Annotated in this window: 81 protein-coding genes (2 of these 81 running past the window's edge); 43 read left to right on the top strand and 38 right to left on the bottom strand. The window is 57.4% G+C overall.

The window, feature by feature from the left end:
* A protein-coding gene (locus DXY04_RS09850) for a glycosyltransferase family 2 protein (protein WP_115161926.1) crosses the window boundary here: on the bottom strand, positions 1 to 946 show its 5' portion. Its footprint begins 248 nt before the window's first position; only the first 946 of its 1,194 coding nucleotides appear in the window; it begins with the start codon at positions 944 to 946; its stop codon lies beyond the left edge, outside the window.
* Between the two features lie 30 nt (positions 947 to 976).
* Positions 977 to 1,294: a DUF3303 domain-containing protein gene (locus DXY04_RS09845; protein WP_025362236.1), complete on the bottom strand. Its 318-nt coding sequence runs from the start codon at positions 1,292 to 1,294 to the stop codon at positions 977 to 979.
* A 139-nt stretch (positions 1,295 to 1,433) separates the two neighbouring features.
* Here DXY04_RS09845 and DXY04_RS11850 point away from each other — a divergent pair, with 139 nt between their 5' ends.
* Entirely contained in the window at positions 1,434 to 1,613 is a 180-nt protein-coding gene (locus DXY04_RS11850; protein WP_006850301.1) for a hypothetical protein, read from the top strand.
* On the opposite strand, the gene DXY04_RS09840 is transcribed toward DXY04_RS11850, so the two are convergent.
* The gene (locus DXY04_RS09840; RefSeq protein WP_115161925.1) at positions 1,602 to 2,138 is read right to left on the bottom strand and encodes a DUF924 family protein; all 537 of its coding nucleotides are present in this window, start codon (positions 2,136 to 2,138) and stop codon (positions 1,602 to 1,604) included. The genes DXY04_RS11850 and DXY04_RS09840 overlap by 12 nt on opposite strands.
* The gene (locus tag DXY04_RS09835) at positions 2,135 to 3,808 is read right to left on the bottom strand and encodes a protein adenylyltransferase SelO family protein (protein ID WP_115161924.1); all 1,674 of its coding nucleotides are present in this window, start codon (positions 3,806 to 3,808) and stop codon (positions 2,135 to 2,137) included. Before DXY04_RS09835 ends, DXY04_RS09840 begins: the two co-directional genes overlap by 4 nt.
* A 108-nt stretch (positions 3,809 to 3,916) precedes the next feature.
* Here DXY04_RS09835 and DXY04_RS12255 point away from each other — a divergent pair, with 108 nt between their 5' ends.
* Positions 3,917 to 4,066, top strand: a complete 150-nt coding sequence (locus DXY04_RS12255; protein ID WP_170951398.1) for a hypothetical protein — start codon at positions 3,917 to 3,919, stop codon at positions 4,064 to 4,066.
* On the opposite strand, the gene DXY04_RS12250 is transcribed toward DXY04_RS12255, so the two are convergent.
* The 3 genes from DXY04_RS12250 to DXY04_RS12240 all read right to left on the bottom strand — a co-directional run bounded on the left by DXY04_RS12250 (position 4,060) and on the right by DXY04_RS12240 (position 4,637).
* The gene (locus tag DXY04_RS12250) at positions 4,060 to 4,236 is read right to left on the bottom strand and encodes a hypothetical protein (protein WP_170951021.1); all 177 of its coding nucleotides are present in this window, start codon (positions 4,234 to 4,236) and stop codon (positions 4,060 to 4,062) included. The genes DXY04_RS12255 and DXY04_RS12250 overlap by 7 nt on opposite strands.
* A gap of 3 nt (positions 4,237 to 4,239) precedes the next feature.
* On the bottom strand, positions 4,240 to 4,401 hold the full coding sequence (locus tag DXY04_RS12245; protein WP_170951397.1) for a hypothetical protein: 162 nt from the start codon (positions 4,399 to 4,401) through the stop codon (positions 4,240 to 4,242).
* Positions 4,402 to 4,484: 83 nt separating this feature from the next.
* Positions 4,485 to 4,637 (bottom strand): hypothetical protein, encoded by a 153-nt coding sequence (locus DXY04_RS12240; RefSeq protein ID WP_170951396.1) that lies wholly within the window; start codon positions 4,635 to 4,637, stop codon positions 4,485 to 4,487.
* 106 nt (positions 4,638 to 4,743) lie between these two features.
* Here DXY04_RS12240 and DXY04_RS12235 point away from each other — a divergent pair, with 106 nt between their 5' ends.
* Both DXY04_RS12235 and DXY04_RS09830 read left to right on the top strand, forming a co-directional pair.
* Positions 4,744 to 4,905: a hypothetical protein gene (locus tag DXY04_RS12235; protein ID WP_244278656.1), complete on the top strand. Its 162-nt coding sequence runs from the start codon at positions 4,744 to 4,746 to the stop codon at positions 4,903 to 4,905.
* A gap of 110 nt (positions 4,906 to 5,015) precedes the next feature.
* Positions 5,016 to 5,444 (top strand): tellurite resistance TerB family protein, encoded by a 429-nt coding sequence (locus DXY04_RS09830; RefSeq protein WP_115161923.1) that lies wholly within the window; start codon positions 5,016 to 5,018, stop codon positions 5,442 to 5,444.
* Here the strand turns inward: DXY04_RS09830 and DXY04_RS12230 are convergent.
* The 5 genes from DXY04_RS12230 to DXY04_RS09815 all read right to left on the bottom strand — a co-directional run bounded on the left by DXY04_RS12230 (position 5,441) and on the right by DXY04_RS09815 (position 6,771).
* Entirely contained in the window at positions 5,441 to 5,590 is a 150-nt protein-coding gene (locus DXY04_RS12230) for a hypothetical protein (RefSeq protein WP_170950621.1), read from the bottom strand. The two genes, DXY04_RS09830 and DXY04_RS12230, sit on opposite strands and share 4 nt — an antisense overlap.
* 46 nt (positions 5,591 to 5,636) lie before the next feature.
* Complete coding sequence (locus DXY04_RS09825) at positions 5,637 to 5,870, bottom strand: hypothetical protein (protein ID WP_136975389.1); 234 nt, start codon at positions 5,868 to 5,870, stop codon at positions 5,637 to 5,639.
* A 57-nt stretch (positions 5,871 to 5,927) separates the two neighbouring features.
* A complete protein-coding gene (locus tag DXY04_RS12225) occupies positions 5,928 to 6,095 on the bottom strand; it encodes a hypothetical protein (protein ID WP_170951395.1) in 168 nt (55 codons plus the stop codon).
* A gap of 47 nt (positions 6,096 to 6,142) precedes the next feature.
* On the bottom strand, positions 6,143 to 6,334 hold the full coding sequence (locus DXY04_RS09820; RefSeq protein ID WP_115132746.1) for a hypothetical protein: 192 nt from the start codon (positions 6,332 to 6,334) through the stop codon (positions 6,143 to 6,145).
* 71 nt (positions 6,335 to 6,405) lie between these two features.
* On the bottom strand, positions 6,406 to 6,771 hold the full coding sequence (locus tag DXY04_RS09815; RefSeq protein ID WP_115161921.1) for an AbrB family transcriptional regulator: 366 nt from the start codon (positions 6,769 to 6,771) through the stop codon (positions 6,406 to 6,408).
* Positions 6,772 to 6,950: 179 nt separating this feature from the next.
* Between DXY04_RS09815 and DXY04_RS09810 the strand changes: the two genes are divergently transcribed.
* Entirely contained in the window at positions 6,951 to 7,226 is a 276-nt protein-coding gene (locus tag DXY04_RS09810) for a DUF1651 domain-containing protein (RefSeq protein ID WP_115161920.1), read from the top strand.
* Between the two features lie 124 nt (positions 7,227 to 7,350).
* On the top strand, positions 7,351 to 7,806 hold the full coding sequence (locus tag DXY04_RS09805) for a lipocalin-like domain-containing protein (protein WP_115161919.1): 456 nt from the start codon (positions 7,351 to 7,353) through the stop codon (positions 7,804 to 7,806).
* A gap of 18 nt (positions 7,807 to 7,824) precedes the next feature.
* On the opposite strand, the gene DXY04_RS09800 is transcribed toward DXY04_RS09805, so the two are convergent.
* Positions 7,825 to 8,082: a hypothetical protein gene (locus DXY04_RS09800; RefSeq protein WP_244276277.1), complete on the bottom strand. Its 258-nt coding sequence runs from the start codon at positions 8,080 to 8,082 to the stop codon at positions 7,825 to 7,827.
* 82 nt (positions 8,083 to 8,164) lie between these two features.
* Between DXY04_RS09800 and DXY04_RS09795 the strand changes: the two genes are divergently transcribed.
* Entirely contained in the window at positions 8,165 to 9,403 is a 1,239-nt protein-coding gene (locus DXY04_RS09795) for a cytochrome P450 (protein ID WP_115161917.1), read from the top strand.
* On the opposite strand, the gene DXY04_RS09790 is transcribed toward DXY04_RS09795, so the two are convergent.
* The 8 genes from DXY04_RS09790 to DXY04_RS09755 all read right to left on the bottom strand — a co-directional run bounded on the left by DXY04_RS09790 (position 9,385) and on the right by DXY04_RS09755 (position 13,325).
* The gene (locus DXY04_RS09790; RefSeq protein WP_115009181.1) at positions 9,385 to 9,651 is read right to left on the bottom strand and encodes a hypothetical protein; all 267 of its coding nucleotides are present in this window, start codon (positions 9,649 to 9,651) and stop codon (positions 9,385 to 9,387) included. The two genes, DXY04_RS09795 and DXY04_RS09790, sit on opposite strands and share 19 nt — an antisense overlap.
* Positions 9,652 to 9,716: 65 nt before the next feature.
* Positions 9,717 to 9,941 (bottom strand): hypothetical protein, encoded by a 225-nt coding sequence (locus DXY04_RS09785; RefSeq protein WP_115161916.1) that lies wholly within the window; start codon positions 9,939 to 9,941, stop codon positions 9,717 to 9,719.
* A gap of 12 nt (positions 9,942 to 9,953) precedes the next feature.
* Positions 9,954 to 10,562 carry a hypothetical protein gene (locus tag DXY04_RS09780; protein WP_115161915.1) on the bottom strand — a complete coding sequence of 203 codons (609 nt, stop codon included), beginning with the start codon at positions 10,560 to 10,562 and terminating at the stop codon, positions 9,954 to 9,956.
* Positions 10,563 to 10,633: 71 nt separating this feature from the next.
* The gene (locus tag DXY04_RS09775; protein WP_244278654.1) at positions 10,634 to 10,873 is read right to left on the bottom strand and encodes a hypothetical protein; all 240 of its coding nucleotides are present in this window, start codon (positions 10,871 to 10,873) and stop codon (positions 10,634 to 10,636) included.
* A 163-nt stretch (positions 10,874 to 11,036) separates the two neighbouring features.
* Positions 11,037 to 11,906: a phycobilisome rod-core linker polypeptide gene (locus DXY04_RS09770; protein WP_115161914.1), complete on the bottom strand. Its 870-nt coding sequence runs from the start codon at positions 11,904 to 11,906 to the stop codon at positions 11,037 to 11,039.
* Positions 11,907 to 12,081: 175 nt separating this feature from the next.
* Positions 12,082 to 12,315, bottom strand: coding sequence for a hypothetical protein (locus DXY04_RS09765; protein WP_115161913.1), 234 nt, complete (start codon positions 12,313 to 12,315; stop codon positions 12,082 to 12,084).
* 89 nt (positions 12,316 to 12,404) lie between these two features.
* Positions 12,405 to 13,115, bottom strand: coding sequence for a response regulator transcription factor (locus DXY04_RS09760; protein ID WP_115161912.1), 711 nt, complete (start codon positions 13,113 to 13,115; stop codon positions 12,405 to 12,407).
* A gap of 24 nt (positions 13,116 to 13,139) precedes the next feature.
* Positions 13,140 to 13,325, bottom strand: a complete 186-nt coding sequence (locus tag DXY04_RS09755; RefSeq protein ID WP_115161911.1) for a hypothetical protein — start codon at positions 13,323 to 13,325, stop codon at positions 13,140 to 13,142.
* A 196-nt stretch (positions 13,326 to 13,521) separates the two neighbouring features.
* Between DXY04_RS09755 and DXY04_RS09750 the strand changes: the two genes are divergently transcribed.
* The gene (locus DXY04_RS09750) at positions 13,522 to 13,749 is read left to right on the top strand and encodes a hypothetical protein (protein ID WP_115161910.1); all 228 of its coding nucleotides are present in this window, start codon (positions 13,522 to 13,524) and stop codon (positions 13,747 to 13,749) included.
* A 297-nt stretch (positions 13,750 to 14,046) separates the two neighbouring features.
* Here the strand turns inward: DXY04_RS09750 and DXY04_RS12220 are convergent, their stop codons facing one another.
* Entirely contained in the window at positions 14,047 to 14,217 is a 171-nt protein-coding gene (locus DXY04_RS12220; RefSeq protein WP_170951394.1) for a hypothetical protein, read from the bottom strand.
* Between the two features lie 146 nt (positions 14,218 to 14,363).
* Between DXY04_RS12220 and DXY04_RS09745 the strand changes: the two genes are divergently transcribed.
* The 6 genes from DXY04_RS09745 to DXY04_RS09725 all read left to right on the top strand — a co-directional run bounded on the left by DXY04_RS09745 (position 14,364) and on the right by DXY04_RS09725 (position 17,315).
* Entirely contained in the window at positions 14,364 to 14,594 is a 231-nt protein-coding gene (locus DXY04_RS09745; RefSeq protein WP_244278653.1) for a hypothetical protein, read from the top strand.
* 34 nt (positions 14,595 to 14,628) lie between these two features.
* Complete coding sequence (locus tag DXY04_RS12215) at positions 14,629 to 14,820, top strand: hypothetical protein (RefSeq protein ID WP_115161909.1); 192 nt, start codon at positions 14,629 to 14,631, stop codon at positions 14,818 to 14,820.
* 103 nt (positions 14,821 to 14,923) lie between these two features.
* The gene (locus tag DXY04_RS12210; RefSeq protein WP_170951393.1) at positions 14,924 to 15,079 is read left to right on the top strand and encodes a hypothetical protein; all 156 of its coding nucleotides are present in this window, start codon (positions 14,924 to 14,926) and stop codon (positions 15,077 to 15,079) included.
* 176 nt (positions 15,080 to 15,255) lie between these two features.
* Complete coding sequence (locus DXY04_RS09735; protein ID WP_115161908.1) at positions 15,256 to 16,212, top strand: orange carotenoid-binding protein; 957 nt, start codon at positions 15,256 to 15,258, stop codon at positions 16,210 to 16,212.
* Positions 16,202 to 16,945, top strand: a complete 744-nt coding sequence (locus DXY04_RS09730; protein WP_115162226.1) for a fatty acid desaturase — start codon at positions 16,202 to 16,204, stop codon at positions 16,943 to 16,945. Before DXY04_RS09735 ends, DXY04_RS09730 begins: the two co-directional genes overlap by 11 nt.
* 49 nt (positions 16,946 to 16,994) lie before the next feature.
* Positions 16,995 to 17,315, top strand: coding sequence for a hypothetical protein (locus DXY04_RS09725; protein ID WP_115161907.1), 321 nt, complete (start codon positions 16,995 to 16,997; stop codon positions 17,313 to 17,315).
* Positions 17,316 to 17,327: 12 nt separating this feature from the next.
* Here DXY04_RS09725 and DXY04_RS09720 read toward each other — a convergent pair whose 3' ends face one another.
* The 3 genes from DXY04_RS09720 to DXY04_RS12570 form a co-directional block, all read right to left on the bottom strand.
* Positions 17,328 to 18,212 (bottom strand): LOG family protein, encoded by an 885-nt coding sequence (locus DXY04_RS09720; protein ID WP_244278652.1) that lies wholly within the window; start codon positions 18,210 to 18,212, stop codon positions 17,328 to 17,330.
* A gap of 57 nt (positions 18,213 to 18,269) precedes the next feature.
* Positions 18,270 to 19,658, bottom strand: coding sequence for a PhoH family protein (locus tag DXY04_RS09715; RefSeq protein WP_115161905.1), 1,389 nt, complete (start codon positions 19,656 to 19,658; stop codon positions 18,270 to 18,272).
* A 563-nt stretch (positions 19,659 to 20,221) separates the two neighbouring features.
* A complete protein-coding gene (locus DXY04_RS12570; protein WP_256377350.1) occupies positions 20,222 to 20,356 on the bottom strand; it encodes a hypothetical protein in 135 nt (44 codons plus the stop codon).
* A gap of 229 nt (positions 20,357 to 20,585) precedes the next feature.
* On the opposite strand from DXY04_RS12570, the gene DXY04_RS09705 reads away from it, so the two are divergent.
* The 4 genes from DXY04_RS09705 (at position 20,586) to DXY04_RS12560 (ending at position 22,917) form a co-directional block, all read left to right on the top strand.
* Entirely contained in the window at positions 20,586 to 20,897 is a 312-nt protein-coding gene (locus DXY04_RS09705; RefSeq protein WP_115162225.1) for a hypothetical protein, read from the top strand.
* 1,314 nt (positions 20,898 to 22,211) lie between these two features.
* Positions 22,212 to 22,472: a hypothetical protein gene (locus DXY04_RS09695; protein WP_115161903.1), complete on the top strand. Its 261-nt coding sequence runs from the start codon at positions 22,212 to 22,214 to the stop codon at positions 22,470 to 22,472.
* A gap of 49 nt (positions 22,473 to 22,521) precedes the next feature.
* Entirely contained in the window at positions 22,522 to 22,647 is a 126-nt protein-coding gene (locus tag DXY04_RS12565) for a hypothetical protein (protein WP_256377349.1), read from the top strand.
* Between the two features lie 147 nt (positions 22,648 to 22,794).
* Entirely contained in the window at positions 22,795 to 22,917 is a 123-nt protein-coding gene (locus DXY04_RS12560; RefSeq protein ID WP_256377348.1) for a hypothetical protein, read from the top strand.
* A 14-nt stretch (positions 22,918 to 22,931) separates the two neighbouring features.
* On the opposite strand, the gene DXY04_RS11845 is transcribed toward DXY04_RS12560, so the two are convergent.
* On the bottom strand, positions 22,932 to 23,120 hold the full coding sequence (locus DXY04_RS11845; RefSeq protein WP_136975388.1) for a hypothetical protein: 189 nt from the start codon (positions 23,118 to 23,120) through the stop codon (positions 22,932 to 22,934).
* Positions 23,121 to 23,125: 5 nt separating this feature from the next.
* Between DXY04_RS11845 and DXY04_RS11840 the strand changes: the two genes are divergently transcribed.
* Positions 23,126 to 23,593 carry a hypothetical protein gene (locus tag DXY04_RS11840; RefSeq protein ID WP_136975387.1) on the top strand — a complete coding sequence of 156 codons (468 nt, stop codon included), beginning with the start codon at positions 23,126 to 23,128 and terminating at the stop codon, positions 23,591 to 23,593.
* 1,200 nt (positions 23,594 to 24,793) lie between these two features.
* On the opposite strand, the gene DXY04_RS09680 is transcribed toward DXY04_RS11840, so the two are convergent.
* Together DXY04_RS09680 and DXY04_RS09675 are read right to left on the bottom strand one after the other, a co-directional pair.
* A complete protein-coding gene (locus tag DXY04_RS09680) occupies positions 24,794 to 25,045 on the bottom strand; it encodes a hypothetical protein (protein WP_115161900.1) in 252 nt (83 codons plus the stop codon).
* A 324-nt stretch (positions 25,046 to 25,369) separates the two neighbouring features.
* Positions 25,370 to 25,624 carry a hypothetical protein gene (locus DXY04_RS09675; protein WP_115162224.1) on the bottom strand — a complete coding sequence of 85 codons (255 nt, stop codon included), beginning with the start codon at positions 25,622 to 25,624 and terminating at the stop codon, positions 25,370 to 25,372.
* A gap of 1,094 nt (positions 25,625 to 26,718) precedes the next feature.
* Between DXY04_RS09675 and DXY04_RS12555 the strand changes: the two genes are divergently transcribed.
* From DXY04_RS12555 to DXY04_RS12200, 3 genes are all read left to right on the top strand, one after another.
* Positions 26,719 to 26,850 carry a hypothetical protein gene (locus tag DXY04_RS12555; protein ID WP_255441735.1) on the top strand — a complete coding sequence of 44 codons (132 nt, stop codon included), beginning with the start codon at positions 26,719 to 26,721 and terminating at the stop codon, positions 26,848 to 26,850.
* A gap of 607 nt (positions 26,851 to 27,457) precedes the next feature.
* Complete coding sequence (locus tag DXY04_RS12205; protein WP_170951391.1) at positions 27,458 to 27,610, top strand: hypothetical protein; 153 nt, start codon at positions 27,458 to 27,460, stop codon at positions 27,608 to 27,610.
* Between the two features lie 62 nt (positions 27,611 to 27,672).
* On the top strand, positions 27,673 to 27,834 hold the full coding sequence (locus tag DXY04_RS12200) for a hypothetical protein (RefSeq protein ID WP_170951390.1): 162 nt from the start codon (positions 27,673 to 27,675) through the stop codon (positions 27,832 to 27,834).
* Between the two features lie 2,180 nt (positions 27,835 to 30,014).
* On the opposite strand, the gene DXY04_RS09655 is transcribed toward DXY04_RS12200, so the two are convergent.
* Positions 30,015 to 30,509, bottom strand: coding sequence for a hypothetical protein (locus tag DXY04_RS09655; protein ID WP_115161897.1), 495 nt, complete (start codon positions 30,507 to 30,509; stop codon positions 30,015 to 30,017).
* Positions 30,510 to 30,684: 175 nt separating this feature from the next.
* Here DXY04_RS09655 and DXY04_RS09650 point away from each other — a divergent pair, with 175 nt between their 5' ends.
* From DXY04_RS09650 to DXY04_RS09640, 3 genes are all read left to right on the top strand, one after another.
* A complete protein-coding gene (locus DXY04_RS09650) occupies positions 30,685 to 30,900 on the top strand; it encodes a hypothetical protein (protein WP_244278651.1) in 216 nt (71 codons plus the stop codon).
* A gap of 783 nt (positions 30,901 to 31,683) precedes the next feature.
* Positions 31,684 to 31,872 carry a hypothetical protein gene (locus tag DXY04_RS09645; protein WP_115132832.1) on the top strand — a complete coding sequence of 63 codons (189 nt, stop codon included), beginning with the start codon at positions 31,684 to 31,686 and terminating at the stop codon, positions 31,870 to 31,872.
* A 110-nt stretch (positions 31,873 to 31,982) separates the two neighbouring features.
* Positions 31,983 to 32,372 carry a putative quinol monooxygenase gene (locus tag DXY04_RS09640; protein WP_115161896.1) on the top strand — a complete coding sequence of 130 codons (390 nt, stop codon included), beginning with the start codon at positions 31,983 to 31,985 and terminating at the stop codon, positions 32,370 to 32,372.
* A gap of 42 nt (positions 32,373 to 32,414) precedes the next feature.
* On the opposite strand, the gene DXY04_RS09635 is transcribed toward DXY04_RS09640, so the two are convergent.
* Together DXY04_RS09635 and DXY04_RS09630 are read right to left on the bottom strand one after the other, a co-directional pair.
* Positions 32,415 to 32,669 (bottom strand): hypothetical protein, encoded by a 255-nt coding sequence (locus tag DXY04_RS09635; protein ID WP_115161895.1) that lies wholly within the window; start codon positions 32,667 to 32,669, stop codon positions 32,415 to 32,417.
* Positions 32,662 to 33,054: a hypothetical protein gene (locus DXY04_RS09630; RefSeq protein ID WP_244278650.1), complete on the bottom strand. Its 393-nt coding sequence runs from the start codon at positions 33,052 to 33,054 to the stop codon at positions 32,662 to 32,664. Before DXY04_RS09630 ends, DXY04_RS09635 begins: the two co-directional genes overlap by 8 nt.
* A gap of 341 nt (positions 33,055 to 33,395) precedes the next feature.
* On the opposite strand from DXY04_RS09630, the gene DXY04_RS09625 reads away from it, so the two are divergent.
* Entirely contained in the window at positions 33,396 to 33,683 is a 288-nt protein-coding gene (locus DXY04_RS09625; protein ID WP_115161894.1) for a DUF1651 domain-containing protein, read from the top strand.
* 176 nt (positions 33,684 to 33,859) lie between these two features.
* On the opposite strand, the gene DXY04_RS09620 is transcribed toward DXY04_RS09625, so the two are convergent.
* Positions 33,860 to 34,051 carry a hypothetical protein gene (locus tag DXY04_RS09620; protein WP_115161893.1) on the bottom strand — a complete coding sequence of 64 codons (192 nt, stop codon included), beginning with the start codon at positions 34,049 to 34,051 and terminating at the stop codon, positions 33,860 to 33,862.
* 185 nt (positions 34,052 to 34,236) lie between these two features.
* Here DXY04_RS09620 and DXY04_RS09615 point away from each other — a divergent pair, with 185 nt between their 5' ends.
* Entirely contained in the window at positions 34,237 to 34,416 is a 180-nt protein-coding gene (locus DXY04_RS09615; RefSeq protein ID WP_115161892.1) for a hypothetical protein, read from the top strand.
* 638 nt (positions 34,417 to 35,054) lie between these two features.
* Positions 35,055 to 36,818 carry a gamma-glutamyltransferase family protein gene (locus DXY04_RS09610; RefSeq protein ID WP_244278649.1) on the top strand — a complete coding sequence of 588 codons (1,764 nt, stop codon included), beginning with the start codon at positions 35,055 to 35,057 and terminating at the stop codon, positions 36,816 to 36,818.
* Positions 36,819 to 36,834: 16 nt separating this feature from the next.
* Here the strand turns inward: DXY04_RS09610 and DXY04_RS09605 are convergent, their stop codons facing one another.
* Positions 36,835 to 37,227, bottom strand: coding sequence for a DoxX family protein (locus tag DXY04_RS09605; protein WP_115161890.1), 393 nt, complete (start codon positions 37,225 to 37,227; stop codon positions 36,835 to 36,837).
* A 424-nt stretch (positions 37,228 to 37,651) separates the two neighbouring features.
* Between DXY04_RS09605 and DXY04_RS12195 the strand changes: the two genes are divergently transcribed.
* Positions 37,652 to 37,825, top strand: coding sequence for a hypothetical protein (locus tag DXY04_RS12195; RefSeq protein ID WP_170951389.1), 174 nt, complete (start codon positions 37,652 to 37,654; stop codon positions 37,823 to 37,825).
* Between the two features lie 16 nt (positions 37,826 to 37,841).
* A complete protein-coding gene (locus DXY04_RS09600) occupies positions 37,842 to 38,723 on the top strand; it encodes a GNAT family N-acetyltransferase (RefSeq protein ID WP_115161889.1) in 882 nt (293 codons plus the stop codon).
* A gap of 152 nt (positions 38,724 to 38,875) precedes the next feature.
* On the opposite strand, the gene DXY04_RS09595 is transcribed toward DXY04_RS09600, so the two are convergent.
* Positions 38,876 to 39,103 (bottom strand): DUF3136 domain-containing protein, encoded by a 228-nt coding sequence (locus DXY04_RS09595; RefSeq protein ID WP_115161888.1) that lies wholly within the window; start codon positions 39,101 to 39,103, stop codon positions 38,876 to 38,878.
* Positions 39,104 to 39,248: 145 nt separating this feature from the next.
* Here DXY04_RS09595 and DXY04_RS09590 point away from each other — a divergent pair, with 145 nt between their 5' ends.
* From DXY04_RS09590 to DXY04_RS09575, 4 genes are all read left to right on the top strand, one after another.
* Complete coding sequence (locus DXY04_RS09590; RefSeq protein ID WP_115162222.1) at positions 39,249 to 39,467, top strand: CP12 domain-containing protein; 219 nt, start codon at positions 39,249 to 39,251, stop codon at positions 39,465 to 39,467.
* Positions 39,468 to 39,530: 63 nt separating this feature from the next.
* Positions 39,531 to 40,217: a response regulator transcription factor gene (locus DXY04_RS09585; protein WP_115132776.1), complete on the top strand. Its 687-nt coding sequence runs from the start codon at positions 39,531 to 39,533 to the stop codon at positions 40,215 to 40,217.
* An 83-nt stretch (positions 40,218 to 40,300) separates the two neighbouring features.
* Positions 40,301 to 40,540 (top strand): DUF3136 domain-containing protein, encoded by a 240-nt coding sequence (locus DXY04_RS09580; protein WP_115161887.1) that lies wholly within the window; start codon positions 40,301 to 40,303, stop codon positions 40,538 to 40,540.
* 23 nt (positions 40,541 to 40,563) lie between these two features.
* Positions 40,564 to 40,827: a hypothetical protein gene (locus DXY04_RS09575; RefSeq protein ID WP_115161886.1), complete on the top strand. Its 264-nt coding sequence runs from the start codon at positions 40,564 to 40,566 to the stop codon at positions 40,825 to 40,827.
* Positions 40,828 to 40,855: 28 nt separating this feature from the next.
* Here the strand turns inward: DXY04_RS09575 and DXY04_RS12190 are convergent, their stop codons facing one another.
* Positions 40,856 to 41,020 carry a hypothetical protein gene (locus DXY04_RS12190; RefSeq protein WP_011364523.1) on the bottom strand — a complete coding sequence of 55 codons (165 nt, stop codon included), beginning with the start codon at positions 41,018 to 41,020 and terminating at the stop codon, positions 40,856 to 40,858.
* 532 nt (positions 41,021 to 41,552) lie between these two features.
* Positions 41,553 to 41,972 carry a hypothetical protein gene (locus tag DXY04_RS09570; RefSeq protein ID WP_115161885.1) on the bottom strand — a complete coding sequence of 140 codons (420 nt, stop codon included), beginning with the start codon at positions 41,970 to 41,972 and terminating at the stop codon, positions 41,553 to 41,555.
* A 168-nt stretch (positions 41,973 to 42,140) separates the two neighbouring features.
* On the opposite strand from DXY04_RS09570, the gene DXY04_RS12185 reads away from it, so the two are divergent.
* The gene (locus tag DXY04_RS12185; protein ID WP_170951388.1) at positions 42,141 to 42,317 is read left to right on the top strand and encodes a hypothetical protein; all 177 of its coding nucleotides are present in this window, start codon (positions 42,141 to 42,143) and stop codon (positions 42,315 to 42,317) included.
* A 131-nt stretch (positions 42,318 to 42,448) separates the two neighbouring features.
* Entirely contained in the window at positions 42,449 to 42,631 is a 183-nt protein-coding gene (locus DXY04_RS09565; protein ID WP_115132779.1) for a hypothetical protein, read from the top strand.
* Between the two features lie 420 nt (positions 42,632 to 43,051).
* Here the strand turns inward: DXY04_RS09565 and DXY04_RS09560 are convergent, their stop codons facing one another.
* The gene (locus DXY04_RS09560; RefSeq protein WP_244278648.1) at positions 43,052 to 43,228 is read right to left on the bottom strand and encodes a hypothetical protein; all 177 of its coding nucleotides are present in this window, start codon (positions 43,226 to 43,228) and stop codon (positions 43,052 to 43,054) included.
* Positions 43,229 to 43,236: 8 nt separating this feature from the next.
* Positions 43,237 to 43,506 carry a hypothetical protein gene (locus DXY04_RS09555; protein ID WP_114989357.1) on the bottom strand — a complete coding sequence of 90 codons (270 nt, stop codon included), beginning with the start codon at positions 43,504 to 43,506 and terminating at the stop codon, positions 43,237 to 43,239.
* 150 nt (positions 43,507 to 43,656) lie between these two features.
* Here DXY04_RS09555 and DXY04_RS09550 point away from each other — a divergent pair, with 150 nt between their 5' ends.
* From DXY04_RS09550 to DXY04_RS09515, 7 genes are all read left to right on the top strand, one after another.
* On the top strand, positions 43,657 to 44,436 hold the full coding sequence (locus DXY04_RS09550; RefSeq protein WP_115161883.1) for a GTP-binding protein: 780 nt from the start codon (positions 43,657 to 43,659) through the stop codon (positions 44,434 to 44,436).
* A gap of 5 nt (positions 44,437 to 44,441) precedes the next feature.
* Positions 44,442 to 45,257 (top strand): metallophosphoesterase, encoded by an 816-nt coding sequence (locus tag DXY04_RS09545; protein WP_115161882.1) that lies wholly within the window; start codon positions 44,442 to 44,444, stop codon positions 45,255 to 45,257.
* Positions 45,257 to 45,967 (top strand): phosphoesterase, encoded by a 711-nt coding sequence (locus DXY04_RS09540; protein WP_115161881.1) that lies wholly within the window; start codon positions 45,257 to 45,259, stop codon positions 45,965 to 45,967. Before DXY04_RS09545 ends, DXY04_RS09540 begins: the two co-directional genes overlap by 1 nt.
* 115 nt (positions 45,968 to 46,082) lie before the next feature.
* The gene (locus tag DXY04_RS09535; RefSeq protein ID WP_115161880.1) at positions 46,083 to 47,177 is read left to right on the top strand and encodes a GTP-binding protein; all 1,095 of its coding nucleotides are present in this window, start codon (positions 46,083 to 46,085) and stop codon (positions 47,175 to 47,177) included.
* Positions 47,178 to 47,435: 258 nt separating this feature from the next.
* Complete coding sequence (locus DXY04_RS09525; protein WP_115161878.1) at positions 47,436 to 47,693, top strand: hypothetical protein; 258 nt, start codon at positions 47,436 to 47,438, stop codon at positions 47,691 to 47,693.
* Positions 47,694 to 47,697: 4 nt separating this feature from the next.
* Entirely contained in the window at positions 47,698 to 47,919 is a 222-nt protein-coding gene (locus tag DXY04_RS09520; protein ID WP_115161877.1) for a DUF3721 domain-containing protein, read from the top strand.
* Positions 47,916 to 48,006: the 5' end (the start) of a hypothetical protein gene (locus DXY04_RS09515; RefSeq protein ID WP_115161876.1), read on the top strand. It continues 194 nt past the right edge of the window; 91 of the gene's 285 nt are visible here — the first part of the coding sequence; its start codon is at positions 47,916 to 47,918; its stop codon lies beyond the right edge, outside the window. The genes DXY04_RS09520 and DXY04_RS09515 overlap by 4 nt, the downstream gene beginning before the upstream one ends.

The raw sequence follows: 48,006 nt of genomic DNA, 5'->3' as shown, positions 1-48,006 counted from the left end.
ATGCCGGCAGCAACAGCCAGGGCACGGTGAACATCAGCACCACCACCAAAGCGGCGCCAAGGGCTTTGACGGGATCCTTGTCCAGGCCCAGAAACCAGTTCTTGGTCCAGCCCTCCCAGAGCGCCGCGAGGTCGCTGTACATCCGCAGATCGACCGCATCAAGCCCCAGGAGATAACGCAGCCGATGGCCTCCTCCCTTAATGGCGCGGGCGAGGGCCAGATCTTCCACCACCTCGCCAGCCAGGGCCCGGTGCCCACCAATCTGCGCATAGGTGGAGGCCTTGAACAACATGAAGGGCCCCGCCGCAAACGCCACCGGCGATGCCGGGTCGTTGGTTTCGAGAATGGGAAAGCCGAGGCCCAGGAGGCTGGCCATGATCGGCTGCACCATCCATTCCGCCAGGCATCCGCAACTCAACCGCGGCGCCAGGCTCAGCAGATCGGCCTGCTCATCAAGGGCCTGAGCCAGGGCCCGTTTCAGGGCATCGGGCTTGAGCCGAACATCGGCATCGATGAACAACAGCCACTCGCTGGTGACCTGGTCAACGGCCCGGCTGCAGGCCCAGTTCTTTCCCACCCAGCGTTCGTTGACGGGCCTGGGGCCGGCTTGGATCAAGCGGAAGTGGGGCGCTTCAGAGCCAGCCCGGAGAGCGTTGTCCACCGTTGCATCGCTGGACTCGTCATCCACCACCAACACCGACCAGTCCCGGCAGGGGGGCTGATTGGCCAGAACGCTGGCGACACAGGCCTCGATGTTGTGGGCCTCGTTGAAGGCGGGGATCACCACGGTCAGCGACGTGACCGGAGCAGCAACGTCCTGGCCCGGCTTCAAGCGCGGTGCCACTGAAAACACCCGTTGCAGCCCCAGCTGAAGGATCAGCAATCCCGCTGCAGCTGAACCAGCCGCAGCAAGAAACAGCAGGGGCTCAAGCAGGGCAAGCGTCAAGGCCGGGCCATGGTGTGATGGGCAGCCGTCTTAGCTGACGGATGCTGCAGCTTCCACCATCGGCCACATCGCAGCAAATTCAGCATCGGACACCACGGCAGTGACCTCGAACTGAATGCCGAAGTCCTTGATCCAGGGCCCGAGATGCGCCCACACCTTGCCGATGTCACTGGCAACGGCAATGGCGACACCACTACCGCTGATCGGTTCGCAGACACGGTATTTGAGAGCAAAGCCGTCGAAGGCATCTCCCGGTGCTCCCGAGTTGATGTAGTCAGCAAAGCCAGGGCATGACTCCCACGCCCCCTCAACGGTCGGGAACGTCCAAACGATCAAATAGTGCTGCACGGTGAAGGGAGGCATCCACTTGCTGCCTAGCCACGAACGACCGTTCAGGCTGAATTGCAACTGAATTCAGCAGTCATTCCGCAGACGCCTCAGGCGGTGCTGGCACGGGGCTACAGCTGAATTAAGACTCAGCGCAACCATGACTCTCCACGTCGCCAATGAGATGGATGAAGTGGAAGTGGCCGTCTGGTGGGACCTGTCGCGCATCGTTCGGCACTTCGAACGCCAGGGGCTGGAGCGCCGGGCGGTGAAAGCTGCCGTGATGAATGCAGCGCTGCGCCTGATGAAGGACGAAGGGGAGGAACCCTCAACGTTGTGATCTCTGCGTAAAAACCATTTCCTCCGGTGAACTCACCCGTCCAAGAGCAGCATTGCGGTGGGGATAGCGGCCAAAGCGCTGCAGCTGGAGGAGATGGCGGCGGGCCACATCGGCGGTGGCAGCGTCCGCGAAGTGCTCGAGCAAAGGGATGGCCTGGGCCACCACGCTGATGTCTTCGCTGTGCAAAAGAGGCATCAGCCAGTACTGCCGCCGCGGTCGTTGCGATTCCGCTGCGATCCATCCCCGCTCCAGCGCTGCCAGGCTCAGCTTCAGAGCCGGAGGATCTCCGGCAAAAGCCTTGGCCTCACCACGCCAGATCTGACGGGTGAACTGATCCAGCAGCAGCACGAGGGCCAGACCACTGCTGGGCCCAGAGCTCCAGTGATCCAGCTCTCCAGCGAGGGCACGCTCAACGGCCTCGCCGAATCGCTCTCGCACCAGGGCATCAAAGCTATCGCGGCGACGAAACCACTGCCAGGGTCGGCACTGCTGGAACCAGAACTCCAGAACCTCCTCGGCGCTCAAGACGAACAGCTGTAGTGGGACACCCCACCGGCGCTGAAGAACTCCCGCGGTTTCAAGCGGTCGTAGCTGGCCGCCATGTCGGCGGAAGGGGTGTCGTAAGGGGTGCTGAACAGCTGCTGCAGTTCAGCCATCAAGGAGGTGTCGCCTTCGGCGGCCTGCTGGTAGGCCGGAGCGATCAACCATTCGCGCCAGGTGATGGCCGGATTGACCCGCCGCATGCCAGCAGAGATCAGGGCCGGATCAACGCCACTGGGCCACAGGACACGCCAGCGCAGCAACCAGTCGTTCCACTGGGATTGGAGGGCATCCGAAAGGGGCAGATAGAAACAGTCCCGCAGCGGATCAATCTGCTCGGGCAGATCCGACAAGCGACGGAAGAACATCGAATAATCGGCACTGGACTCCACGAGGAGCTTCAACAGCTCTTGCACAAGGGCGTCGTCGGCACTGGGCAGACCGAGTTTGCTGCTCCACATCCGTTGCATGGCCTCCTGCATGGCAGCGGGGAAATCCTCCAGCAACTGATCCAGTTGGGCCTGAACCTCCACCTGGCCCTCCATCAGCGTGCGCAGGGATTTCCAGAACATGCGGTAGTTGGCCTCCGCAGCCACCGGCTGGTTGAAGAAGCAGAAGTGGGCGCCGCCCCCGGTCCAGGGCTGAAAGCGCGGATCGAACAGCTCGCAGAAGCCAAACGGGCCGTAGTCGAGGGTGAAGCCACCGGCGGCGCAGTTGTCGCTGTTGAAGTTGCCCTGGCAATAGCCCACACGGATCCAGTTGGCCACGAGGGTCGTGAGCCGATCACGGAACAAGCGCGCCAACAGCACAACCTGGTCGCTGAACGGCAGGCCAGGGTCGATCTCCTGGCGGTAATTGCGTTCGATCAAGTGCACCACGATCTGGTGCAATTCCTGATGCGCCCGGGGATGGGCCTCACTGCGGGCACGGCGGGCGAACAACTCCAGCTGACCCACCCGCAGAAACGATGGCGCCACCCGGGTGCTGATGGCGGCAGGGTTATCGACCATCACGTCCGGGTCCATCGAACGTGAGTTCTCGGAATACCAGGGGCGACGCACCGTCTCGGCGTGGGAGACGTAGAGCGTCAACGAACGGGAGGTGGGCACACCGAGGGCATGCATGAAGTCCTGCGCCAGAAATTCACGGACGCTGGAGCGGAGCACGGCGCGCCCGTCGGCGCCACGGCAGTAGGGGGTGGGACCGCCACCTTTGAGCTGCATCTCCCAGCGGCGCCCTTCAAACAACCCCTCGAACACGGACATGGCACGGCCATCGCCGTAGCCATTGCCATTGCCGAAAGGGCACTGCTGGGTGTATTCGGTGCCGTAGATCGAGAGGGCGTAGCCGGTGGCCCAGCCCCAGGGCCGCATCGGACCGGTGGCCACACCGAGATCACCGGAAAACATGCGGCGGAACTGATCGTCCTGGGCGAGGTCATCGCTGAGACCCAGCTCGCTGAACAGGCTGCGGCTGTGCGCCAGGTATTGGGGGTCGGGGATCGGGGTGGGCGTCACCGGCACGTAGTGGCCCGAGAGCACCTGGCGGGGACGGTGGTCCTCCCCATCCGCCGTGGACTCCGGGTCAGGCGTGAGGGCTTCCAGCAGGGAGTAGTCGGCCTGTTCGGCGAACTCAGCAAACGTGGCGGTGCTCATCGGACCCTGACGCTGAACCCATCATCGCCAGAGCTGCAGCCGGGTGTTTTGACCGATGGCCAATGCCGAGCCGAGGCCTTACACCGAGGGAAGCATCCAAGGACAACCGTGGGCAAAGCCAGGAAACTTCGCTCGAACAACCGGCAAGAGGATCTGATCACCAGCCTGATCGGGCTCACCGCCATTTTTGTGGCCACGGCCATCTGGTGGAGCGTGGCTCCCCAGTGGCTCACCAGCAGCTGGCAGACCTTTCAGTAATCAGGCATGGACGCTTCAGCCCGCAGCCTGCACCAGGGCTCCAGCAGGGTGGGGCGACCGCAATGGGGGCAATCCTGCCCCCGCTTCTGCACCTGCACGAAGGGGATCCAACGGGAGTTGGCCTGCCCCTCATAGCCGCAGTGCTTGCAGTGAATCCGGTATTCCGCCATGGCTCAGAGGGCGGGCTTTTCCTGACGTTGCAAGGCCTCATGGGCCTGGCGCAGGCCATACACCATGAAGCAATAGGCCGGATTGCACACCAGATATTTGCCGTCGCCAATGGCGTCGATGGTGGACCCACGCGAGGTGGCAAAAATGCGGCTTTTGAACTCCATCTCATCTCCTTGGCTGACCTCACTGTTGTGGGGACAGGGAGGAGCGGCAACCCGTGTAAACGCGCATTGTGCGCAGGGCTGACTCAGTCGACGGGGTCGCAGTGATCGCCATCGCACTGCAGCCCGCATTGGGGCTGCTTGGTGCCGTACTGCCAGGGACGACGCATGGCCCAGTACTCATCCACCAAGCCGAGCAGGTAGGTGCCGATGCGCCGGAGCAGGGAAGCCTGTTTCATGCCTACAAGCTGGCAACAGCGCCGCAAGCCTGCAACCGAACGCGACCAAATCAATGTGGCGAAACACAGCCGAGGTGGGTTATGCCCGATGCAGTGCTCTCGGCCCATGACCACCACGCAACATTCGAACCAGCTGCTGGAAGAGCTGGTGGCCGAAGAAATCGGCATTCAGATCGATCAGATCGCTGAGGGCCTGCAGCGGGAAGGCTGGCCGATCGCCATGGTGAAGCGGTTCATGCACGTGGCCGTGGAGCGCCTGCCGGAGTGATGCGAGGGGCCGACTAGGTGCAACGACTCATCTGCACAGAGCTGTTGCGCTTTTAACAACAGGTATCGCAACCATTCGTTGACAGTTGGTTAACGCTTGCGCCATTCCCGATGAATGTCGTTAATGCTTTTGCAGCCGTTGGTCTGACCGCGGTGTCGTGGGACGACACCCTCAGCCGGGCTGGGGCCAGGGCATTCCGGCATGCCCTCGACTACCGCGAGCCCTACTGCCGAATGAGTGAGAACGGGGTGGTGCTGCTGATGGATGCGGTGCTGGCCATGCGCCTGGAGAAGGGCACCAAGGCGCTGATGCTGGAGGCCGCCAAGGCGCTCACGGCGGATCAAGCGCTCACGGCCTACGCCATGGCCTCAGAACTGATGCGCTCGGATGGGCCCTATTCAGCAGAGGAGCGGCGAAGGCTCGATCTGCTGGCCTTGATGCTCTCGATCTCGCAGGTGGAGGCTGAGCGCATCGATTCGGTTTTTGAGTTGCTGCACGCCCCCCTGGAGCCAGCCCTTCTGGTCAATGGCGCGTCTTAGGCCGCACGCTTGTCATCGCCGAACCAGATGCCCCGGCGGCTGTCGGGCAGACGAACCACGGCGCGCTCATAGCGCTGGCGGCAGCTGCGGGCACGGAGATGCTCTTCGGCCTCCTGAAGCAGCTGTTGCAGCCTGACGTCGTCCATGGCGTTGCCTAGATGCCCACCCATTCAGGCCACGATCCGAGCAGCGTCAATAGGCCACGTTCAACTCGTCAGATCCGTAGCGGAGCAGGAAATCCGCTTCGGATTGATCGGAAAGCAGCAGACAGGTGTGGTCGTTGGCACCGGTTCGGTAGCAGTAGACGTCGAGCTCCTCGGGGTTGCGATTGGAGTGGATCACCTCCCCCGTCCGAAGCACATAGCGCGTTGCCATCACCATCCACCAATGGACTCCTTCTCGATAGCGCTGATCCAACCCGATCAATCATTTCTGTGCTGAGCTGCGCACCGGACCTGAGTCGGCATTGAGATCAACGCGAGCTCATTCGTTGTCGACGCGGATGAAAAAGCGACTCTCCACGTCCATCTCGCCCTGATCGTCGGTCTCTGGATCGCCCTCCACCAGCTCCACAGCGAAATCCTTGTCATCCAGTTCGTGCAAAACGCTCTGACCGTGCACCAGGTTGTGGACGAGCAGGAGTCGTTTCATGGGTGGAGGGAAGCGCGGTCCACCGGTTAATAGCAACAGCTTGATCTTCAGCGGAAGCCGAAACCTTCTCGGATCGGCTGCTTGGCGGAATACTCCCGCGAGAGCGCATCAAGCATTAGGGCGATGTAGCGGTCATCCATGCCGATGTCCTGCTTCAGCTGACGCATCAAACTATTAATGCTCTTGAACGCGTCTGGAATCTGATGGTCCAGATGCTCCTTGGTGGGTTGATAGGGCATCGGAGCCAAAAAAAGTCCCCGTGGAACCTAAGGGAACCACGGGGACAATGGTGTTGCTGCTGAACCAGAGATCAATCCTCTTCTTCGGAGCCGCCAACAGGGATCAGGCGGATCTGCTTGCGTCCAAGCTTGATCTCATATTCATCGCCGGGCTGCAGTTCCAGCAGAGCGGTGTAGGCCTTGCCAATCAACAGATTGCCGTTGCCCTGAACCACAGCTTTGTAGGACAGCTTGCGGCCGCCTTTGCCCATAGCGGATCCACCGGTGGAGAAGGAAAGACCCTTGGCTTCCAGGAGGGCCTCGTAGAACGCGGTGAATTTCACCTGCTCAGAGCCGTCTTTCTTTTTGACGACATAACCACAACCCCTGGCCAGATCTGTTTTGGCGCAATCGCCAAGTTCCTTGACGCGGTTGAGCAATTCAGCTCCGGTAAGCATGGGTCTGTGAGGTCGTTACTTCTCTATTAGAACAAATATTGTGCTGCTCACAAGGGGAAAAAAGGATTGAATTCAGTTGATTGGCTGGAAAAACAAAAAATCAGCATGTATTTGCAGCTTGTGTTGGTGGTTTGACAAAGCCCTCAGCGTCAAACAGTTGGCCTCGAGAATGCGTTCAAATGGCTAACTCGCAGCACCAAACCCCATCCCCACCTCCATCTGACCAGGGAGTCCGGGGATGGTTGGTGAACACAACCCAACAGCGGCTGGTGCATTTCAAACCGGAACTGAATTCAGAAACCACGGCCTGGGTTTCTATCAGGACGTATCACTACGACCCGCCCCAACCACCGCAACCCCTCAGCCATCGCCGCGTTCTGGATCAGAACGCGATCGACACCTGGAACGTGATGGTGAAACGGGGCTGGCGGCCCTGCCGCGCTCCGGCCCGCTGATCACTTTCGTTGTTGTTGCTACTGGTTCGACAATCAATGGCATCAATTGCGCAGCAATGCCTCGCTTCAGGCTGTCAAAGCCAGATCACGATCGATAGGTTGCCGCTCAGGAACAGATTCAGTTGTGAGCGTCAGTTCGGTTCAGCCCGCCCAAGCGATCAGTTCCACCAGCGTTCATGGCGCGTGGCAATTGTTGAGCTACGACGTTGAGGAACAAGCCAACGGCAACAGCTTCGCACCGATGGGGGACAACCCCAGCGGCTATGTGATCTTCACAGCGGAGGGTCGCCTCTCCTTCATGCTCTCGGCAGAGGGTCGCCAACCGGGCAGCAACCCCGAGGAGCGATCGGCCTTGCTGAGCAGCATGATCGCTTACACCGGCACCTACCGGCTCGAGGGTGACCGCTGGATCACCCAGGTGGATGTGGCCTGGAATCCGGAATGGGTGGGCACGGAACAGACCCGCTTTTTCGCGATCGAGGGCGACGTGCTCACGGTGCACACCCCCTGGCGGGTGATGCCCAACTGGCCCGAGAAAGGCCTCACCCGCAGCATTGTTCGTTTTCAGCGCTGTCGCTGAAGGATTTCAAGAGAAGACTCAGGCGTCGGTCTCACCCTTCTGGCCACCACAGGCGTGGCGGGGTTGGTAACCCTGCTGCTCAGCCAGATAGCGCAGATAAACAATCTGATGACGGTCCGGCATGCCCACCGCAGCAATCAGACCCAAAGGCCCAAACAGAAACCCAGCAACAGCCCAGCGGTTGCTGTTGCGCGCCTTCTGGGCGGCAACGGTTTTCGAGAGGCCAGCGCTGATCAGATGGGCGATCAGCACAAACAGCAAAGACTTGAGTTCCACAGGGAACGCGCAGCACACCCGTTGAGATAGCCAGCGTCTGCAGCACTGTCAGCCCTAGAACGGCAGCTCACGTCGAGCTGCGATGGCCACCACCCCCCTGCCCAGCACAGGCGCCGTGAGCGGACTGGGGGAAACCCTGGCCTTCTTCACCCAGGCGGATTTCGCCCTGCGGCGCTTTGAGGCCCACGGCGATGTGTTCGAAACCAAGCTGCTGGCCCAACGGATGGTGTTCATCCGCGGCGAACGGGCCATCGGCGACCTGCTGGGGCAGGGGGATGCCTTGGAGGGCTGGTGGCCCGAAAGCGTGCGGCAACTGCTGGGCAGCCGATCGCTGGCCAACCGCAGTGGGCCAGGGCACAAAGCCCGACGCCGGGTGGTGGGGCAACTGTTCTCGAGCGCAGCACTGGCGCGCTACACCCCGTCGATCCAGCAGTTGGTGGCGGAGCTGTGCCAGGAGCTGATCACCACCACCACACCGTTGCCGCTGGCAGCACGGATGCGGCGCTTCGCCTTTGCGGTGATCGCCACCACGGTGCTGGGCCTGGATGGCGCCAGCCGTGATGCCCTGTTCGCTGACTTCGAGATCTGGACCCGGGCCCTGTTCTCGATTCCCCTGGCGATTCCCGGCACCCCCTTCGCCAAGGCGATGGCGGCACGCCAACGGCTGTTGAAGCGGATCAAGGGCGTGCTCCAGGCGGGCACCAACCAGGGCTGGCTTGATCTGCTGAGCGGCGGCTTGGATGAAGCCGGCATTCCCCTGGACGATGACGACCTGGCCGAACAGCTGCTGCTGTTGCTGTTCGCCGGCTACGAGACAACGGCCTCATCGCTGAGCTGCCTGTTCCGGGCGCTGCTGCTCAACCCCGAGGTGGAGCGCTGGTTGCGCGATGGGTTGGCGAGCGAGGCGTCATCAGCACGGTTGGACGCAACAGTGCTGGAGGTGATGCGGCTGACGCCGCCGGTGGGAGGCTTTTTCCGGCGCAGCCTGGCGCCGATCGAGTTGGCGGGGGTGGCCGTTCCCGAAGGCAGCGTGATTCAGGTGGTGCTGAGCCCGACGTCGGCCGGTAATGACGAGGATCTGGCGGCATTCCGGCCGCAACGCCACCTGGATGGATCGTTCAAGCAGACCCTGCTGCCCTTCGGCGGCGGCGAACGGGTTTGCCTGGGCAAGGCCCTGGCGGAACTGGAGATCCGCCTGATGGCGGTGGGGCTGCTGCAGGCGGTGGAGCTGCAGCTGCAGCCGGATCAAGACCTGGCGCTGCAGCTGATCCCCAGCCCCGCCCCCAAGGACGGGCTGCTGGTTCAGGCCACTGCGCGCTGACTCTGACGGTGACGGCGACGGCCGAGGGGTTCAATCCAGTCCACCAGCACCTCCTGATGACGCAGCATCGGCTCCGGCAGGCGGCAGCCGAGGTTGATCTGGCCTTGGTCCATCAGGCGTCCGAGCCGGATGGCGGCGGCTTCCTCGGGCCGATCAAAGCTGGTCTGATGCGAGGCCAGCCAGTTCACCTCGTGCTCGGTGATCACCCCTGTGGAAAGGCTCTCCAGGAAGATTTCTCCGACGGTCATGAGAAGCATGTAACAAGTTCGTTACATCCTGGCGCGACCGGCCGGCAGCTGCGATTCAGGGTCGTTCAGGCCAGCCACTGATCGGCATCCATCACCTTCTTGATCAGCAGGCCGAGGCGCTTGAACTCCGCGAAGTTCACATCCTTCACCGCCTGATCCAGACCGCAATCCACCCAGGCGCCAGCGCGCTTCTCCTCGATCGTAAAGTCCTGCTCGAGGCTGTCGCGGCGGATCCGGTAGGTAATGCCGTCCTCATGGAGGTAGTCGGCGGAAACCAGCTGCAGACCCATCGATCGCTCGCGTCAATCCAGCGATGGTGGCGTGAAGGTGTCGGCCACCGCAATAATCCATCGGGCCGCCGCCGCTGTCACCTGTTCTTTGGTGACGTTGAACTCCAGATCGTGCCCTTGCTCGAGCAGATCAGGAATGATGGTCTGCCAGGCCATGCCGGCGGCACTGGCGTTGAGGTCACCGATCAGCACGAAGGCCTTTGCCGCCCCGGTGACGGCATCGGTGTACTCGGGATTGGCGCTCACCTTGCTGCGGTACCAATCGCCCACCAGATCCCGCTGGGCCTTGCTCAGAAACGGCGGAGCGCCGACGAGGTAGGCGTCGAGCACGAGCATTGGGCTGGGCACGCTTTTGCCGAGGTGCTTGAGCTCGAACCATGCCTGACCGATGGAGGCGGCATCGGGCCAGTGGCAGAGGATCGCAGCGTCCTGACTGTCGAGCGAACGCTGGCTGGCCAGCTGATCGATGCGCTCCAGCAAGGCCGGCCCGGTGAGGGGCGGTTCATGGCGGGCGTGCTCGGCACGGGCTTCGTTGATCGCCTCGGCCACGGCCACCTCGTTCTCGTTGAGCTGCTCGAGGGCCCGCTTGAGGTTGGCGTCGGCGTCGGCGGGGCTGGCCACGAAGCATCAGGCGGGGGCAATCCCCAAGATGTCATCTCCGCCAGCGAGCCGCATCCAAATCAACCGGCAGGTTATTGATAGTTTTCCACTTGAAGGTTGTAACCCGACACCAACAGATTTTTATCCAAACAGATCTCTGCAGGAAATTTTGGCGATGCTGATTTGATCAGGCGCAGATGAACATCAATTGGCTTATAACCCGCTCGTAGACAGCATTCAAAGAATTTAGATACAGCCACTTCGAGGATTTCAGTGCCAAACAGGGGCGTCACTTGTCCGCTCTCATGCACCAACATCCCGAAGTAATGCATCAACAATTTCAAAGCGACGAGACTTTACAAAAATGAGAATCATTTGCAATGAGCACAAATACCCAGGGCCAATCAAGGGCACGGCGTCGCGCCGCATAAAAAAGCAGGAGGGTTGCCCCTCCTGCCGTTCATTGATCGGTTGATCGCTGCCTGAGGCAGAGGATCAATAGCTGCCGTAGTTGAACTTGCCGCCATACATGCGGCGGTAGGCGCTGTTGCGAGCGTTCTTAACAGCGTTGGTGTATGAGAAGCCAGCACCATCGCCGGAGAAAGCACCGCCGCCAGCAGCGAAAGTGCTGAGGTCTTTGGTGAGGCGCTTCACCAGCAGAGGGCCGGTGTACATCACATGCTCGGCGCTGGCGTTGGCCGGGGTGAGGTCAGCCATGCCCACGAAGGTGGAGCAGGCAGCACGGGCTTCCGACTTGAAGCCGCGCAGATAAGGAACCGTGTCGGTACCGAAGGTCTCGAGGTACTCCTCAGAGTGGGTGAGGCTGTCGACGAAGGCATCGAAGCCCTGGTCAGCAATCAGCTGGATGCCAGCGCTGATTTCCTGCTGACTCACCGGAGGACGGCCCAGCAGGTGCTTGGTGGTGAGCTCGATGCCGCGCATGGGCGACACGGCGTGGAAGAACTTCTGCTTGTAGAGGTCAGACTTGACCAGACCGCCCATGAAGCCCTGCACGTTGATGCGGCCATCACAGAGGAAGGCTTCCAGGGAGGTGAGGCGCTGGCTGTCGGCGATGCCGATGTTGCCGAACACCTGCTTGTAGGCCGCGGCGATGGCGGTTTCCAGAGCCGAGCTACCGGTGGCGGCATAGGAGTGGTTCACCGCTCCGAAGGGGCAGACCTCATGAATCCGAGGGCCCATGCCGATGCCCATCGAGGCGCATTGGTTCTGCTTGTATTCAGCGGTGCTGGATGCAGCTTTGCCGGCGTTGGAGCTGGCGCTCTTGGTGGCAGTCGCGGAGTTCGCAAAGGCGAAGGACACCCGTTGATCGTGGGTGAAATCCCGCTTGTACTTCAGAGCTGGCATCCGAAAGACCAATGAAATTCAGTTCAAGTTATGGCGATGACTTCATGCGCGCTGATGAACTTATAAATAGTTCAAAGTGAGCGTTACATGGCGCAATCAAAGCAGCTGACTGCAACGTGATCGCCACAACTTGAAACGGCTGAAAAGCCAGTTCTGAAGTGGATTTCTGACGGAATCAGCCGCCGTTGCAGAAGCGAACGGCTTCGGCTTGGGAGCGGCCCTCAGCCACAACGGTTTCCACGCAGCCGTTGAACAGGCGGCTCTCCTGCTTCACGGCGCAGAGACCCACGGCAATGGCCGCTAACGACACAGCCGAAACCACGGTGGCGGAGATCTGAACCAGGCCATAGGCGAGCATCGCCCGCTTCTTGCCGCCGCAGGGCTGCTGGTTGGTGGTTTCCTCAGACATAACAACAAAGCAACGCCGAGACCCTATGGATCGGGCGTTGGTCACCGAAGCACGATCACGACCGTGATCACCGAACACCCCCCCAGGACTCAGCCGAGGGGATCGATCAGGCCGTAGAGCAACGCCATCACCGCCAACTGGGTGCGATCCGCAGCACCCAACTTGTCTTTGGCGTTCACCACGTGGGTCTTCACCGTTTCCACCGAAATGCCGAGGCTGTTGCCGATGCCCTGGTTGGTGAGGCCGCGGGCGACGCCAGCCACCACCTCCAGTTCCCGCTCGGTGAGCTCTTCAATCAACGGCGGCAGGTTCGGGTTCGGAGCCTGGGCCGCACCGAGCTGGCGAATCTCTTCTGGGAGATACACGCCGCCTTCAGAGAGAGTCTGGAGGGCTTGAACGAAATCGCCCTTGCCGGTGCCAAGGCTTGATTTGAAGATCACCGCATCGGCGTAGGCCTGCATCGCCTCCTGCACCACGGCCTGGGTTTCACGCACCAGCACGATCAACAGCTGACAGGTGGGCAGCTCCGCCTTCACCCGTCGCAGCAGGTTCATGCCGTAGCCGGTTTCCAGATCCGACGAGCAGATCAGCAGGCTCGGCTTGTGGCGCAGCACCAGCTCGAAACCTTCCTCCTCTGTGGTGGCGGCACCCACCACGGCACGGCGAATCGGCTCCGCTAAGCAGAGGCAGGTGAGGGTGAGGCGATCACCGCAGCAGGCCACCACCCGCTGGGTCTTGAAAAACTGCGCCGTCGAGTCGATGGCTGCATGCAACGCGCGCGACTCGAGCCGCAGCTCCATCCCAGGCTTTTCGGATGCCCTGTTTTAGCGGCGTTTGGATGGCTCAGCTGCAGAGCCATCACGCCCAGCATCCCGACGTACAACACCGCGGATGCAGTGGGGATAGCGCTCACGCCCCAGTCGCCAGGCCTGGGCGGCATCCGCCACCTGCACCGTTTCGGTCTGCAGCTCCCCTTTGCGCTGAAAAATCAGGTCGTAAAAGGGAGGCATGCATACAAGCGGCGCGCCTCCTTATTCAGCAACACGCCAATGGATTCCAAATCCCTCAGTTGAGGGAGCCATCTGTGTAGCCATATCCCTCAATTGATGGATTTGAAGCAACGAAGTAGGCGCCAGCCCCCTTCGTGTCATTTGGCACAACACCATTGATTTGCAGCCAGCAGATTGATCCTGTTGCGTCAAAGCTGTGGCCAGCCGGCTGCGTCGATCCTTGCTTCAACTCGGTGACCGTGTTGGTCGCCGTGTGCCCCGCTGGCCGGAAGGGTCCTGGCCCGATGCCATGCAACGCAGTCCCCGCAGGGTCCGCAGCACCGCCAAGGATGTGATCCAAAGCACCGCCCAGGCAGCGGTGGGGCTTGGGCGTCGGGCTGCACGCCTGGGAATGGAATCAATCAAACGCGCCAGCAACCGATGAACAGTGGCTTGCTGGTGTTGTCCGTTCTGCTGTTTGTTGCAGGTGTCACCTTGGTGAGCCTGGGCTGATTAGGCACAAACACTCAACACGATCAAACGGATTGATCGGCAACCAAATTGAAAAAACACGACAGCGGTTGATACAGCTTCTGTTTGGAATTCACTGGATCGTGGCTTCAGCTGATTCCAAAGCCCATGGAATTCCTGATTGCCGGCTGCTTCATCTTTCCGCTCTCAGCCCTTTGGATTCAATCGAGGGAAGACGACAACAATGAAGACGAGATGGACTTCCTCTGAATCAAGCCCTGGAGGACGGCATGACCGAGGCCTTCAATTCATGGACCAGAAGATCGGTTGCAAGCATGGTGAGCGCAACACCCATCAGGGCAAGAGCCATGCCCTGATTTTTGTCTGAGGCAACAGCTACATTCCTGGACAATTCCAGATGTTTTTCCCAGGAGAAATGCATTAGCTCCAGGCCTGTACATGCTTTCTAAGGCCATAAGCCTTTGCGATCCGAGCGATCAGCGGCATTCAGAAATGTTCTGTAATGCAAGCAATGCATTGAGTTGAGCATTCTTTCCTCAAATCGGTTGCAACTACTACGTTTTCCATTTGCAGCCTCAAAAGTTCTCGGGTACGTTCCGCTCACAAAGCCACAAGCCAATGGAACCGATCGCGTTGACTCTGGGCCAGAAATTTGAAATCGAGAAATTCTCACGCGAGATCGATAACTCGGATGATCTTGCGGCACTGAAAAGCATTGCCAAAGACCTCTTGGTGGCCTGGAAACAACAACAAGCCGCCTCCGCCTGGATCGTGCGCCAGCAGTCCCAGGGCCTCTGAAGTCAGCTGATTTCGTTGCTCACCTCTATTAACGATGGAAGACAACCAAATGATCACCACCATCTCGGTGGAAATGGATGCCTTGCGTCTTCTGCACCGGGCTGTATCCGAGGCCTACGCCAACTGGCCCGGTGGTGATGCCAACGAACAGGCCTGCCTGTTGAACATGAAGACCCAGCTCTATGCAGCCTTGATGGACCACCTACTCGAATCGGGTTCCATCTGAGCCCACTTCCGAAGTAAATCAGTCGTTTTCCCTTACCCAGTAGAAAAACTCATGTGGGGGCAGCAGCTGCGGCAACAGACTTGATCCGGCCGTGGAGTTCGCCATGCAATCTGATCGCTCCCGCCTGCGCGAGCTGGAGATCCGTGTCGCCAACCCGCAGCACTGGAGTTCCGGCGAACACCAGATCAATGTTGAAAACCTGAGGCAGCTGCGCTTTCAGATTGAGGATCAACTCAAGAAACTGCGCCAGCAGACGTAGGCCTCTGCCTTAAACCGACCAAACAGGAACAGAGAAGAACCCCATCAACAGGCGAGACACCAGGCAAAACCCTGCAGCAGCGAGTGTTCGCTAACGAGCAAAAACCAGAGAGAGAGGGCTGTTTACATAACGAAACATAGTGTTACAGTCCGTAAATCTCCCTCGATCCGTCCTGGATGTTCACGCTCGATAAAGCTCGCCAGATTTTCCCGGACACCCTCACTGCTGATGCCGTTCCGGCCATCACCGCACGCTTCAAGCTGCTCTCGGCAGAAGACCAACTCGCCCTGATCTGGTTCGCCTACCTCGAGATGGGGCAGACCATCACTGTTGCCGCCCCCGGCGCGGCAAGGATGGAACTGGCTCGCCCAATCCTCGACCAGATCCTGTCGATGAGCTTCGACGAGCAGACCAAGGTCATGTGCGACCTGGCCGCCAAAATCAACAGCCCGATCTCCAGCACCTACGCCTACTGGTCGGTGAACGTGAAGCTCTGCTTCTGGTACGAGCTGGGCGAATACATGCGCCAGGGCAAAGTCGCCCCGATTCCCCAGGGCTACAAGCTCTCCGCCAACGCAAACTCCGTTCTGGAAGCGGTGAAGAAGGTGGAGCAAGGCCAGCAGATCACCCTGCTGCGCAACTTCGTTGTCGACATGGGATTCGATCCCAACATTGACGACGACAAGATCGTCGCCGAGCCGATCGTCGCCCCCACCCCGGTGGAAGAACGCGAAGAGATCTTCATCCCCGGCGTTCTCAACCAGACGATCCTCAGCTACATGCAGCTGTTGAACGCCAACGATTTCGATCAGCTGATCGATCTCTTCCTCGACGACGGTGCGCTTCAGCCCCCCTTCCAGCGTCCGATCGTGGGCCGCGAAGCGATCCTCAAGTTCTTCAAGCGCGATTGCCAGAACCTGAAGCTGATGCCCCAGGGCGGCTTCGGCGAACCGGCAGAAGGTGGCTTCAACCAGATCAAGGTCACCGGCAAGGTGCAGACCCCCTGGTTTGGTCGCGAAGTGGGCATGAACGTGGCCTGGCGCTTCCTGCTCGATGAAAACGACAAGATCTACTTCGTTGCCATCGACCTGCTCGCCTCGCCCGCTGAACTGCTCAAGCTTGGTGCCAAGTGACAACTTGAAGGGCAACGCGGGGCGCGGTCTCCAGCTGGGAGCCCTGATCGGCGTCTCTTGGCTGCTGACTCTGGTCATCGGCCTGCAGCTCGACCTCGATCAGCTGCATCCCCTGGCGATCACCGCCTGGGTTCTGGTCCGCAGCTTCCTGCACACCGGCCTGTTCATCCTTGCCCACGACGCCATGCACAACAGCCTGGTGCCGGGTCATGCAGGGATCAACCAACAAATCGGCCGGGTGTGTTTATGGCTCTACGCCGGCCTCAACTACGACGCCTGCAAACGCAACCACTGTCGACATCACCGGATGCCTGAATCGGAGGGTGACCCCGACTTCTGCCCCACCAACAACAGATCGGTGCTGGCCTGGTTGGTTCGCTTTATGCGCAACTACCTCAACGCAGCACAACTCAGCCGACTGGTGCTCGTTCTCACGGTTCTACTGCTTGCAGCGCAACCGCATCAGAGCCAGCCGCTGATCACAGTTTCTGTGGTTTTTCTGCTTCCTTTGCTGATCAGCACCGCACAACTTTTCTTTGTTGGCACTTACCTGCCCCATCGCAAAGAACACAAAAAAACAGGCCACGAAGTTTCAATCAAAAGCTTGAATCTTCATCCGTTTGTATCACTGCTCGCTTGTTACCATTTTGGCTACCATCGCGAGCACCACAACCATCCCAAGGCTCCCTGGTTCCTCCTGCCGGAACTACGCACTGGTCGATTGGTGCACTGAGTTCTGAATCAGAATCAGTTTCCCTACGCTCCCTCCCCCTCACACCCCAATGTCTGCAACCGATTGGACCTCTGAAGAAGAAGCGGTTGCCCGGCAGGCTTTTGATCTGGGCAAACAGCGATCAATCGTGACCTTGATTGACAATCTCAAGAATTTGAGCACCAAGCTGGACACGCCTGAATCAATCTGGCAATTTCACGATTATCTGAGTACGGAGCGCTATCAATATGAAGGGAGGATGGAATTTGATTTCAGCAACATCCTGTTCACCTTGGCCGACATGATCAAGCAGAAGCTGATCAACTACGATGACCTGAATGGTCTCAATCAACTGAAACTGAGTAAGATCAAAGCCATGTCAATGTTTTGATCAATAATCTGATCAATTACTCTCAGGCTCTGCTCCCGTTCGGCTGCGGATGAAATCCCAGGCCTCTTCCGCTGAATCCGAGAAATGAATTAGATCAAGATCATCATCTGAAATCAAGCCCGTCTCGGCGAGGTAGTCGAAATCCACCAGCCTGCGCCAAAACTCTGTTCCAAACAGAACGATGGGCATGCTGCCCTTGGTTCCGACCTGCCGCAGGGTAAGCAGCTCAAACAGTTCATCCAGCGTGCCGAAGCCACCCGGGAAGAGGATGGCGCCAATCGAACGCATCACAAAATGGAATTTGCGCAGTGAGAAGTAGTTGAACTTGAAGCAAAGATCGGGGGTGATGTAGGGATTGGGGTGTTGCTCAAACGGCAGCGTGATGTTCAGCCCAATCGAGCGGCAGCCTGCCTCAAAGGCGCCCCGGTTGGCGGCTTCCATGATTCCCGGCCCGCCACCGGTCACGATCACATGGGATGAGCAATCGTGGGGTTGTTCCCTGTTGCACTGCCCGTGCCGGGACGCCAATGAGGCGAACTCTCGGGCTGCATCGTAAAAACGAGACAACTCCACGAGCTGTTGCGCATGGACGACTTGCCGCTTCAACAGCGGTGAGCCTGGATTTTCACTAAGCCGTTGCTCGGCTTGCGCCAGCTTCGCTGCTGCGGTGTCGTTGTCGACGATCCTGGCACCACCAAAAACGATGATCGTCGATTCGATCCCGGCTGTTTCCAGATGCAGATCAGGCTTGGTGATTTCAAGCAGCATGCGCACACCACGCATGTCGTTGCTGTTCAGAAGGTCTTGATCTTCGTGGGCAATTCTGTAGGTGGGGGACGTCAGAATTGCATCCAGGTTGGCTTGCTCAGGTGATGCAGTATTCGGGAATTGGGTCATCTGTTCAACAGTCATGGGTGTTAGCGATGTCGGTGGTATCGGAGATGTCGTCTTGCGTCAGAGGATGTTGGCCGCCAGTTCAGCCAGTTCACTGCGCTCTCCTTTGGTGAGGGTCATGTGGCCCACCAGGGGCTGACCTTTGAGCTTTTCCACCAACCAGGTGAGCCCATTGCTTTCGGCATCCACATAGGGATTGTCGATTTGATACGGGTCACCGGTGAAGACAACCTTGGTTCCTTCACCCACCCGCGTCACGATCGTCTTCACTTCCAGGGGTGTGAGGTTCTGCGCCTCATCCACCACCAGGAACTGATGGGGGATCGATCGGCCGCGGATGGTGTTGATCGCTTCCACCTCCAGCAAGCCCATGCCTTGCAGGTCGGCCCAGGCGTTGCGTGGTTCGCGCTGCCGCTGTTTCTTCGTCTGCTCAGCCTCCTCGCCGGGAGAGGAACCAGTGATGAAGTCGATGTTGTCGATGATCGGCTTCATCCAGGGGCCGAGTTTCTCCTCAAGCGTGCCCGGCAGGTAGCCGATGTCTTTGCCGAGGGAGATCGGTGGGCGCGTCACCAACAGGCGGGCGTAGTGATGGGTGTCGGCCACCTGGTGCAGACCCGCGGCGATGGCCAGCAGCGTTTTGCCCGTACCGGCCTTGCCCACCAGAGTCACCAGAGCAACGGAGGGATCGAGCAGCAGATCCAGCGCAAAGCTCTGTTCCCGGTTTCTCGCCTTGATGCGGCCCAAATGGGCGCGGTTCAGCCAGTGCAGCGGCTTGATGGTGTTGCTGTTGCCTTGATGCCGGGCCAGCAGGGTGTGGCTGTCGTTGCGCTGATCCACCAGCACCACACCTTCATTGGCCTGGAGATGCTGCCCCTCGGGATCGGCGACAGCTTCCAGCGGCAGCTGCTCCTCGTCATGCAGGGTCTTGATCGTCTCTGCATCGGTGCTGAGTTCACGAAAGCCTGTGTAGAGATCGTCGATCGAGACGTTGTCGTTGACATAGTCCTCGGCTTGCAGGCCCACCGCATCAGCCTTGATTCGCAGGTTGATGTCTTTGCTGATCAGCACGACCTCGGGCGCCTGTTTCAGCCCGCTGCATCGCATCTGCTCCAAGGCCACGGCGAGGATGTTGTTGTCACCACCGCCCCCCTGCAACTCTGCCGGTAAGCCTTGAAGGGCTTGGGCCTGACAGAACACCACCTGCAGCATGCCGTGGTTCGTTCCCTCAATCGGAACGCCATCGGCAAGGCTTCCGCGGGCCCGGTAGGAATCCAGGAGCCTTGAAATCCGCCGGGCATTTCGGCCTTTTTCAGAGTGATCTTTCTTGAAGCGATCGATTTCCTCGACCACCTGCATGGGGATCACAACCCTCAGATCCCCAAAGCGGTGCGGCGCCTCGGGGTCGTGGAGGAGCACATTCGTATCGAGAACGACAATTTTGTCTTTCATTGAATCTCACCATTGATGGATCAATTGGTGCTGAAAAGGTCAACAAGGCCGTACCCTGAAAAATCACCACAGCAGATTCACTTCCCCCCGCAGGAAGGACGCAGGGAGAAAGCAGATTTCAACAACAGAACCCAGCAGTTCAGCCAGGGTTTGTGGCTTGAACCAAAGAGAATCGATTGCGTTGCCTTGATGGCGTCAACTGAGACGTGTTGAGCTCAGTCGTCGTAGATCTTGCAGCCAGGTGCAGTGGGGGACTTGTCGCAACGTTCCTCCCAGTACAAATCGTGCTGAGATTTCATCGCTTGCTTGGGTTCATCCGCCTGGTCTGGCTGCGTCTTGTCAAAGGCGTTGAGCGGGATGCATAGATCGAAAAAACCTGAACAGATCGTGACCATCACTCTCCTTGTCGCTGACTCATCTCTACTCCTCTCCCTTCCAGAATCAATAGGTACTTAACCCATCCCTTTACACAAACAAAAAACCGCTCTTCCCGGAGGAAGAGCGGTTGATGGATCGCAGATAAATGGACTCATCCACGCTCTGATCACTTGTTCGTTGATTGATCAAGCAGCCTGTTGGTTGCCTGAATCTTCTTCCTCCGAGCGGATGAACCGCTTGCGTTGAGCAGACTCGTTGCCGGATAGATCGTTTGCCTTCGAAGGCTCAACAGGTTTGCGCTCGGGTTTGTCCATGCCCATCAAAAGGGGATGAATACCTCTCCTGCTCATTGAAGTTTCCTCTTATTCAAATCTCGCGTCGTGGTCTCGCGGCCCTTACGCGTGAATTAACTATCGCGCAGATCAGTTGCAGACGCGCCCTGCAAAGCTTAAGAGAATCTGGCGAGTCGCCCAACATCACCGGCCTGGAAGGGATTGGAGCAGCAGAGTGAAAGAACGAATCGAACGCAATGCACTGCGGAGTGCTCCGATGATTTGGATTCGAACCAGCCTCGCCGCGGCAGGCCTCGCCATCGCCACAGCCATTCCGGCAAACGCTGAGATCGTTGCCTCAACCTGCCGACTCCTCAGCTACGACGGCCCCATCACCAGCGTGGAAACCTTCCGCTGCGACTTCATGCAGCACGGCGGCAACGTTCTGGTGAACAGCGCTGAGCATGAGTTCAGCTTTCTGGCTGCCGAACAAGGGAAGACCTACATCCGCATCAACTCGATCCCGCTGCGCTTCACCCGCACAGGGGAGTACACCCTGGAGGTGACCCAATCGCCTTGGTTGAGATGACCGTTTCGATGACCACCCCAAATGGGGGTATCGAGAATCGGATTCACAGGAGTTGATTAATCACACCGGCGGCAGATCCTGCAGTCTGTCGACGGTCGTCGAGTGAATGCCCTGAGGTCCTCCATGCTCTTGGGGTTTTCCTCCTCGAATCCGAGAGAGTTTTGAAACTGATTCTTTCGGGTGAATAAGGGAAGCCCTGGAGCCGTCACTCCAGGGTTTTCTTGTTTGGAGCAGCTTGCAGTGTGAAAACGTGACAGGGGGGAAGTCACAAAAGAAGGAAGCCACCCTCCCCGATAGCCTGCCGCCATGAAGGCAGGATCGTGCATTGATGAAAGCGTGACCAACAAATGAGTATCGAGTGGTTACTCAGTTCAGGATTTCTTCCGTGAATCTTCAGGGGGCATGGCCTCAGCAGGCATCTCGATGCTCATAACTTCAAATCCGTATTACGCCCCCCCTATGTGCCCCCTTGACCTTTCCAGTCTGAAGTGGGGCGATGACGGCGAGTTGTCTCCCAACGACACCCTCAACCTTGTGGAGCGATTGGCCAGAGCGGAAGAGAGGAGCCAAGGGTCCGACCAATCGGGACTCAACTCCAGTTCAATTCCCCAGGAGGAACCAGCACAAGAGTCCTGATCTGAGCGGACGGAGCGAGCCACCCCCAGCTGAACGGCTCATCCAACCAGCCGGTCATCGGAATTCAAAAGTGCCTTTCCTTTCGCAACCCTCAGCACTTCGCCTGAGAGACCAGGGCTTTGATAGATCACGCGATACACGTTCGTGCAAGCAAGCGATTTGGCTCGTGCATTCACGAACGCCTTGAACTCAGTTTTGAAGCACTGTTCTTGAACCCATTGGTCGGAGGAGCCATCGCTTCGCTCAACGCAGTACATCCTTTGGAGCATGGAGGACACGCAGCTTGATGAGGCTGCGGCCGCTTGCACTCGATCGACAGGCCAGCTTCGGGATCACGTCTTCAGTTGGTGACGCGAAGCCTGGCGCCAACACTCTCAAAAGTTGTTCTTTCACCTTGAACGTCGATCAGATTTGAATGCACAAGTTGGGTGCAAACGTTGGATGCACACGACGGAATCACATCGCGTCGAGCGATGAGGGATGCGATTCCGCCACCGGTGTGCCCTCGAACGCACAGCACGGCACTTCGGTTGTATCCCCGCTCAACCGATTGAAATCGAGTCAACGACCACAGAAGCGCGTTCTCGCTTGAGCCTTCATGGCGCGTTCATCGATGCCATCGACGATTCCAATCCTGAGTCCAATTCGTGTAAAGTTTCGATAAGCCGCCCCAGGTCGATGATCAAAGCTTTGTTCTCCCTGGTGTTTGCAGCAGTGATGTGGGTTCAGGTGCCTCAGTGGCAGCCGGACTGGTCGCAGTGCTCCATTGACACGCCGGATGTGAACTGTCACTGGTATGTCACGGCACCCGACAACACTTTTGGTGAAGGCTTCAGCTGGGAGAACGCACCCTGGTTCAGTGCCGAAGGGCTACGGGATGTGGGTGATCTGAACAACACGATGACCACGATCCACAGCCAGGCCCTTCCAGGCACTTGACGCAGCCAGCAAAGCGTCAGCCCTAACCTTTCTCTTTGGAGAGACTTCAATGAACGACTACTCAGCAGCCATCACCGCTCTCATCGTGGTCACCGTGGTGATCTCTGCTGCCGTCGTTTACGTGCTGGCTCAGCCGACCGACCTGCCCAGATACAAAGAAAGCAAGGATCAATAAAGGCCACCGCGTGGGTGAACACTGACCGTGCCACCCACATCGCCCCGCAGATCTGAATCCAGCACTAGGGTCGCCAGACCTCGGCACACATCTGGCGTGAAAGGTCCGAACCTTGCTTTCGTAGGCGGCTCTGTGATCGTCGCGATCATGGCAGTGGTTGTCTTTATTGGCGCCGCGAACGCTGGTGACTGCCCCCGCAGCAAATCAGCTGAGGCCACCTCAGTAGAGGCCCACCACAACGCCGATGACAAGGCTGAGGTTGAAGCCTGATCGGCTCCAACACTTCAGCGAAGCGGGTCCACCTGCACTGGGGCGATGGTTTGGAGCGTGCTCAACGCCTCACCAATGGTCTGCCCAAGAAAGATCCCACCGGTGAGCACCGCAGCGAAACAAGCCAACCCGAGGATGAGCCCAGCTGCAATGCGAGTGGAGCTCGTGGTTTCTGTGTTGCGTTGCTCAGTGCTGGAAGCCATCTGAGTTGCTGCAACAAACCAGTTGTGGCTCAAACCGCACCCGGTTTCAACTTCGCATCGAATCTCTCCGGGCTTTTCAATTAGCCCTGTTCCTATGCGATTCCTCACGAAGGGTGCCGAGAAATGGTTTCAGGTTTGAAGCGATTTCTCTTGTTGATGCAGCCAGACTGCGAGTACAGGTTGATACATATAAACGGTATCCGGACGAACCCACATCAACAACCATCACGCATCTTGGGGGTTTTGATTTGTGCCCACTAGCGTCATGCGGCTTGAAAAGACTTGTGCCTCTCAAGACTTCTCCAATCTCAGGGCCTTTCCGTGTGACCAATCCCAAACCCAAACGGTGGAGAACCGCCATCAAAGCCCGAGAGAACCAGCTGCTGACTCTTGCCAAGGAAGCTTTGCAAGAGAAGAAGGAAAGAAGAGTGATTCATTTTCTGGACTACATCGATCAAGACATTGCTGCATAGCCAATAGTTTGTGCAATTAATTGAACATATCCGACTGAACTAGTCCTCATCGATTGGGCTGTAGCCCTGGGCGGGAGATTCCCCACCAAGAGCCGAAAGGAACACAAAAAGGCCCCTGGAGATCTCACCTCCAGAGGCCCGTGTCCCTCGTTTGACGACCACCTCACTTTCTTCGAGATGCCTGGTGAAAGGGAGTAGGAGAACCGTCGGAACAGGTCGTGGACACCGGCCATGGTTTGGTCGGCAACAGGCAAAAAAAAGGCGGCAGGGAATGCCGCCCATCAATAAGGGGACGAATGCGTCGAAGGTGCTGGGGTCCCAGCGACACCACCCTCTTTAACCAGCCTGCGGAGCCGTGGGCATCGTTTACGAACTGCCAAAAAAAGGGGGTGTTCCCTAAGCACCCCCGCGTTCGACGCATCGCCCCTTCACCGAAGAAGCACCCAAATCATGACGTGAGGTTCAACGACTGGTCGTCGCCGTCACGACAAAACGAGGGGTGTGGTCAGCACCCCAAGAAAAAGCGAAGGTCCCTCGCCGCTATGGGTAGAAGCGCGTATCAGGGCTATCTAGTGCCGACCGCTACGACAGCTCTGCCTCAACCAAGGGCATGACAGAAGCAGACCGCAACACAACCTTCATGGAGTTCGCACTGCTTGCGTTGTTGACTTGCTCGCTTGCTTCAGTCATCGCAACGGTTTTCCACGGAACCTACTGATGAGAAGCACGTCCCCCTGCTGGCAGATGGCCGAAAGGCACTTTCGCAACCGCAGGGAGGATTACTGGAAAAATCGCTGCTCAATAGATCCAGACGCTTCAGCTTGCAAAATTTTTGACGAGTAAAGGAGAACGATCATGTCAATTCATGTTTTGCCCCCCGCCCACGGTGATTGTCCAACCTTGATCTGCGAAAGCGCAGAAGTTTGCTATTTCGGCGACTGGCGGGTGGACATTGACCATTCAAAAAACGAATGGATCAATTTGATCCCTGGGCTTGGCGATCTTCCCACGGATTCAGGCTACAGGTTGGGATTGGATTACGGCTCTATCCCTTAACGACTCATCCGAGACTGTTGAAAAGCCTGGGGATTTCTGAATGTGCAAACTACAAGACGTTAAGTCAGTACGCTTGCCATGACGCTTAAGACTCCTGTCCCTCTTCTCCCAACAGTCTTTTAGGCAGCAGAGGGCTTCTAAAACTCAGAGCCCTGCCGATTTAAGGGCTCTCAGGCTCAGCATCAAATAGGTTCGAAATGATCCAAGAGCCATGAGCTGGTCGGCTGTTTTGTCCTGGGTGGAGTCGTCCAAAGAGCTTTCAAACTCAAAAAGAATTTCGCTTAAGCGGTCCTCCCAATCCAGAGCAACTTCTTGGGCGAAATCATCTTGCGATACCTTTGCCTTGAGAAAGCTGCAGAGCTGACTGAAGCTGACGGAGTCTGGAATCGTGTTCATCACATCCCTCAGACATTATGGAAATACTAAAGGACAAGGTCCCACCCCCTTCCTTAGGTTAATCAAACGCAAATGAGTAATGCCTGAGAATTAATTACTGAATGATTATCATTCCCCAAGCAGTGCACTGACAGCGAATGAATGTTCTGCGAGTGGGGCTTCAGCAACGCGTACAAGGATGATCTGATGCCTTGATTAACCGAGGCACGTTGTCGTCAGACAACAAGCAAAAATAAAACAGACCGTTCCCCATGAGAGGAAGACGGCCTGTTGATGTTGTTTTGGATGAGTTGAAGAACAGCTAAATCGAGTTGTATCCGACAATCAAACCACCTTGAGAGAGAGGAACTGCTGGTCTGCTTCAAGCATCTCTTCATCGTCTTCAACATCCCAACCGCCATAGAGCAGATGAAGAAGCCTCGCCACATCCAACTCCCGGTCGGCGACGTCTTGCCAAAGACGACAGCTCAACTCCGAGTCAGCAAGGACGAATTGTGCATGGGCCAACTCGCGGGCTAAAGCGAAATAGCTTTGCCTGTCATTGCGGATGCGGCATTCCATCGCTGCGCCCACAGACATCAGAAGGCGCTGTTGGCTTAGAGACTTCGATTGGGTCTTCATGGTTCTCCTGGGATGCATTGAGGCAGGGGCACCCGCTCTCCCCCTGAAAAGACGGCACAGCTCGCTCGTTCGTTCTTGACCCCGCGATGCGATCGGGGGATGAGAGGCCAGCCCATCTACGACAGAAATGGGGTGACCTCTCCTATGGCTCGCTTCCGACACCCCTGTGATTGCTGAACAGGGGCCATGCCGCATGCCATTGCTGGCGAGAGGCGAAGTGTCGGGCCTTTCAAGCTCCTGGGGCCAAGGTTCCAGGTGATGGACTTTCTGACTCAATGGTGAGCGCCCCCCGGCAGTGATGGTGCCGAGATTTAGGGCAAGCCCATGGGTGGTGAGAAAACTCGTGGAGCAGATGCTCGAAAGGTCAGGCGACTTCTAAAACCTGCTCGGTTGGACCGTCGTCTCTCATTGACGCCTCCGATCTCAGTGGACTCACTCTCGTCAGCGGACACGCATAAGGCAATCGGTCTTAACGCTCATTGCCTTACGAGGCAAAATCGTCGAAATTGAGAACGATTTGCCGAGCGGAAAGCAGATAGCAGCTCAACCTACCCACAAAAAACCCTCCTGCATCAAAGAAAACAGGAGGGAAGTCTGGTCCCCGTCAATCCATTGCCCTGAGATGGCATCGGGAATGCTCGGACCTAACAATTCATAGACCTAGTAACCGTGGCCCCTCTTCATCGGCTGGTCTCGGTAAGGAGTCATGCCAATTGGGGGCGGAACATGGCTCTTCTCCTCTGCATCAATCGCACCCATGGCATGGGCGAAAGCGTCTCCAAACCACTTCAGGAAACCTTTCATAAGACCTCTCATTTGGAACTGACTTAGACCTAGGACGGAAGTGCCTTTTTTGGAACTAGGTACTTAACCCAAGTTTGGACAATGAGCTTGAGAAGATAAATACTTAGGTACTTTATTTTCATTCATAACAGGCTTGCCGCTTGCAAGCCATCATCGTATTTTCACTCTTGAATGAACTGGAGGCGGGTATGTCTCTTGCCCCTTCACTTGTTCGGAGAACAAATCTAGGCGGGACCATTCACATGCTGGTGGGTGATAGCAACCCCCGCTACCTAGCCGAGTTGAACGGCAGCCGTGTTTACTGCGACGACATGGCCACCGCCGAGGCCCATCTTGACTACTGGAGCAAGGAGTTATTGCACTGCTGGGGAAGGCGGTAACAAAAAATCTGGAAGCGGCTTCACTTCCAGATCAGTCTGCACGGCTGAGAGCTGCTTCCGGGTCAACTCTCTGCCATGTCACTCAACGGCTGCGAGGCCGTCAACAGCTACCCCCAGATGGGAACAACACCGGACTTAGTACGTCGAGCCCTCTCCTGTCATCTCGGTGTTGAAAAAAACCCCGGAGTGACGGCTCCAGGGTTTACTTCGGATACGAGGGAAAAGCACTGGTCGTCTCAGGTCCAGAGCTTTTGCTCGAGGACCAGCGGAGCTTCTAACGACACCACCGGCTTCTTCAGTCAACTCCTGTTTGCTATGCACCAATACCCCCGCATGGGGGTATCAGGCTTCTCATTTGGATGAGAGATTCGTTTCACGCGGAAGGGCCGAAAGACCAAGACGCGAGATCTGCATAGGAGGTCTCAACAATGAGCAGAAGAGGAATGCATCCCCTGTTGATGGGGTTGGACAAGCCAGACCGCAAGGCAGAGGACAAACCTCTGGAAAGGCCGAGCACTCAGATGACTGGTCTTGAGTCACCTCAACACAAACGCTTCCTTCGTGCCGAGGCAGCAGACAGAACACAGGCCAAAACTGGATGAATGAGATGAGTCCGACCAAGCTCACCAACGCGCCCGAAGGTGTTGAGTACTACAGGGTCTGCGACCAGGAAGGGGTCTGTCATGTGGTGAGGGGAATGCAGGAAGTTCGGCGACTTCTTGAGAAGACACCTGGTCTGAATGTCACCAAGATCCCCTGATTAAAGCCATCACGCTCTGGAGGGCTTGTCACGCAATACCACTCACTTGCTTCGAGGGGGGAATGACCTTTTCCTCAGAACAAATCCAACGTGCCCGTGAGCTGGCGCGAGAACGAAGAAAACATGGCGCGATTCAACGCCTGCTGATCGATGAATTCAACTTGCGACCCGCCCAGTGCCGTGCGCTCCTGATGACCGCTCTTGCAGACGAGAAAGCTGCTTGATCAATCCTCGATTATCGCCACCAAGCTGTGTTAGCACCGATAGGAGTGAGTCAGGACGAGCCTTGTACTGCATCCAACAAGAGGACGCTCCTGATCATTGGATTAAGGATTTGTGCTTTAAAACGGAGGTGAGGGCCTATCTGCGGGCACGTGTCATGTCGAGGGTTAAATCGTGCAGTTACAGAGTTATTGACCAGACCACTAACGATGTGAAAGCAATCGTTCGCGACGGTCAAGATTTGATTGGGTGATGGGAGTCCGAGTCAGCTCTTGCCATCTCTTGAACTGAGGGCTCACTGGCATTCGATGCACGCAGGATTCGTATGTCTACGTTGCGTGCATCGTCCTCTTTAGGGAGAGGGGATTCGACGGAATAGACGAAACTGACAGCTTCATCCTTGCTGCCAAGCGACATGCCGAAGCTGCCTTGCATGAGACGTCTCCAAAGCTGACGGCACTTGAGAAAGCGATGTGGCTGAAGTTGAAAAGAGGTGAACGCCCCTGCAAAACAACACGTGGTCGTAGGGAACAGTGATCTGCTCTCAAGGTGGAAGGCCGCCCCTCCCAGCTGGAAGAGACGGCCTAGTTCGCTCGTTTGTGCATGCTTGAACCCGTTATGTGATCGGGTGTTGAGAGACCAGCCCACCTACGACAGAAATGAGGTGGCCTCTCTTATTCCTCGCTTCCGACACCAACTGTCCCTTCCATCCCATCAAGAGCAGAGGTCAAGTCGTAGTGCCATCTCTGGCGAGGGGCGAAGCGTCTGGCGTGGCGGCACCTGGGGCCATTGGATCCAGGGGTGTGGCTGATGAAGCTCCGGGGCACCTGAGGCAATGAAGCTTTGGCCTACGGGACGGTGCAAGTTGGAGTGTCGATTGGCTTGGCGTTTCGCTCGCCTCGTCAAAGGACCAGCCTCACGGATGGGTGGAAACTGTTGGAGCAGGGGCCAGAAAGTCAGGCTGCTTCTTGGATCTGCTGCGGTGGAGTGTCGGCCGTCATGGGCTCCTCCGATCTCGATGGACATACTTTCCATCCGTCAGCGGTTAATGGCTATCCGAGTTAACGCTCATTGCCTTCTGGGGCAAAACCAGCAATTGTGTTGATGGCGTGCCTCACCCAGCTGTGGTTTTTTCAGATCCACCCAGCTGAGCCACTGATGATCTGTGGTAGGTGCCGAGCTGCAGAACGACAGCACATGTCTCCCAGCTCCTCCCTTTGACCCTGTTCCATTTCTCCCCAGGCTTCATAGAAAAGAGCGCAGGACAAAAAAAGCCGGGGCATCACACACGGCTCATGCGCAGATGACCCTGTTTATCGGCTTCCGATCAAAACGCAAGGGGCTGTTTCAACACAGTCCAAGCGATCACGCTGGTGATGCGGTAACGCGCTGCCAACTCACCTGACGGAAACAGCCGACAACGGAATCGATCTCAGGCTTACTTAACTTGATGGAGATAACGCTCGGAGATAACGCTCCAGCGTCGCTTGTTTGCCTCGACTTCTGCTTCCTTCGCTAGATGCAAGAACTGCACTTTTGATAAGCGCTTTTGCTGGGCTTCTGGAGGAAAATGCATGAGGTTCTCCAATAATCAAAAAGCTATGACGGTGCAGCAAACCACGAACACGAAATTAACCAAACTCAAATGAGTATTTACTGAGAACGATCATCAAAGAATGAGAATCATTTCTATAGCCTCGCCGTTCCGTTGGCGTTAAACCGACCCCACTTTTTTTTGGGGGGGGGGGGGGGGAGCGTCAAACAAGGGGCGCAGACCTCTGAAGAGGAAAAACTTCAGAGGTCTTTTCTTGGCGGGTTCTGAGGCGTCGACGTATACGGCATAAAACCCAGGCTCAGATAGCCAGCTCATGCGCAAGTGTTGTTATGAGCCGACCCGTCGAACCTCTGAAAACACTGGACGTCACTAGGTGTTCTGCATCCACCGAACAGTGCCGTAGACGAGGACCATCACGCCAACGATTGCCGCGCAAGCTGCTGCTGTGAGGAACAGGGTGTAAAGCATCTGAGCCTCCCTTCGTCTGATCTTGTTCTAAGCGTGCCGCACAGAAATACAAGGGGGACAACCGCCCTGTTCCATCCGTTTTCCCATCTTGATCAACAGGTCAGTGGCTGGTGGTTTCATCACTCACACCATTCACACCCCACACACGAGCAATTCCCCTTAACGGCTGAGGGGCATGACTTCAGATCCACCAAGGGGTGTTACTTTGGTCGCCAAGTCATACATCTCTTGGTGAATATTGTCCGATTCGTTGCTGAACCAATTGGCCAACTCTGGCTGCAGAATTTTTTTGGGGCCCAGGTCAATGAAGGAATACTCAAGCGTGATGAAGTCACCACCAACCGTGCGATAACCGAGCTCAAGAAGTATCTGGCCGCTTGCAGATGGTACTTCAATCTGTGCTTGCGTTGCCTTGAGGCTGAGCTCCACCAACTTGCTCGCAACCGTGCCATCACCGGATGCATCCCTAATTCTGATCATTAATGCTGGCCCCTTGCTCTGCCTCAACAAGAGCTGAGTTTGCTTCCTTAGAAGCCATTGACATGCAATGGCATTGGCCTGAAGCGAGGTCTTAAAAAACGAGAGGTCTTCCTTCAGACCCTGGGTCTTTTTGTGCTGCTTGAGTAAACCGAGTTTCGAGAGCAGCCACTTCATCGCATCGTTATCAACCGAGACCGTGAATAGCCCATTTTTGGGCTGGCGCGAAAGATTCTTTTTATCGCTTAACCCGAGTATCTGTTGTTACCAAGAAACTTGAGGGAATGACATTGTCGAAGTGTGAGCGTTGTAACGACCAAACGAAAACGATGAAAGCCATGACAGGGGAGAGTTGCCAGCACGCTCCATGGCTCAAGCAGACTTGATCGCACAGACTCCGCGCGGCTCATCCATCCAAAAAATCGAAGCCGGCAAATTTCTGGTGTGCGACAGCGAGAACGTGTGCTTCTTCACGCGCAGCCTCTACCTCGCCGAGGAGCAGCTGGAGGAAATGGAGCTTGGCTACCGCTTCCCGTATTCAACCAATTTCCGCAAAGCGCCCGCATGACATGTGGAGCAATTTGAGTAGCGGATTTCGCTGAATCAACTGGCTCCAATGGCTTATCTGTATCGCGTCCTGGTCTCATGCACCTAGCCCGGGACGCGGACCCATGTCAGCGGCAACTGCTGGGTCCGTTTGTCTAGCGAATCCAGCCGTTCTCCCGAGGCCAATCGAGCTTTTAGGCAGTCCGTATCAGTCGAAACCATCGCCGAGATCTACCGAAATTTTTGGCGGATCAGCACATCTTCAGAAATTTCCAGACAAGCCTGCTGAATGGCCTCATCATTGAGCCCTCAGTCGCCCGCATATCCAGATGTGGTGCTGAGCAGCACGGGGAGAGCGACCCTGGGGCTGACAGACGAGTTTCCCCGTTGAGAGCGATCAGCGGGGAAACCTCTCTGTACTGAAAGACCTGAAAGCTTTAGACATTCAGTGCATCAGGCGCAAATCAGTGTGACGTGACGAACGTGTTTATGCGGATACCGCATCGCTCGGGAAGGACTCGCTTCTCCTCGCGGTTCCGTGGCTCCACATCGTTAAGTCGCAGCTTGGTTGAAGGTCAGCCATCGCGGCAGAGGGAGCTGCTCGGAAACGCAGATCACACCGCTCGCATCATTCGATTTGATGAGACGTTGACGAGGAAATCATGAAAGAAAAATAATTACCTATTTGCGATATTTAACGCTTTGAGGTGCAGCAAACAAACAAGTGCTTGAGTCGTCCCGTTATTTCATGGAGGACAGTATGCACAGTCAGAAGAACTCCCCGGCCTGCTTTTTGCGCTGGTCTGTGAGCAAAGTTGCTGACAGGCTCTATGCGGTTGCGGCAACGGTTGATGGAAAGGAATACGACTTTGTCGGCAATTTTAAAAGCGTTCGAGAAGCGCAACAAGCGGGCCGCCGCTACGCCGAAGACCTGGTTCACAACTCGATGGCTGGCGGTCGCTTGTCGCTGAAACAACAGCCTCTAGCCGCCTGATCGCCCCCATCAATTCGTGGCTTGAACACATGTTGGGTTCCCCTGGAGAGTGCGCCTCCAGGGGTTTTTCAGCCTGATCCATGGAACACTTGGACACCGCCTGAGAGCCCATGGTCAGCTTCGACAAATCCACACCGTTCATGTTGCTGGCGCGAATCCACGTCAAACCCGGTTGTGTTGACCAGTACCTGGAGCTGGCTCGCGTCACCGACGAAGCCGTTCAAGCTTCTGAGCCAGGCATGATTCATCACACCTTTGATCAGGACCCAGACGATCCCCAGGCGTTCGTTTGGTCAGAGGTCTACGCCAACGACGAGGCGTTCAGCGCCCATGTGTCCAACCCTCCCGTTCAGCAATATCTGCAAAAGCATGCGGAACTTGGCGATGGCTTCAGCGTTGAGGTTTACGGAACGGTGGGCGATGACTGCCGGCAGCTGATGGAGTCGTTTGGACTTCCACTCAAGATCTTTGAAACCAAGCTCGGATACAGCAGGGTCTGAACAACCTGGCGGAAAAAATCCCTCGAGTCTTGGAAGTCATACCTATGGGTCGCTGTTCAGCTCATCCTTGAGCTTGTCAAGACGAGTTTTGAGTTGCCTGGCGCGACGGGTTGTGGGTTTGTTGTCATGGCCCTTCAGCGCTGATTTGATCACGGCGATCTCCTTCTCAAGCTTCCGTCTCCTGGTAAAGGAAAGCGCTTCCTGAGCAAGACCGATCCGAAAATCGCCCCGCGGGGCATAGCAAGGAGCATCTTCTTTGGACTCGTTGTGTGCAGCCGCGTCCTCAGGATCAATCATGATCCAGGGCTTTCTCAGCGACATCGGCCGCCACAAGAAACACATAGGAGAGTGCATTCATATGACTGGCCAGATCTTTGATCGATTCAACGATTTCCTTTCTCGATAAACCACTCTCCCGCTGAAGTCGAATGATCTCATGCGTCAGACGGGTTACATGGTCGCGACCGTAGTTGTAAGCAGTCCCAAAACAATCCTCACTCTTCTCATCAGTCCTGCAGGCTGCAGCAAAGTCTGAGGCAATTTTCTGGGAAAAATCTTCAACCTGGCGGCAGGGCATCGCTTTCTGGATTTGCCGGAATGTATGCGAGAAAAGAATGAAGCCCCAATAACTTTTCGAACCAATGCGTTGAACTTCGCATCCTTGCTTATCAAGCAAAGACAAAACTTTATGTTTTTTCTTGCAGAAACAAAAAATTGTTCAACATCTTTCCCCAAGGCCTTGATCGATGCATCGACCCATGCAAAGGTTCCCTGCCTTGGCAGGACTGTGGTCGCAAGCCAAGGCCACCAGAAGCTTCTCTCAAGCCTCGTTTTGACTGAGACAAGCTTCTTTTCCTCGAGGACAACAACAACTCATTCATCCATAGACCGTCGGACTCGCGAGCGTCGTTTGGGCCTGACCAGCGTCCTGCTCGATATAGCTCACCGTTCAAGCAGCGAATTCGCCATCGTGAAGCCGGCGCGTCGCCTCGGCAGCAGATGCTTTGCAGAGCTGTCTTCTGTTTGCCGTCGCCCCACCCCTTGCCCCGTCACCGCGCCACCCACGAACCACCAGAACAACCCGGCGGAGAAGGCTGGCTGGTGAGCTCAGAGCAGCAGAAGGTGGTGCAGTTCAAACCAGATGCATCCACTGTTCATGCCCAGTGGGTGGCGGTGCGCACCTACAGCTGGATCCCACCCAATCCACCAGTGCCCCAGACCCGACGACGGATGCTGCGGCACAACGCCATCGAAGCCTGGAACACGATGCTCAAAACGGGCTGGCGACGCTGCCCACCACCGGTGCGCTGATGGCGAAAAAGACCGATCCCTTCCGGGACCGGCATGACGCGATCAGAAAAACACTTGGCTTGGTCTTAGCCCTTTCCATTGGACTCCACGGTGATGGGCTTGGGTGTACGAGGGGAACCATGGGCGCCATGACGCCTTGACGAAAGGGCGATCAGGCATAGAGAAAGAAGCGTCAATCACATTCCCTCCATCTCTGTCTCTGCGTCGAGCTCGAGGCCGACATCATCGATACAGGCTTGTTTGTCCACTTGGCACAACAGCTGCATCAGGTTCTTTCGATCAAGAGCTGACAACTCACCGTTGATTTCCCACTTCAGGCAGGTTCTGCGCTGGCAGCTGCCGGTATGACCCTTAAGAACCTCAAACATGACAGCCTCCTTTGGGCTGATGATTTGATCCTTACGACAGATTGATGGAGCTATTCCAGAGCAGCAATACCTAACTTTTCTTGGCACTCGCCAGAGCCCTCCAACCTTGAGCTGATGAATCTCGGTGACGAGTGCTGGCCCCCTGCGGCCTCTTTCGCCAACGTTATTGAAGTTGCGATCAACCGATGACCAACGGATCCGGCACCTGGGCCAACAATCAGCCCCCAGCAGCAGCCGAAAAACTTTGGAGAGGCCTGGCTCTGGTGGGAGCTTTCCACATCGGAGGAATGCTGATCAACGTCATCTTCCAGATGATGGGCAACAACAGCCTGGATGGAATTCCAGCCAAATTCCTCGGCTTCTGAGCCCATCTTCCACAACAAAACGGTTATGCGCCCCTGCAGCAGGCAGGGGTTTTTTATTGGATATCTGGGACGCGCCAAGCGACTCAGAGCCAGGGCAATCAAAGCGAGACCCAGCCATCTCGGGCTGAGCACAATTACCCATTGTTAAGGGAGATTGCGCAGCATTAAGTTCTCTTCGCATGCACGAGTCGTTCCCGAGGAGTGGGCTCTTCGGGAACCTTTTTTTGGGTAAGCTCCAATCAGGTGCGTGATGTATCCCGTAGGTGGGCCTGCGGATACATCTCCTCCTAAAGAACGGCCGCTTCTCGCTAACAGCCGAGAGGAGAGGAGCAGGCGAGGGAACCTGCTCCCTATTCCCTCCAGAAGCGTTTGCAGTGGTGCTAGCGCCGGCACGATCATCGGCCATGCGGGAATGATTCTCATTGAGCTGAAATGCCTATTCCACCTCCTGAGAATTCCCTGAGAAACGCTCCAATCACACCTCGAACGGCCCTCCACTGATCCACTCTTGGAGTGAAGGCTGTGGTGCCTTCAATGCGTCAAGCAGGAGCGGGCTGAGGAGCCGGCTCTTTTCTTTGATCAGAAGGACAGCAGTAGGCCTCACGAGCCACAAGACTGAAACCAGCCGATCCAACGCCGTGCTCCGCAAGCTCAAAGCGTTGCTGCTGGCGCTGAGCCTTTGGAGCAGCCTCCCAGCATCGGCAGCCCCGATCAGCAGGGACGATCCGGAATCCACAGACCCCGGCCACAAGGGCATCTCCACCGCCCGCGGATCCGCCGTGGTTGTCACCGCCAATCCTCTCGCCAGCACTGCGGCGCTAGCTACTTTGAAGAAAGGCGGCAGCGCCATCGATGCTCTGGTCACAGCCCAGGCGGTGCTGGCGGTGGTGGAACCCCAGAGCTCCGGCCTGGCGGGTGGTGGTTTTCTGCTGCACTGGGATGCCACGCAACGCCAGCTTGCAGTGCTCGATGGCCGCGAAGTGGCCCCCGAACGCAGCCGCCCCGGCGATCTGCTTGATGCCGCGGGGGATCCCCTCCCCTGGCGTCAGGCCACCAGCCAAGCCAACGCCATCGGCATTCCCGGCACCGTGGCCCTGCTCTGGAAGGCCCATCAAAACCACGGCCAGCTGCCCTGGGCACAAAGCCTGCAACCGGCGATCCGCCTGGCCAGCGCTGGCTTTCTGCCGAGCCCGCGACTGTTGCGCTCCATTCGCTTGGCCCAGCGTTTCGGCGTGGCCCACAGCCCTGCATTTCAAGCGCTTTACCTGCCCGGCGGCCAGCCACCAGCAGCGGATCATCCCTTCCGCAACCCAGCCCTGGCACGCACCCTGAAACTGCTGGCCAGGAAAGGGGGACCAGCCTTTTATCAAGGGCCTCTGGCGGAGCAGATCCTGGACGGGGTGAATGCCCTGCAGGCCAGCGAGCCGAACTTCCGCGGCTGGAGTTCCGCTGATCTGAGCAGCTATGCCGTGGTCCGGCGAACTCCCCTCTGCAGCCAGCAGCTGCAGCACCGGATCTGCACGGTGCCGCCCCCCAGCAGCGGTGGCTTGGCGCTGCTGCAAACCCTGGCGCTGTTGAACCAAACCACCAACCTGGCCAGCTCCAGTGCAGCTGAGCCGCAGGTGTGGCGGCAGCTGGCCTTCGCCCAGGCCTGGGCCGATGCCGACCGGCTCTACTGGGTGCACGACCCCATCGATGGAGCAGTGCCCGGCGCAGCCCTGCTGGATCCGGCCTACATCGCCTACCGGGCCAGAACCATGCAGAGCACCAACGGCGCAAGGCCAACACCGGGGCTACCCCCAGGCATCGATCACTTTCCCTACGGCAGGCCAGATCAGGGCATCGAACAGGGCACCAGCCAGATCACCATCGTGGATGCCAGCGGCAACATTGCCTCCTACACCTCCTCGGTGGAGACGATTTTCGGGAGTCGGCACCTTGTGGGAGGCATGGTGATGAACAATCAGCTCACCGATTTCGCCTTCAAGCCCAGCATTGGCGGCAAACCGGTCGCCAACCGCCGGCTGCCCGGACGGCGACCGATGTCGTCAATGGCGCCGACGCTGGTGTTCCGCAACGGCGAGCCGGTGCTGGCCCTAGGCAGCCCCGGCGGCCGCAGCATTCCCCATCTGCTCAGCCGGGTGCTGTTGGCGTCCTTGGCCTGGAACGAACCGCCGGCGCGGGCGGTGGGCCTTCCCCATCTCTCGCGCCGGCGCACAATGCTGGTGCTGGAAAGCGATCCACCGCTGCCCTGGCCGTTTCCGCTGCAGCAGCTCAAAAGCGAAGCAAGGCCACGGCGTCAGAGCATCGGCAGCGGCACCGCTCTGATTCAAAAAATAGGTGCTGGCTGGCAGGGGGCCGCTGATCCGCGCCGCGAAGGCACGGCCCTGGCCCTGCCCTGAGCCAGCCAGCCGGCGATCAACCCTTGGAGCGCAGGTGCGTGAAGCTGGGCACGCCATTGCCCCAGGCACGGGTGATGGCCAGGATCAACCCCCCGATCAGGGCCAGGTTCATCGCAAAGCCGCTGTCCACCGGGAAGGTGTGGAAGATCAGCGTGGTGGGCACCAGGAACAGCAGCAGCAGTGAGGCCCCCAGCACCGTGTTGCTGCCGAACACCAGCAGGATCGATCCGGCGATCAGCACCACAATCGCCGCCACCAACAGCACAGAGGCCAGGGGTTCGGGAATGCCCTTGGAGGCGATGAAGCCTGCGGTTTCAGCGAAGTTGGTGAACTTGGCCGGCAGGGCATTCACAAACACGGCCGCCATCAGCACCCGGCCGAGGAAATCGAACAGCTTCGAAGCAGTCATGGGGATCAGAAGCCCTTGGGGCAAAGGAGTCGTGATCAGCACACTAGAGAGCAACTGTTCACCAAGAACAGTCATGAAAAACCCCTGAGGAGCGAGCCTCAGGGGTTGGTCCCCTCATGAACATCCGTCCGACATCAGCGTCGCTTGGGAGGCTGATGAGAGGGGAAAGGAGAACCGACCGCAACGGTTCGGATCACCCACGCGCCGTTTGATGCAAACAACGAATTGTCCCCAGATGGGGGATGAATCAGCGGGTTCAGACGCAGTAAGACAGTTCCATTCGAGGCAAAGCCATGAAGCTCGACCTTGCTCAAGCACAACCCATGGGAAGCCTCATTGTTGAGGGAACCCACCGGCCATTCCACGCCCTTGCCTGCGCCATTAGGCCAGCAACCGTGCGCATCGGACGAAAGGTCTCAGCGCAATGACAACTGCATCACAACGTTTTCTGGTTCGATACAAGAAAAACGACGGAAGCCAACGCACACTGCAACTCCAGGCGGCCAATCCCCGGGAAGCACGCATCGTCGCTATGGAAACCGATGCTTATGTGCGGCGTTATCCAACCAGTGTGGATTCGATTCTTCAGGCCGCCTGACGCCACCTGAATAGTGATGCTTGAGATCAAACCGTTCATGCCAACAGATCTCGACGTCGTCACAGGGATGGCCCGTGAACAGGATTTCGCTCCAGGAATGGGCGACATTGAGATCTATGCCAACACCGATCGCCAGGGAATCTGGTTGGCCTGGCAAGACAACGTGCCAGTGGGCTGCATCGCCGCCGTTACCTACAGCCCCAGCTACGCCTTCATCGGCCTGTTCGTGGTGAAGCCGGAGCATCGGGGTCAGGGAATAGGCCGTCGCCTCTGGCAACACGCCTTAAAAACCCTCAACAACGTGGAGTGCGTCGGCCTGGAGGCGGCAGTCCAGATGGTGGGTTTCTACGAGAAAGCCGGATTTAAGAAGGACTGCATCACCACACGCCGGCAGATGCTCTGCCGCAGCGACCAATCAGAACACCCGAACACCACCCTGCTCCAGCGCAGCGACATCACCGTTGTGCCACTGCGTGAGATCTCTCTCGAGGCGATTCAGCGCTACGACGAACGCCACGAAATCAGCCCACGGCCCCATTTCCTTGAACTGTGGTTACGCCACAGGGCAGGAGACGTGTTTGTGGCAAGAGATTCCCAGGGGGCATGCCATGGCTACGTGCGCATTCGGCCTTGCCTACTCCCCATCGGTGAAGGTTGGCGGGTGGGACCCTGGCTGGCAGAAGATCCCGGCATGGCATCGCTGTTGCTGAACAACGCCATCGATCGCCACAAGGGAATCGTTCTGATCGACACCCCAGGGCATAACCCATCTGCCAAAACGATCACGACGGCGAAGGGCTTCAAACCCATGGGCTCGACTGTGCGCATGTACAAGGGCCTGATGCCGGAGGGCCACGACCGCAACATTTATGGCCTGGCCTGCCTCGAGCTCGGTTGAATCCGAGGGTCGAGTAACCACTCCCTGAATTCCTGAGTCAGCGCGTAACTCTCTTCATAGCGATGCTCTTGATCAAGGACGGTAATCCTCTGCATCACCTCGCTCAAAACTTGAGCCTTGATGGAATCAGCTTCGGTTGACATCATCCCTCCTTAGGCATCAGTTACTGACGAAAATCTGGCCTGAATCATTAACATCAATCGCTCAGGAGATTTGTATTGCCTTGGCAAGGATCGATGCAACAAGCGCAAACGATCCCAACAGAGTGTTCGCTCAAGTTCAGCACTTGTTTTCCCCTGCTTGATCAGCATCTTCAAGGCCTTGCAGTACAGCGGATATTTGGCTTCGAGCTCTCCGATACTTAGATTGGATGTACCCATGGAGCCTTCACGCTGACAGGCAGAACTGTGCAATGAATGAGGCCGTTTTATCGCCTCCCAAATGGGGACAATCGTTCTGTCCCCGGATGGGGGTAGCTCAACAATCCAGCCAGCGCGTTAGATGGATTGGATTGCAATTTTGAGCGTGGAATCAATCGAAACCCACATCGCCAAAGACCGTGAGGAACTGGCCAAGGCTCAAGCCAGCGGTGATGAGGCCAAGGCGCGTCACTACGCCACCGAGCTTGAGGGACTCGAGGCGTATCGCAGCCACCATCCCGAGGAGCACAAGGACCCCACCTCCCTCGAGGTGCATTGCGACCTGAACCCCGATGCTCCGGAATGCCGCGTCTATGACGACTGACGAAGGTCGAAACCATATAGGCCGATTGGCCCGCAAGGATGGATAAAAGATGCAGGGAAGCCCATGGATCTGACCCCATACCTGCAAAGTGAGCCCAAGTCTCCCGACGAAGAGCCCCTGCTTTCCGTTGCCATCAGCGGAAGCATTGCCTTGGCAATGAAGGGACGATTTTTCCTGCGCTGCTTCTGCGAAAGTTTTAGCGAAAGATCTCGTATTGGCTGTGCCGTTACGGATGAAGAGTCCTGCCTGAGTTATCTCAAAAAGGATTCCTTTGAGCTACTTCTCTGCACGGATCTACTTGAAAAAGGCAACGGCTTTGAGTTGGCGCGCAAAGCCCAAGAGCTTCAATCCGGCCTGAAGGTCGTGGTGCTGGCATTAAGCGATGCCATTCCGGTGGAATACGACAACGCGCCATGGCTGGAAGCCGTGGTTGCCGAAGCCGACATCATCGAAGACCGCAAACCTCTTGAAGCAGCTGTGCTGGCGGTGATGGGACATCATTCCTATCGCAGCCCATCACTACGCTCCGACGAACTTCCCTATCTCAGCTGCCCGCGACTGACACCTCGCGAATACGAAGTTCTCGACCGCCTCGCCCGCGGAATGTCCGACCGTGAAATTGCGGAAGATCTCATCGTCACCGAAGAGACCGCACGCACTTACACCAAGCGGCTGTTGCGGACCCTTGAAGTGAACAACCGGGTTCAGGCAGTGTTGAAGGGAATGCGGTGCGGCATGGTTCAGATCTGAACCAGTAAACCACCCCAAATGGGGGTAGAGATCAAGTCCCCAGCCGGGCATCAATGGATGGCGATAAGTGATGTCGAGAAGTGATGGCAACTATCACCTTCACCCATGAACCATCCCTCGCTGAACTGCGAGAAACAGAAGCGGTGTACACCCGCGCCATGGAATACCTGGTGGCAGATGGCGTGAAAGAAGGGGAGGCCAGAGAGAGCGTTTGCTGGCGACGCCTGAGCCGACTTCATCAGGCCCTTCCAGACCGTTACGGCAACCCCCGCGCGCTCTTTCTTTCACTTCGTGCGCATCAGCGAAGCCAGAAGGCGGCCTAGTTACCTCGGCACTGAATCAGCCCATGGACAGTGAATATCAGCCAATCAGTCGGGTGGAACGGTTAACGGCAGCTCACCCCTGGTTGCTCGAGTCCCAGGCCTGGAAATTGCTCAGCATTAAATACGTGCTGATTGGACCAGAGCTCACCATCCACAATCCCGATCACCTCGAACTGATCATGCAGGAGTGGGCCGATCATCTGGTGGAGATGGATGACGAAGCACTTCAGCAAATGTGTGCCTGGATCGATCGAAGCCGTCTTGAGGGTGAGTGGGGCAAGCCCTGACTCTTAAGAAAGCAGCACGTGACAAGCATCACTCCACCAGGAATTCGCTGCGCAAAGCCCGAGCATCCTGAATCCGCTGCCCCACCGCGAGCTGGCGGAGGCGGGTGTTCAGCCAGGCGCGCAGTCGGGTGGATGACACCGACTTATTGAGCAGACCGTCCGAAGGCTCAGGCGTGCCGAAGGGAATCGTCATCAGCCACGCGCGGTGGTTCAGGCTAATCAGATCGCAGCCACGCCAGCCCCACTTTCAGCCGGTTCTGCCCTGAAAGGCAATGCGTGTTCGTGCTGATTGCCAGGGCCTGGCCCAGCCCCAAGACTGTGTGCATCGAGATCGGAGGCGTCCATGCGAGACGACGGTCCAACCGAGCAGACGTCAGAAGCAAGCTGACTTTCAGGCCCCTGCTCCAACAGTTTTCACACCTCTTATTGGGTGCGCCCTTCGACAGGCCTTGTGCGAAAGGCCAGGCCGATCGGCACTCCATCTGCACCGTGCCAGGTGCCCTAAGGAGCTCCCATCACCCGACCCCTTGGAACATGGCCCCAGGCGCCATAAGCCAGACGCTTCGACCTTCCTTCAGCCCCATCTGATGGATTGCGTCATGCACAAACGAGCGAGTTAGGCCGCCTGTTCAACGGAACGGGACGGCCACACCAACCCTGAACACCACCGTTCAGACACAGACCCCCGGCCCCTCCGTCACAGGGACCGGGGGTCTGCTGCTGATTCAGGCCTTGCGCTTTTGATCGGCCTGCCGCAGTTGCTCACGAAGGATGATCGGATCATCACAGTGGGATCTGCGGTAAAGCGCTTTGATCTTGCGTGACTCCTCATCGAGCAACTCCAGCTCAACCGCGTCTGCCATTCCCACGGTGAAATCTTCGATCTGGCGGTCTTCAAACTGATTCTCAAGAGCCATCAACTCCTTCAACGAATCACTCATATACAGACAACTCGACGCCATCAATTTGAGGTTTTCCCGGATCTTGATGTCGGCCTGCTCGCGAACATCCCGCGCCTTTTCCAGCGTGGCAATCAGATCACCACTAGCCGCCTCCTCAATCGTTGCCGCAGTCACCGTTGAGGTTGTTGCACAACCGAGCACCAGCACCAGCAACAACGCCAGAACGGATTGCAGAACCTTCATCGGAACCCCAGAAGACAGGTCACGTTAAGGGGAGACATCAGACGACGTCCCCTCAGGTGAGGGAGACATTGCTTGGAATCACCACCCCACAACCCCTCGAGTGGGTGATGTGTGGCCCTCTGGTTTTGCCGATGCTGATGGAACACGAGCCGAGGAGAACCCAAGAGCATGACCAACACAACCGCCAAAGCCCAACTGCTCGATCTGCTGATCGAACCGCTGAAGGGATGCAAAGGGCTTTATGTCCATCGGCAGAACCTGATGCAACGGGTGATGCGCATGCCCGACCTGGAGGTGCGCGATCACCTCGATCGGCTCAGGGCCAGCCATTTCCCAGGCACTTGAACCATCAAGAGCCAAAGAGCCCAATTCTTAAGGAATGATGAGAGACACAAAGAAAGTCAAACCCGTATCGGTTGTCGCAGTCCGGTCCAACCATGGATCCGTAGGACGGCTGCAGTTTCAAGCGTGATCCCATGGCCGAAACCCTGCATCTGCCCTACTCCGTTCAAGGCAATGGAACCGTGGAATCGATCGGCAATCACCTGTATCGGGTCTGCGGACCAGCCGGATGCACCGTTGTGATGGGGCTCAGCAACGCCCTTTATCTGAGTCGCAACGTGCCAGAGGTGGAACACAACCACCACTCACATCGATGACAAAAAATCGCCCCAGCCATGGAGCGAATCATCTAGCCGGAGCAATCCCCATCACCCGGCTCATAGCACCAGATCTTGATGCGTTGGCTCGATAATACTCATCCAGCCCCAGATCTAGGGGGAGCAGGATTACCTATGCAGAGCTGCTTGATCACACAACAACGCTGCATGTGGTGGCCTTGCTCGTTATATTGAGAGACCCCATCACCCGGCCCGCCTCTTCGGCGGGCTTTTTTGTGGCTTTGCGCCAGATGTAGCGCAGGGACAAACACTGCAAAGGAAAGCATAAAAAAGGAAGGGTTCCCTAATCCCTCCCCTGTTCGACGCAGTTTCCCCCTGTTCTGAGCTGGGGGTTACCTGTTCATTCTGTATCCCTAAGAACCAAACAGCATCGGTGATTGCACTTAGCGAACGGTCGCATCAGCGATCAAGCAGGCCAGCATCGATCTTGGCGTCGGGATTGAGCTTAATCAGCATCCACAGCAACATCGCCGAGCAATCGCGATCACTCACGCCGTAGTCATATTTCCAGTCAGCCAACATTCCCTTGAGCTCATGCTGAGCGTGGGTGATGAACTCATCGTTCCATTCCTGCACCAATCGATTCAGTCCTCTTCGAGATCTTCTTCTGTGACGTAGAAGGGCTCATCAGAACCGGGCTGATCGTTCTCCAGCACGAGCACCTTGAGCGAATCATCGCTCTCAAACACAAAGAGGCCGTCCTCATCGGGATGCACACCCTTCATCTCAGGGTGCTGGTTGACGAGGCGCTTGAGGCGGCGCTTCTCCTTCCAGAACTTGGTCCCCTTTTCAACCAGATAAACCGTCAGAGCCAAGTTCACCAGCACAAGGGCGAGGAACTCCAAGGCCTGCATAGATCAAAACCGGGTTCCGATGACCCTAGCGATAGAAGCAGGGAGCGCCATAGCAAGCGATACCAAGCGCCCAAAGGCACGAAGAGAACGGGACAGGGTGGCGGCAGCGGCTCATAATGAGAATGATTCTCGAACCTCGAGGAGGTTGCGATGGGCCAGGTGTACCTGATTTCAGGCCCTCCGGGGTGCGGGAAAACAACTTGGGCGCTCCAAAGGCTTCAGCAGCATCAAGGCCCCTGCGCCTACCTGCGGCTGGAGGGAGAGAAGGCAGCGGGGCTTGAACAGGGGGAAGACAGAGGAATCGACCTGACCTGGCTCAAGGACCAGGTGCCCAGGATTGAGGAACTGGCAATAGCCAACGCAACGGATCTGAAGCAGGACAACGATGGGCTGACCCTGATCGAAGTTCAGCAGTTCCATCCCCCCAGCCAGGAGGGAATTGAAGGGCTCGGAGACGACGTTCGCTCCAAGCTGGAGGCCTTGCAGCTGCACCCCGACCAACTCCTGCACTTCGGGCGAGACCCTGAATTGCCTGCAAAGGACACCCTGGAGTTCAGCAAGCTCGAGGCATGGCACACCTCTCTTTCGGGTTGTGTTTGGGATCCCAACAGCCTGAGCAGCTTTTGGTTTGAACTCGTGAACGGTGCCTACGGCGATGTGTACCGCGCCAAAGGCCTGATGAATCTTCCTGATGGGCGGGCATTTTTCTGCAATTGGATGGTGAGCCAGGAGTCATCCCAGTTCCTTCCCCTGGACGCCACGGCACCGCCACAGGGTCGCCCCAGTCGAACCTCAGAGCTCGTTGTTCAGGGCAAGGCACTCAACCCTGAAGGCATTCAAGCCACCATCAGCGACTGCTTGCTCGCGGATGACGTGCTCTCCATGCAGCAACAACAGCTCCAGCAACAACAACCCACCTCTCAAGGCTGATTGACATGAACCACGCCGTCATCTCCTGTTTGCACGCCAACCTTGCCGCCGTGGAGGCGGTGCTCGACGACATCGACTCCCAGGGCATCCAAACCATCACCTGCCTTGGCGATCTTGTGGGCTACGGACCCCAGCCCAATGAGGTGGTGGAACTGGTGCGTCAGCGCGAGATTCCCACCTGCCAGGGCTGCTGGGATGAGGACATCATTGACGGCCTGAATGCCTGTGAATGCAGCTATCCCTCCCAGCTGGCGGAACGACGAGGTCATCGCGCCCATCACTGGACAGCCGATCTGCTGACGGAGGAGAACAAGGCCTTTCTGGCTGAACTTCCGATGACACTGCGGCGCGACAAGTTGTTGTTTGTGCATGGCAGTCCGAACAGTCAGCACGAATATCTATTGCCCGACATGAATGCCTTTGCGGCCCTTGAACGGGTGGAAACAGCAGGGGCGGAAACCTTGTTCTGTGGCCACACTCATCAGCCCTATGTGCGCGAACTACGCCAGGGATCCATTCGAGTGAAGGTGCAACAACGCGATCAAGGCGCACCAACAGAGCAGGAGCTGGAACTGCCGATGCGGCGGATCGTTAACGCTGGTTCTGTGGGGGAACCGCGTCATGGCAGCACCAAGGCCACCTATGTGATCCATAACAACAAAACCGGAGAGGTGACGATTCGGGAGGTCGACTACGACGTCGCCAAAACCTGTCGAGAGATCGTTGATGCGGGCTTACCGGAGGTGTTTGCCTGGAGGCTCAGCCACGGCTTCGAATATGCCGAGCGGGCTGAAGACGCCAGCCACGTGTGTGAGCGCTGATGGAACGCTGGGCCCTGGTGAGTGGTCTCCAAGGAGACCTGGATCTGTACGAACAGATTCAGAAGGATCTAAAGCAACAACGGAGTGTTGCCAATCTCTTCGTTCTCGGTGATCTGATCGGATCACAACGCAAGTGCAATGCTCTGCTCGAGCGGCTGAGGCAGCCGAAGCGCGCTGATCTTCAGCCCGACTGCATCTATGGCTGGTGGGAAGAACAGCTTCTGGCGGAGTGTGGCTACCGCGGCGAACGCAAGGCTGAAGGGCTCAGAGCCGAGCAGGGCGAGGCGGCGGTCGGAGAACTTCTCGCTGCGGTGGACGCTGACCATCTCAACTGGCTGGCATCGCTGCAGTTCGGCTTCATCGAACTCGACTGCGCTCTGATTCATGGCAGCTCCGCCGACGTCGGCGACCGACTGACGGAAGACACTTCAGCCTTGGTACTTCTGGATCGGCTGACGCGGCTGGATGTGAACCGGCTGTTTACGGCGCGCTGTCAGCGTCAGTTCCGACTGGAGCTTTCCGGTGGATCCATCCAAACCCACGTCAAAGACCATGCCGGTGAACAGCAGAGCGAACAGGCTGTGCCCAAACGAAGCGTGATCGGCATTGGCGGAGGGAGGCATTACACCCTCTACGACCCCGCCACAGATCACATCGAATTTCGAATTGCGGGGGAACCTTCCAACGCTTCGGGGCGGGGCTTTGGCTGACTGCCACGGCTCGAGATGTTCTGTCGCAACAACTGCTGAGTGAGTTGCTCGCCTGATCACAAGAACATCGTTTCACAACCTTTGATCCCAAAGATCACCTCTGTTTTCTGACCCAATGACCACTGCACCAGCCAGCACCAACGTTCCCGTCACCATTCTCAGCGGCTTCCTCGGAGCGGGAAAAACCACGCTGCTGAATCACATCCTGAGCAATCAGCAGGGGGTGAAGACCGCGGTGCTGGTGAATGAGTTCGGTGAAATCGGGATCGACAACGATCTGGTCGTCACCACCGGTGAAGACATGGTGGAGCTGAGCAACGGTTGCATCTGCTGCTCGATCAACGACGAGCTGATGGAGGCGGTGGAACGGGTGATTGAACGCCCAGAACCGCTCGATTACATCGTCGTCGAAACCACCGGTCTGGCCGATCCCCTGCCGGTGGCGATGACGTTCCTCGGCAGTGAGCTGCGGGACCAAACCCGCCTGGATTCGATCATCACCTTGATCGATGCAGAAAACTTCGACGACGTCGTTCTGGACACGGAAGTTGGCCGGGCTCAGGTGATTTACGGCGACATCCTGCTGCTGAACAAATGCGACCTCGTCTCCGAAGAGCGGCTTGAGAGCGTCGAACAGCAACTCAGAGCCGTCAAGAACGATGCGCGGATCCTGCGGTCGGTGAAAGGGGAGGTGCCTCTTGCCCTGTTGCTCAGCGTTGGACTGTTCGAATCCGACAAGGTGAGTTCTCCCGCAGACGATCCGAGCCTGGATCACAGCGACTGCGACCACGGCCATGGCCAATGCAGCCATGACCATGAGCACGATCACAGCCATGGGCATGACCACGGTCACGGCCACAGCCATGGGGACGGTCATGACCACGGACACCATCACCACAGCCATGAGCACGGTGACCACCAGGACATCGAGGGCTTCACCTCCCTGTCATTCAAGAGTGATGGGCCCTTTGCATTGCGCAAGTTCCAGAACTTCCTCGACAACCAGATGCCCCAGGAGGTGTTCCGGGCCAAGGGAGTCTTGTGGTTCAACGAAAGCGAACGCCGCCATGTGTTCCATCTGGCAGGCAAACGCTTTTCCATCGACGACACCGACTGGACCGGTGATCGCAAAAATCAATTGGTGCTGATCGGCCGCGACATCGACCACGACAAACTGCGGGAACAACTACAAGCCTGTGTGGCGCATTGAATCAAAGGACACCGCACCCTCGCCGTAACTCAAGTTGTGGTTGTTCCGTCTTGACGCTGGTTCTCGTAGGTCCCGTGACAACGGAATCGCCTTTGCACCACACCCAGAGCGGCCATTGTTTTGTTATCAGGTCGAGATAGCGGAGCGAGCTGACCAAAACGTCCCCGTTCTTCTGCTGCATCGCCAAATCAACAACGTTGCTCAAGGCCAATCGACGCGCAAGGCTGTCCATACGTTGAAACCAATCACAAGCGACACATGGTCGACCACAACCATCAAAAGCTCACAGCTCGCGAGATGGTGCGAGCCCACGCCTACCCGGTGCTTGCGGCTGTTAGCAGTCTTAGCCTGCTCAGCATCACGGTTCTGCTGATTCCACAAGCCGTCAAAACCCATCGCTACAACCGCTGCATCGACGCACAGATCGCCATGCGGGTCGGCATCAATCCAAAGGGAGGCACAGCTGCCGGCAAGATGAATTACCTCAAGGCCGTTGAACACTGCGAAGGCTTCTAAACCGATGAACGCCATCCAACCGTTATTGGCTCTCAGCTTCGGGGTTTTGGCCCTGTTAGTGAACACAACGCCAGGGATGGCCCACGGAAAGGGGCTCTATGGCACCGAAGCCGAAGCGCGGCAGCGTGCAGCTGAAATCGGTTGCAGCAGCATTCATGAGAACAACGGACGTTGGATGCCTTGCACTGGTGAACGGGAACTCCACCAACAGCTGCGAAAGCAATGAAAGTCTCCAAAACAACCAGCCGGCAGGCGCGGCGCATCCATCGCTGGCTGGTGCCGATCGCCGCAGCACCACTGCTGATCACTGCAG

The sequence above is a fragment of the Synechococcus sp. UW86 genome (assembly GCF_900474085.1).
Classification (GTDB): Bacteria; Cyanobacteriota; Cyanobacteriia; order PCC-6307; family Cyanobiaceae; genus Parasynechococcus.
This window is presented reverse-complemented; position numbering and strand designations above follow the sequence as displayed.

Coding starts and splice junctions, on each gene's coding strand:
- DXY04_RS12200 (WP_170951390.1), top strand. CDS start 27,673: ATGACCTTTTCCTCAGAACAAATCCAACGTGCCCGTGAGCTGGCGCGA.
- DXY04_RS09550 (WP_115161883.1), top strand. CDS start 43,657: ATGGGCCAGGTGTACCTGATTTCAGGCCCTCCGGGGTGCGGGAAAACA.
- DXY04_RS09680 (WP_115161900.1), bottom strand. CDS start 25,045: ATGAACACGATTCCAGACTCCGTCAGCTTCAGTCAGCTCTGCAGCTTT.
- DXY04_RS12185 (WP_170951388.1), top strand. CDS start 42,141: ATGACCAACACAACCGCCAAAGCCCAACTGCTCGATCTGCTGATCGAA.
- DXY04_RS09760 (WP_115161912.1), bottom strand. CDS start 13,115: ATGGAGCTGCGGCTCGAGTCGCGCGCGTTGCATGCAGCCATCGACTCG.
- DXY04_RS09595 (WP_115161888.1), bottom strand. CDS start 39,103: ATGGGTACATCCAATCTAAGTATCGGAGAGCTCGAAGCCAAATATCCG.
- DXY04_RS09830 (WP_115161923.1), top strand. CDS start 5,016: ATGAATGTCGTTAATGCTTTTGCAGCCGTTGGTCTGACCGCGGTGTCG.
- DXY04_RS12205 (WP_170951391.1), top strand. CDS start 27,458: ATGAGTCCGACCAAGCTCACCAACGCGCCCGAAGGTGTTGAGTACTAC.
- DXY04_RS09575 (WP_115161886.1), top strand. CDS start 40,564: ATGGACAGTGAATATCAGCCAATCAGTCGGGTGGAACGGTTAACGGCA.
- DXY04_RS09520 (WP_115161877.1), top strand. CDS start 47,698: ATGAACGCCATCCAACCGTTATTGGCTCTCAGCTTCGGGGTTTTGGCC.
- DXY04_RS09725 (WP_115161907.1), top strand. CDS start 16,995: ATGTCTGCAACCGATTGGACCTCTGAAGAAGAAGCGGTTGCCCGGCAG.
- DXY04_RS09775 (WP_244278654.1), bottom strand. CDS start 10,873: ATGCATTACTTCGGGATGTTGGTGCATGAGAGCGGACAAGTGACGCCC.
- DXY04_RS12565 (WP_256377349.1), top strand. CDS start 22,522: ATGAACGACTACTCAGCAGCCATCACCGCTCTCATCGTGGTCACCGTG.
- DXY04_RS12230 (WP_170950621.1), bottom strand. CDS start 5,590: ATGGACGACGTCAGGCTGCAACAGCTGCTTCAGGAGGCCGAAGAGCAT.
- DXY04_RS09535 (WP_115161880.1), top strand. CDS start 46,083: ATGACCACTGCACCAGCCAGCACCAACGTTCCCGTCACCATTCTCAGC.
- DXY04_RS09790 (WP_115009181.1), bottom strand. CDS start 9,651: ATGACCGTCGGAGAAATCTTCCTGGAGAGCCTTTCCACAGGGGTGATC.
- DXY04_RS09620 (WP_115161893.1), bottom strand. CDS start 34,051: ATGTTTGAGGTTCTTAAGGGTCATACCGGCAGCTGCCAGCGCAGAACC.
- DXY04_RS09755 (WP_115161911.1), bottom strand. CDS start 13,325: ATGCCTCCCTTTTACGACCTGATTTTTCAGCGCAAAGGGGAGCTGCAG.
- DXY04_RS09540 (WP_115161881.1), top strand. CDS start 45,257: ATGGAACGCTGGGCCCTGGTGAGTGGTCTCCAAGGAGACCTGGATCTG.
- DXY04_RS12225 (WP_170951395.1), bottom strand. CDS start 6,095: ATGAAACGACTCCTGCTCGTCCACAACCTGGTGCACGGTCAGAGCGTT.
- DXY04_RS09635 (WP_115161895.1), bottom strand. CDS start 32,669: ATGATTGATCCTGAGGACGCGGCTGCACACAACGAGTCCAAAGAAGAT.
- DXY04_RS09795 (WP_115161917.1), top strand. CDS start 8,165: ATGGCCACCACCCCCCTGCCCAGCACAGGCGCCGTGAGCGGACTGGGG.
- DXY04_RS09605 (WP_115161890.1), bottom strand. CDS start 37,227: ATGACTGCTTCGAAGCTGTTCGATTTCCTCGGCCGGGTGCTGATGGCG.
- DXY04_RS12190 (WP_011364523.1), bottom strand. CDS start 41,020: ATGACGATTCCCTTCGGCACGCCTGAGCCTTCGGACGGTCTGCTCAAT.
- DXY04_RS09835 (WP_115161924.1), bottom strand. CDS start 3,808: ATGAGCACCGCCACGTTTGCTGAGTTCGCCGAACAGGCCGACTACTCC.
- DXY04_RS09570 (WP_115161885.1), bottom strand. CDS start 41,972: ATGAAGGTTCTGCAATCCGTTCTGGCGTTGTTGCTGGTGCTGGTGCTC.
- DXY04_RS09675 (WP_115162224.1), bottom strand. CDS start 25,624: ATGTCTGTGGGCGCAGCGATGGAATGCCGCATCCGCAATGACAGGCAA.
- DXY04_RS12195 (WP_170951389.1), top strand. CDS start 37,652: ATGACAACTGCATCACAACGTTTTCTGGTTCGATACAAGAAAAACGAC.
- DXY04_RS09715 (WP_115161905.1), bottom strand. CDS start 19,658: ATGAAAGACAAAATTGTCGTTCTCGATACGAATGTGCTCCTCCACGAC.
- DXY04_RS12240 (WP_170951396.1), bottom strand. CDS start 4,637: ATGAAACAGGCTTCCCTGCTCCGGCGCATCGGCACCTACCTGCTCGGC.
- DXY04_RS12220 (WP_170951394.1), bottom strand. CDS start 14,217: ATGCATTTCTCCTGGGAAAAACATCTGGAATTGTCCAGGAATGTAGCT.
- DXY04_RS09770 (WP_115161914.1), bottom strand. CDS start 11,906: ATGCCAGCTCTGAAGTACAAGCGGGATTTCACCCACGATCAACGGGTG.
- DXY04_RS09585 (WP_115132776.1), top strand. CDS start 39,531: ATGGATCTGACCCCATACCTGCAAAGTGAGCCCAAGTCTCCCGACGAA.
- DXY04_RS09705 (WP_115162225.1), top strand. CDS start 20,586: ATGATTTGGATTCGAACCAGCCTCGCCGCGGCAGGCCTCGCCATCGCC.
- DXY04_RS09815 (WP_115161921.1), bottom strand. CDS start 6,771: ATGCTTACCGGAGCTGAATTGCTCAACCGCGTCAAGGAACTTGGCGAT.
- DXY04_RS09545 (WP_115161882.1), top strand. CDS start 44,442: ATGAACCACGCCGTCATCTCCTGTTTGCACGCCAACCTTGCCGCCGTG.
- DXY04_RS12250 (WP_170951021.1), bottom strand. CDS start 4,236: ATGGCGGAATACCGGATTCACTGCAAGCACTGCGGCTATGAGGGGCAG.
- DXY04_RS12245 (WP_170951397.1), bottom strand. CDS start 4,401: ATGGAGTTCAAAAGCCGCATTTTTGCCACCTCGCGTGGGTCCACCATC.
- DXY04_RS09565 (WP_115132779.1), top strand. CDS start 42,449: ATGGCCGAAACCCTGCATCTGCCCTACTCCGTTCAAGGCAATGGAACC.
- DXY04_RS11850 (WP_006850301.1), top strand. CDS start 1,434: ATGACTCTCCACGTCGCCAATGAGATGGATGAAGTGGAAGTGGCCGTC.
- DXY04_RS09695 (WP_115161903.1), top strand. CDS start 22,212: ATGATCAAAGCTTTGTTCTCCCTGGTGTTTGCAGCAGTGATGTGGGTT.
- DXY04_RS09720 (WP_244278652.1), bottom strand. CDS start 18,212: ATGACCCAATTCCCGAATACTGCATCACCTGAGCAAGCCAACCTGGAT.
- DXY04_RS09555 (WP_114989357.1), bottom strand. CDS start 43,506: ATGCAGGCCTTGGAGTTCCTCGCCCTTGTGCTGGTGAACTTGGCTCTG.
- DXY04_RS09640 (WP_115161896.1), top strand. CDS start 31,983: ATGGTCAGCTTCGACAAATCCACACCGTTCATGTTGCTGGCGCGAATC.
- DXY04_RS09525 (WP_115161878.1), top strand. CDS start 47,436: ATGGTCGACCACAACCATCAAAAGCTCACAGCTCGCGAGATGGTGCGA.
- DXY04_RS12560 (WP_256377348.1), top strand. CDS start 22,795: ATGGCAGTGGTTGTCTTTATTGGCGCCGCGAACGCTGGTGACTGCCCC.
- DXY04_RS09810 (WP_115161920.1), top strand. CDS start 6,951: ATGGCTAACTCGCAGCACCAAACCCCATCCCCACCTCCATCTGACCAG.
- DXY04_RS12570 (WP_256377350.1), bottom strand. CDS start 20,356: ATGGGCATGGACAAACCCGAGCGCAAACCTGTTGAGCCTTCGAAGGCA.
- DXY04_RS09615 (WP_115161892.1), top strand. CDS start 34,237: ATGACCAACGGATCCGGCACCTGGGCCAACAATCAGCCCCCAGCAGCA.
- DXY04_RS11845 (WP_136975388.1), bottom strand. CDS start 23,120: ATGGCTTCCAGCACTGAGCAACGCAACACAGAAACCACGAGCTCCACT.
- DXY04_RS09820 (WP_115132746.1), bottom strand. CDS start 6,334: ATGCCCTATCAACCCACCAAGGAGCATCTGGACCATCAGATTCCAGAC.
- DXY04_RS12210 (WP_170951393.1), top strand. CDS start 14,924: ATGCAATCTGATCGCTCCCGCCTGCGCGAGCTGGAGATCCGTGTCGCC.
- DXY04_RS12235 (WP_244278656.1), top strand. CDS start 4,744: ATGACCACCACGCAACATTCGAACCAGCTGCTGGAAGAGCTGGTGGCC.
- DXY04_RS09600 (WP_115161889.1), top strand. CDS start 37,842: ATGCTTGAGATCAAACCGTTCATGCCAACAGATCTCGACGTCGTCACA.
- DXY04_RS09655 (WP_115161897.1), bottom strand. CDS start 30,509: ATGAAGTGGCTGCTCTCGAAACTCGGTTTACTCAAGCAGCACAAAAAG.
- DXY04_RS09765 (WP_115161913.1), bottom strand. CDS start 12,315: ATGTCTGAGGAAACCACCAACCAGCAGCCCTGCGGCGGCAAGAAGCGG.
- DXY04_RS09580 (WP_115161887.1), top strand. CDS start 40,301: ATGGCAACTATCACCTTCACCCATGAACCATCCCTCGCTGAACTGCGA.
- DXY04_RS12215 (WP_115161909.1), top strand. CDS start 14,629: ATGGAAGACAACCAAATGATCACCACCATCTCGGTGGAAATGGATGCC.
- DXY04_RS09735 (WP_115161908.1), top strand. CDS start 15,256: ATGTTCACGCTCGATAAAGCTCGCCAGATTTTCCCGGACACCCTCACT.
- DXY04_RS09785 (WP_115161916.1), bottom strand. CDS start 9,941: ATGGGTCTGCAGCTGGTTTCCGCCGACTACCTCCATGAGGACGGCATT.